The following is a 53,954-nucleotide window of genomic DNA, read 5'->3' as shown; positions in this document are numbered from 1 at the left end:
ATATCGGGCGTCAGGTTGAGGTAGGGATTGACGATCTGGATGCGGTGCTCGGCGGTGTCGATCAGCTCGACGAAATAGGCCTCCAGGGCATGCCCGTCCTCATAAGGCACGGAAATGAAATGCCGCGCCACGCCCTGCGGGGGCCGGCCGCCCGACCGTGCGGGAATCGAAAACGGCCGCGACAAATTGGTGTCGGCATCGCGCAGCCAGATGGTCGACAGATGCGCGGCCAGCGTCTCGACGGTCGCCCGGTCGGCGATCTCGATGTCGAAGTCGCTCCAGTTGGAATAGTAGTTCAGCGAGAAGCCGTCGGTCTTGCCGTATTGCTCCAGCTCCGGATAGCGGGTCAGGTCGACCGGCTTGTGGAACAGAAAACCGTCATGGATGTTGCGGCCGCCGATGATAACGCGCGAGCGTCCGGGCTCTTGCGCCAGCGTCGCCAGCATCTTGATGTGATGGGTCTTGTGCAGCTGTGAAATCTGCTCGTCGAATGGCGCGCCGTGATCGGCCTGCCAGCGATATTCCTGCAATTCGACATTGGGGAATTCCGATGCCAGCCGGTGCAGCATGGCGTCGTCCTTATCCCGTTCCAGCACGTCGGTCACCAGGATGCGCACCTTGGTGCCCTGCGCCGCGTGATGGCGGATCAGCCGCTCCATGACGCGGCCTGAAAAATCCGCCTTGAACTCCAGCGACGACAGGTAGATCAGCCGGAGTTTCGGGGCGTTGGAGAAATCGAGCGGCAGTCCGGGATCGGCCTTGTCGAAGGCGCTGTCCGGCAGTGCCCTGCCGAGCAGAGCCTCGACCTTGGCGTTGAAGCCGTCGCGCGACTTGCGCAGCAGGATCGGCGACGCTAGCGGCAGCGCGCAGGTCTGCGACAGCCAGCGGCCGGCGTAAAAGACGCGGTCGAGTTCCTCCAGCCCCGCCGGATCAGGCACCGGGCAGCGGTCGTAGCGGCTGTCGAGCGCCGCGATCCGTGGATCGGCGGTCTCCTCGCGCAGCAAGGTCAGCGGCGCGCCGGCCGGCGCGAGCGTCGAGGCGACGCGCAGATCGCAGCGGCTGAGCGCCTGACCCGGAAACAGGCTGACGGAGGTTTCGGCGACCGGCAGGCTCAGATGGAATGGCGAAGCCCTGGCGACGGTGGTGGATCGGCCCGATACGCGGATCGCGAGCGGGCCGTCGCAGGTGCCGCTGACATCGACAGGCTGCTGGCCCGCCTGACGCAGCACGATCTCGACCGAGCGCGCCTGCAGGCCGGAGAAGCTGAAGGTCTTGGGCGCCGTGGGTCGCGCGGCTGCATCGAGATAGAGTGTCTGCCGCGACATGCGCCAACGCCTGGTGAAATGGCCTTCGCCCGGCTTGTCGCGCGTAGGCGCCGGCTCGTTGTCGTCGAGCGGTTTGCCCAACCGTTGCAGCGCCTGGTAGGTGGCGTGGAAGCCGCTGTTCTGGACATCGCGCCAGTCGCGGCCGAAACGGCCGGTTCCGTTGGCGCGGTCGAGCGCATCGAGCCGGCTTTGGGCGAGCAGCGCCTGGAACTGCCTGTCATAGGCGCTGTCGCGATCGCTCGCGAAGTAATGCGCCCTGGCTATCTCAGCGCCGCTGCTATCCGCCGAGACGGGCAGGCGGCTGCAGGCGTCGTCGCCCGGAAAGAAGCCGCAGGCCGAATGTCCGGGCATGCCGGCGCAACCGGCAAGCGCTGCCAGCGCCAGCCCAAGCAACGCCCTGGTGACGACCGACCCGAGGCTCATCCGGCCGCCCCGTTGATGGCCTTGAGTTGGGCGGGGTCGCGCGGCGGCATGAAGCCCTGCGGAAAGATCCTGCAGACAGGAAACGCGAAGGTGGCGATCAGCAATTCGGCCTCGTTGCGCATTTTGCGCGGTGCCGTCCGGTCGTCGCGAATCTTCCTCGCGGAGGCGACGAGCGCGCCGTCGCAGTCGCAATGATCGTGCCGGGCAATGTAGCAGGCGTCATGGGTCCGGCAGGCGGCATCGAGACGGTCGACCGGCCTTGCCGAGAGATCGCCGGTGCGCGTGCCCGGGCCGCAATAATTGCCGATGACGAAGGGCGAGGGCCGCGACATGGCATAGCGGATCGGCTTCGGCAACTCCGCTTCCGGGGCCTTCGTCCAGGGATTGGCGCAGTCCGACAGAAAAAGCAGCGGCAGAATGGCAAGAACGGCTCGCATTTCCCCGCCGGCGTTCCGAAGATTGGCCCCAGAGCGTTTCACCGTTTCACGGAAACGGCGAACCGCTCTACCTCTTTGTTTTGGCGCAATTCCGGACGGAAAACCGCTCACACTTTTCCTGGAATTGCTCTAGCGCTCCATCATGGCATGGCGAAGCGCCCTGGTGCCACACTCGCCGAATTTGTGGCGCAGGCAAGGCGACAACGACCAACTGCCTGTGATGGGATCGGCTTTGGTGCCGGGACTTTGGGATGCGTCTTTTTCCTTTGGCGACGGCTACCGCGTATCTGATCGGCGCTTCGTTCGTGCTCGACCCCGACTAGACGAAAAGGCTGCGCTCCCGCTCCACCGCCCTGGTGATGAAGTTGGCGACGAGCTGGACACGGCGCAGCGGCCGCACCGATTCATGATAGACCAGCCAATAGGCGCGGCGGATGGGCGCGACGATGTCGACAGGCACCAGCTCCGGCATCGAACGGGCGACGAAGGTATGCAGGATGCCGATGCCGGCGCCGGAACGCACCGCTTCGGCCTGGCCGAGCGCCGAGGAGATGGCGAAGCTGGTGCGCCATTCAGCGCTGAACTCGGCGGCATAGTCGAGCGAGGGGCTGACGATGAGGTCCGGCACATAGCCGATCAGCGTGTGCCGGCCGAGTTCGGCCGGCGCTTTGGGCAGGCCGTTGGCCTCGGCATAGGCTCGGGACGCGAACAGGCCGAGCGTGTAGTCGACCAGTTTGCCGGCCACCAGCCGCCCTTCGGTGGGTCGCTCGACGGTGATCGCGATATCGGCCTCGCGCCGCGACAGGGAGAAGGAGCGCGGCACCGGCACCAGCTGGATGGTGAGCTCGCGGTGAAGGGCGGTCAGCTCGCCCAAACGCTTTGCCAGGAAAGCGACGCCGAATCCGTCGGGCGCGCCGATGCGCACGGTTCCGGAAACATCGTCGCCCTCGCCGGCAATGGTCGAGCGCGCGGCGATCATGTCGCCTTCCATGCGCTCGGCGATGTCGAGGAAACGCTCGCCGGCCGGCGTCAATTCGCTGCCGGTGGTCAGGCGGCGGAAGAGCTTTGTGCGCAACGCCTCCTCGAGCGCGGCGATGCGGCGCGAGACAGTGGCGTGGTTGAGTTCCAGGCGTTTCGCCGCGCCGAGGATCTGCCCGGCGCGCGCCACGGCGAGGAAGACGCGGACGTCATCCCAGTTCATGGGGATGGTCCGGATCAATGGCAGGCGCCGCGTTCCCGCCCACCCCCCTCTGGCCTGCCGGCCATCTCCCCCGCAAGGGGGGAGATTGGATGTCGTGGCGGCTTTCGCCAATCTCCAAAGCTTGAAGAGGGGCGCCATCAAAGAAGCTGCTGATCTCCCCCCTTACGGGAGAGATGTCCGGCAGGACAGAGGGGGGTGTGAAGGAACGCAAGCTTCGGCCCTTTCGGCAATCCACCATTTGCGGCAATTAATGCACGCCCAATCACCGTTGTCTATTTTCCGCACAACGGTTGCGATCTTCCTCGCGTTGCCATCGCCGCCGCAAAGGCGGACAATGAGATCATCATCAAGACAGGGAGAGTAACCATGATCGAATACGGTCATTTCATCGGCGGCAAGCGTGTCGCCGGCACCAGCGGCCGCAAGCAGGATGTGATGCAGCCGATGGACGGTTCCGTGCGCGGCACGGTGGCTTTAGCCTCGCAGGCGGAACTGCGCGCCGCGGTCGAGAACGCCAAGGCGGCGCAGCCGAAGTGGGCCGCCACCAACCCGCAGCGCCGCGTGCGCGTGCTGATGAAGTTTCTCGAGCTGGTCGCCCGCGACTATGACGAACTGGCCGACATCCTGGCGCGCGAGCACGGCAAGACGATCGCCGATGCGCGCGGCGACATCCAGCGCGGCCTCGAAGTGGTCGAAGTCTGCATCGGTGCGCCGCACATGATGAAGGGCGAGTTCACCGACGGCGCCGGCCCCGGCATCGACGTCTATTCGATGCGCCAGCCGCTCGGCGTCGTTGCCGGCATTACGCCGTTTAACTTCCCGGCCATGATCCCGCTGTGGAAGATCGCCCCGGCCATCGCCTGCGGCAACGCCTTCATCCTCAAGCCGTCGGAACGCGATCCGGGCGTGCCGATCCGCATCGCCGAGCTGTTCATCGAAGCCGGCCTGCCTGCCGGCATCCTCAACGTCGTCAACGGCGACAAGGAAGTGGTCGACGCCATCCTCGACGATCCGGACATCAAGGCCATCGGCTTTGTCGGCTCGACGCCGATCGCCCACTACATCTATTCGCGCGGCACCGCTTCCGGCAAGCGCGTGCAGTGCTTCGGCGGCGCCAAGAACCACATGATCATCATGCCCGACGCCGACCTGGACCAGACGGTCGATGCTCTCATCGGCGCCGGCTACGGCTCGGCCGGCGAACGCTGCATGGCGATCTCGGTGGCCGTGCCGGTCGGCAACGACACTGCCAACAGGCTGATGGAAAAGCTGGTGCCGCGTGTCGAGAGCCTGAAGGTCGGCCCGTCGACGGACTCCGCCGCCGATTTCGGCCCGCTGGTGACGGCGCAGGCGCTGGAGCGCGTCAAGGGTTACGTCGATATCGGCGTCAAGGAAGGCGCCAAGCTGGTCGTCGACGGTCGCGGCTTCAAGATGCAGGGCTATGAGAACGGCTACTATATGGGCGGCTGCCTGTTCGACAATGTGACGGCCGACATGCGCATCTACAAGGAAGAGATTTTTGGGCCGGTGCTCTCGGTGGTGCGCGCGCCGACCTATGAGAGCGCGATCAAGCTTGCCAACGACCACGAGATGGGCAATGGCGTGGCCATCTACACCCGCGACGGCGACGCCGCGCGCGACTTCGCTTCCCGCGTCCAGGTAGGCATGGTCGGCGTCAATGTGCCGATCCCGGTGCCGATCGCCTATTATACGTTCGGTGGCTGGAAGGCGTCGTCCTTCGGCGATCTCAACCAGCACGGCCCGGACGCGTTCCGCTTCTACACCAAGACCAAGACGGTCACCTCGCGCTGGCCGTCCGGCATCAAGGACGGCGCGGAATTCGTCATCCCGACGATGAACTGACCGGACGTTTCCTGTTTGCGCGTCCTCGCCTTCGGCTGCGGGCGCGCGGGCTGGCATCAAGGACGGTGCAGAGTTCGTGATCCCGACGATGAACTAGCCGACGGGTCTTCCAAACCAAACGTTCAGAAAGCGCGGTGCAAACCGCGCTTTCTTTTTATTGGCGCGGAGGAACGCGTCGTGGGGTCATACGCATCCCGGATGTGGCGATCAACTTGTCGCCTTGCGGGGCTCGCAGCGGCGCGCAGTGCAATTCCAGGCGCATGATACCCGGTGTGCACCCTGAGGAAACATCGGCACACTCTAATAATTCCATCGCCGTGTGATGGAACCAACAGACCACTTTCTGCCTTAGGTTTTATTCCTGCCATGCGTGCAGGCAATCGAACAGCGCCGGTGGCAGCCGGGGTTCTCGTCTGGCGCGAGGAGGTGTCGGATGGCACGATTTCTTATGGCGACAATGTTGGTGGCGGCGGCGATGACCAGCGGAGCAGCGCCCGCGAATGCGGCCGCGCAATGCGCGGCGCGCGCTGACATCATCAAGGCCCTCGGCGACAAGTTCCACGAAAGCGAAGCCGGGCGCGGCCTGATCAATCCGAACGTCGTGCTCGAAATCTTCGTCTCCGATCAGGGCAGCTGGACCGTTCTTGCTTCCGATATCAAGGGACAGAGCTGCATCCTGTCCGTCGGCGAGGGCTGGGACAGTCCGACGATCACCGCGGCGATGCCGGGCGCCTGAACCACCAGGGAACTGGGCACCAAGGCGCTTTCCACGGCACCGCTTGTTTAGCGGGCGAAGCTTCACCATATCGAATCCAGGGAATCATAATTTCCCTAGGACAGACCGGAAACCAGAAGGAGTGACGTGATGAAGACGTCGAATCCGGCCTGGAGCCTTCCGGCATACTGAGGCGGCCGAATGTGCCTCCCTTGCCGGAATGCGAAGGCGAAGGAGGTGCCCCATGGCACGCGAATTTTCGTTTCGATGGATCAAGCTGGCGGCCGTTGGCGCCATGATGGCGCTGTCGGCAATCCCGGCGCAGGCGCAAGTCATCTGCGGCGGCCATGACTATCTGGTCGCGAGGCTGGCGGAGGCATTCGAGGAGAAGCGGCTCGGCTACGGCGTGGCCGGAGAAGCCGCCATCTTCGAGGTGTTCGTCTCGGCAAGCGGAACCTGGACCATCCTGATGACCGACGTCAAAGGCCAGAGCTGCATCCTGGCCGCCGGCGAGGGATGGGAAGACACGCTGGCCACCGCGGTCGGCAGCCCGGGCGGCTGAACCGCCTCGGGCAGTGCTGAGCCGCTTTGCTCAACGCGTGGCAGCCACCTCGGCATGGCCGCGCAGCAGCGATATCAATTTCTTGGCGTCCTTGGCGGCGCCTTCCTCGTCGCCATCGAGGATGGAGCGGATCAGCGCGACGTGATGTTCGGCGGATTCGGCTAGCCCGGTGTCGGCCTTGTAGCGGTACCAGAAGCGGCGGCTGTGCGTCTGCAAGGGGGCGGCCACACGCGCCGCGAAGGGATTGTCGGCGGCGATGGCGAGCGCTTCATCGAGCGCCTTGTCGGCCTGGATGAAGGCAAGCACGCTGCCCGAGATCACCGCCTTCTGCATGGCCAAAGCCGCCTCGTGGAACAGGTCGGCGGCCTCGCGGGTGACGAAGCGGGCGGCCGAGCGGGCGAGCACCACCTCGATGCCGCGCCGTGCATCCAGCACCCGCAGCCAATCGCCGGCGTGAAGCGGCGCGACCGCGATGCCCGCGCGGGGTCTTATGTCGAGAAGCCCTTCCCAGGCCAGCCTCTGGATCGCTTCACGCACCGGCGTGCGTCCGAGACCCAGCCGCTCGATCAACGCGCCTTCGGTGACGAAGCTCGATGGCGCCAGTTCGAGCGTGACGATCATGTGTTCCAGCGCGCGATAGGCCTTGGTCGCAGCCGGCTCGAAGGTCGTATTCGCCTCGATGGATATCAGTGGGGAGATCAACGGCAGGCTCCTGATATATTTTTCATATATCATAACGGATTCAGCGTTGACAGGCCAATTCCTAATAGATATACGGCTGATATATCAGAGGAGAGACAGCCATGTGGACCGGAGTTTTCCCCGCCGTCACAACCAAATTCACCGCCGACGACCGCCTCGACCATGCCGAGATGGAGCGCTGCTACGGGCTGCAGGTGGAGGCCGGCTGCGACGGCATCATCGTCTGCGGTTCGCTCGGCGAGGGCCCGATGCTGTCGCATGACGAGAAGATCGAGGTGCTGAAGGCGGCGCGGAAGGTTGCGGGCAAGAAGCCGGTGCTGCTTACCGTCAACGAGGCCGGCACCCGCGAGGCGGCGAGCATCGCGCGCCGCGCCGCCAAGGAAGGCGCCGACGGTCTGATGGTGGTGCCGAGCCCGATCTACCACACCAACCCGGAAGAGACCGTCGCCGCCCTGCGCGCCGTCGCCGAAGCCGGCGACCTGCCGGTGATGATCTACTCCAACCGGCTCGCCTATCGCGTCGACGTCACCGTCGACCTCATGGAGGAACTGGCCTCGGACAAGCGCTTCGTCGCCATCAAGGAATCGTCCGACGACATCCGCCGCTCGACCGAGATCATCAACCGGTTCGGCGACCGCTACGATCTCTTTACCGGCGTCGACAACCTCGCCTTCGAGGCGCTGTCGGTCGGCGCCATAGGCTGGGTGGCCGGTCTCGTCACTGCCTTCCCGCGCGAGACGGTCGCGATCTACCAGATGATGAGAGAGGGCCGCCGCGAAGAGGCGCTGGCAATCTATCGCTGGTTCCGGCCCTTGCTCGACCTCGATGTTTCCACCTATCTGGTCCAAAACATCAAGCTTGCCGAAGTGCTGGCGATCGGTACCAATGACCGCGTGCGCATGCCGCGCCAGCCGCTGTCGGGCGAACGCCGCAAGGCGGTCGAGAAGATCATTCGGGATGCGCTGGCGGTGCGGCCGAAGCTGCCGTCGCTCCAGGCTTCTCCTCGATCGGCGGACAAGATGGTGGCGGCCGAATAAAGGACAGCACGGACGTGCCAGGAAATTCCGACATCGCCATCATCGGTGGCGGCATCATCGGTATCTGCGCCGCGGCCCTGCTGTCCGAAGCGGGGCGCGGCGTCACCGTCTTCGACCGCACCGGCATCTGCGAGGAGACGAGCTCCGGCAATGCCGCCGCCTTCGCCTTCTCCGACGTGCTGCCGCTGGCGCATAAGGGGATGATCCGGCAATTGCCGAAATGGCTCGCCGATCCGCTCGGGCCCTTGACCATCCCGCCGGCCTATCTGCCGAAACTCCTCCCCTGGCTGATCCGCTTCTGGCGGGCGGGCGCGCCGAAGCATTACGAGGCGAGCCTCGCCGCGCAGGCCGGCATGATGAAGCTCGCCGAGGCCGAATGGATGGGCTTGCTCGACCGCTCCGGCACGCGGCCGATGCTGCGCGAGGATGGCTCGCTGGAATTCTATGAAAGCGAGGCGGAGTTCCGTGCCTCGCTGCCCGGCTGGGCCGAGCGGGAGCGTTTCGGGATCGGCTTTCGCCATGTCGAGGGCGAGGAGATGGCGGCGCTGCAGCCGGGTCTTGCGCCGCGCTTCGTCAAGGCCACCTTCGTGCCGGGCTGGAAGACGGTCGCCGATCCGAAGCTGCTCGGCAAGGCCGTCTGGGCCTATGCGGAAAAACGCGGCGCCCGTTTCGAGCATGCGCGGGTCGAGCGTATAGAGGCGGGCGCAAACGGCGCCACGATCGTTCTGGCCGACGGCACAAGGCGGACGGCGAAGAAGCTTCTAATCGCAGCCGGGGCCTGGTCGCATCTCCTGGCAAGGAATCTCGGCGACCGCATCCCGCTGGAGACCGAGCGCGGCTACAACACGACGCTGCCGGTATCGGCCTTCGACGTGAAGCGGCAGCTGATCTTTTCCGGGCATGGCTTCGTCATCACGCCGCTGGAAACAGGCCTGCGCGTCGGCGGCGCCGTCGAGCTCGGCGGCATCGAGCGGCCGCCCAACTTCGCCCGCTCCAAGGCGATGCTGGAGAAGGCGAAGCGTTTCCTGCCGGGGCTCGATCCGTCAGGCGGCCGCGAATGGATGGGTTTTCGCCCGTCGCTGCCGGATTCGCTGCCGGTGATCGGCGCGGCGCGAGCGCCAAATGTCTATTATGCCTTCGGGCACGGCCATCTCGGCCTAACCCAGGCGGCGGCGACCGGCCGCTTGATCCGCGATCTCGTTCTCGGGGAGACGCCGCCGCTCGATCTCAATCCTTTCCGTCCGCAACGGTTCTGACTAGTCTTTTTGTTTTGACGCAATTCCGGACGGAAAACCGCTTCACACTTTTCCTGAAATTGCTCTAGGAAGCATCATGGCCAAGAAATCCTTCTTCTGCATCGACGGCCACACCTGCGGCAATCCGGTGCGCCTCGTCGCCGGCGGCGGACCGCTGCTCGAAGGCAAGACGATGATGGAGCGGCGGGCGCATTTCCTCGCCGAGTATGACTGGATCCGCACCGGCCTTATGTTCGAGCCGCGCGGCCATGACGTGATGTCGGGCTCGATCCTCTATCCGCCGACGCGCGAGGACTGCGATATCGCCATCCTGTTCATCGAGACGTCGGGCTGCCTGCCGATGTGCGGCCACGGCACCATCGGCACGGTGACTTTTGCGATCGAGCACGGGCTGGTGAAGCCGAAGACGCCGGGCGTGCTGAGGCTCGACACGCCGGCCGGCCTTGTCGTCGCCGAATACAAACAGGTCGGCGAATATGTCGAGGAAGTGCGCATCACCAATGTGCCGTCCTTCCTCCATGCCGAAGGACTGACCGTCGAATGCCCGGCGCTGGGCGAGATCAGCGTCGACGTCGCCTATGGCGGCAATTTCTACGCCATCGTCGAGCCGCAGGAGAACTACCGCGACATGGCCGACTACTCTGCCGGCGACCTCATCGCCTGGAGCCCGGTGGTGCGGCAACGCCTCAACGAGAAATACTCCTTCGTCCATCCGGAAAACCCCGGCATCAACCGGCTGTCGCACATGCTGTGGACCGGTAAGCCCAAGCATGAAGAGGCGGATGCGCGCAACGCCGTCTTCTATGGCGACAAGGCGATCGACCGCTCGCCTTGCGGCACCGGCACCTCGGCGCGCATGGCGCAACTCCACGCCAAGGGCAAACTGAAAGCGGGCGACAGCTTCGTGCATGAATCGATCATCGGCTCGCTGTTCAAGGGCAGGGTCGAAAAAGAGGTCAGCGTCGCCGGCAAGCCGGCGATCATCCCCTCGATCGGCGGCTGGGCGCGCATGACCGGGTTGAACACCATCTTCATCGACGACCGCGATCCGTTCGCGCATGGGTTCATCGTGACGTAGCTTCGTCCGATGAAGCATGCGGGGCTGGCGTCCGGGACGCCGCCGGGTCGCGCTTCCGAAGCCGCAAGGCTGGTCGTTCAATGGCCGCCTTCTATTTGATTGATGGCAATAAAGGATATCCCATGCTTTCCGGCCCTAAACCCGAATGGCTGACCTTCGATTGCTACGGCACTCTCATCCAATGGGATGAAGGTCTGCTTGCCGCCGTCAACACGATCCTCGCCAACCATCCAGGATCCAATGTCGAGCCGCAGACGCTGATCCGCGTTTACGACAAGCACGAGCACGCCCTGGAGGCCGAGCGGCCGCACAAATCCTTCCGCCGCGTGGCCGGCGAAGGGCTGCGGCTGGCGATGGATGAGCTGAAGCTCGCCTCCTCGCCGGACGACATCGAGGTGCTGACCGGCAGCATCTCCCGAATGCCGCCCTTCCCGGAAGTCGTCTCCGCGCTCCACGCGCTCAAGACTCAGGGGTTCAAGCTTTGCATCATTTCCAACACCGACGATGACATCATTGCCGGCAATGTCGCCCAACTCGGCGGGCACATCGATCGCGTCGTCACGGCGCAGCAGGCCGGCGCCTACAAGCCCGCGCAGCAGATCTTCGATTTTGCCCACAATGCGCTTGGCGTCGGCCGCGGCGAGGTCGTGCATATTTGTGCCAGTCCGCATCTCGATCTCGCGGCCGCCCGCGATCTCGGCTTCCGCTGCATCTGGATCGACAGAGGAACCGGCCGCGAGCCTCTGCCCGACTACGACCCGAATGCCGTCTTCCCGACGCTCGATCGGGTGCCGCCCTTTCTCATGTCGACGGTCTGGGGTTGAAGCGAACGAGGGTACTCACGGTGTCGGCGCGCTGTCGCATGACCGTCACACAGCGAAGAATCCTGACCTTACGGAAGGCGCGGGACCGCAAAGCCAGCCACCTTCTTTGATGCAAGGAATCACCTCATCAACTTATTTTGACGGCGATTCCTTCGACAGGAGGCTCATCATAAGGTTGAATCGTCAAAGACATTGCGTTGTGCCAATGGTAGGGTCCGCGATAGTCCAGGGGTCGGGTGCGAAAAAGACGGGCAATCGGACGGCGTGCTTCCAAACCACGCGGAGCGATTGAAAAATCACGTTGCAATCCGGGCTCGAAACTTTACGACTAGGGGAAATACGAAAAGGAGTGCGTCCGCATAGGCGACATTCCAGGGGAGCCGCGTAAATATGCAGTACTTCGTCCAGCAGCTTATCAATGGGCTGACGCTGGGATCTATCTATGGGCTGATCGCGATCGGCTACACGATGGTCTACGGCATCGTCGGCATGATCAATTTCGCCCATGGCGACATCTTCATGGTCGGCGCCTTCACCGCGCTCATCGTCTTCCTGATCCTCGGCGCGTTGTTCTATTCGGTGCCGGTCGTGGTGGCGCTTCTGATCATGATGATCGTGGCGATGCTTCTGACCAGCCTCTACAACTGGACCATCGAGAAAGTGGCCTACCGGCCGCTGCGTGGGTCGTTCCGGCTGGCGCCGCTGATCACCGCCATCGGCATGTCGATCGCGCTCTCCAACTTCGTGCAGGTCACGCAGGGTCCGCGCAACAAGCCGATCCCGCCGATGGTCAGCCAGGTCTACACGATCGACGGCATCAGCGTCTCGCTAAAGCAGATCATCATCGTGATCGTAACCGCGGCGCTGCTGGCGATCTTCTGGTACCTGGTCAACAGAACGTCGCTCGGCCGGGCGCAGCGCGCCTGCGAGCAGGACCGCAAGATGGCGGCGCTGCTGGGCATTGACGTCGACCGTACCATCTCCATCACCTTCATAATGGGCGCCGCGCTTGCCGCCGTCGCCGGCACGCTGTTCCTGATGTATTACGGCGTCGTGGTGTTCTCCGACGGCTTCGTGCCGGGCGTGAAAGCCTTCACGGCGGCAGTGCTCGGCGGCATCGGCTCGCTGCCTGGCGCCGTGCTCGGCGGACTCTTGATCGGCTTCATCGAGAGCATGTGGTCGGCCTATTTCTCCATCGACTACAAGGACGTCGCCGCCTTCTCGATCCTGGCGATCGTGCTCATCTTCCTGCCGTCCGGCATCCTGGGCCGGCCTGAAGTCGAAAAGGTCTGATCCTCATGGCCGCTACCGTGTCCTCGGAGCGCGACACCGTCGCTACTCCCATCCAGCGCGCTTTTCGCGAGGCGCTCTATGCCGGCGTCATCTCGCTTGGCCTGTTCGTGCTGTTCATTGGTCTCAGGACCGACCAGAACATCAGCAATGAATTGATCCTGGTGAAGCGCTGGGGCCTGCTCGCCATCGTGGTCATTGCCGTTGCCGTCGGCCGGTTCCTCTATGTCGCCTATGCGATCCCGGCGATGGAGCGGTCGAAGGCCGAGAAGGCCGCGGCACCGGCGGTCGTCGCCGAGCCGGGCTTCGTCAAGCAGAACTTCAACAAGATCGGCCTCGTCGTCCTTATCCTCTATCCCGTAGCGATGGTGCTGCTGTTCGGCTTCCAGGGCTCGCTCAAATGGGTCGACAATTTCGGCATCCAGATCCTGATCTATGTGATGCTGGCCTGGGGCCTCAACATCGTCGTCGGGCTCGCCGGCCTGCTCGATCTCGGCTACGTCGCCTTCTACGCGGTCGGCGCCTATGCCTACGCGCTGCTCGGCACGCATTTCGGCCTGTCGTTCTGGATCCTGCTGCCGGCCGCCGGCTGCATGGCCGCTTTCTGGGGCGTCATGCTCGGCTTCCCGGTGCTGCGGCTGCGCGGCGACTATCTGGCGATCGTCACCCTTGCCTTCGGCGAGATCATCCGTCTTGTGCTCATCAACTGGCGCGAGGTCACCAACGGCTCGGCCGGCATCTCGGGCATTCCGAAGGTCTCTTTCTTCGGGTTGATATCGTTCAACGTCTCGGACCCGAACTACATCGCCAAGGTTCTGCACATCGCTCAATCGGGCGCCTACTATAAGATCTTCCTCTACTATCTCGCCCTGGCGCTCTGCTTGCTCACCGCCTTTGTCACCATCAGGCTCCGTCGCCTGCCAGTGGGCCGCGCGTGGGAAGCGCTGCGCGAGGACGAGATCGCCTGCCGCTCGCTCGGCATCAACACCACCACCACCAAGCTGACGGCGTTCGCCACGGGCGCCATGTTCGGCGGCTTCGCCGGCTCGTTCTTCGCCGCAAGGCAGGGCTTCGTCAGTCCCGAATCCTTCGTCTTCCTGGAATCGGCGATCATCCTTGCCATCGTCGTGCTCGGCGGCATGGGTTCGCTCGGCGGTATCGCGGTGGCGGCGCTGGTCATGATCGGCGGCACCGAGATCCTGCGCGAGCTCGACTTCCTCAAGGCCGTGTTCGGGCCGGACTTCACGCCTGAGCTCTACCGCATGCTCCTGTTCGGCATGGCCATGGTGATCGTCATGCTGTGGAAGCCGCGCGGCTTCGTCGGCAGCCGAGAACCGACGGCCTTCCTCAAGAAGCGAAGAGCGGTCTCAGCCTCCTTCACCAAGGAGGGGCACGGCTGATGAACGCGGAAGCTTCGATGAACGATCTCATCCTGCAGGTCGAGCACCTGTCGATGAAGTTCGGCGGCCTCGTCGCTATCGGCGACCTCTCGTTCCAGGCCAAGCGCGGCGAGATCACCGCGCTGATCGGGCCGAATGGCGCCGGCAAGACGACGGTGTTCAATTGCATCACTGGTTTCTACAAGCCGTCGGAAGGCATGATCACGCTGAACCGGAACGACGGCTCGACCTACCTGCTCGAGCGCCTGCCCAATCATGAGATCCCGGCGCGCGCCAAGGTGGCGCGAACCTTCCAGAACATCCGCCTGTTCTCGGGCATGACGCTGCTGGAAAACCTTCTGGTCGCGCAGCACAACAAGCTGATGAAGGCTTCGGGCTACACGCTCCTCGGCCTCTTCGGCGTGCCGAGCTATCGCAAGGCCTCGGCCGAGTCGATCGAACTCGCCAGGCACTGGCTGGAGAAAGCCGACCTCGTCGACCGCGCCGACGATCCCGCCGGCGACCTGCCCTATGGCGCGCAGCGCCGCCTGGAGATTGCGCGCGCCATGTGCACCGGGCCGGAGCTTCTGTGCCTCGACGAACCGGCCGCCGGTCTCAATCCGAAGGAGTCGGCAGCGCTCAATGCCCTGCTGATGGGCATCAAGGCCACCGGCACCTCGATCCTGCTGATCGAGCACGACATGTCTGTGGTCATGCAGATTTCCGACCACGTCGTGGTGCTCGAATACGGCCGCAAGATCTCCGACGGCAATCCGCAGTCGGTGCGCACCGATCCGCGCGTCATCGCCGCCTATCTCGGCGTCGACGACGAGGAGGTCGAGACGGTGCTGACCGAAGTCGGCGACGAGGACGTGATCGAGCAGCTCGATACGGGGCCCGACTCCGCACATGGCCCCGGCTCGTCGTCCTCCTATCTTGCCGGACCGGTGAGCGACACGGTCGGCCACAGCGAAGGTGAGCGCATCACGGTTTCGAAAGGCGCTTCGAAGGCGGCCCAGGTCGACGCACGCGCCGCCCCCGTTGCCAGCAAGCCTGTCGCCCCGCCGGCGGCAAAATCCGCCCCGCCGGCAAAGCCGGCCCGAAAGGCGGGCACCACAAAAGCCGGGACCAAAAAGCCGGCCGCAAAAGCACCGGCAAAGGCCGGAAGTGTTTCCAATCGCATGGATGCGCCTCGTGGCGGCAAGGCGGACAGCCTGGTCCGCATCAAGGGTATCGGACCGGTCAACGAGCGCAAGCTGAACGAGCACGGCATTTTCCATTTCGACCAGATCGCGGCCTGGAAGAAGGCCGATATCGAAGCGGTGGAAGCCTATCTCGCCTTTGACGGGCGCATCGCTCGCGAAGACTGGATCGGCCAGGCGAAGACGCTGGCGGAGGAAGTGGCGGCCAAGCCCGCGAAGCGTGGAGGGCGCAAATAATGGCCGGCACAACGCTGCTCGACATCAAGAGCGTCGAAACCTACTACGGCAACATCCGGGCGCTGAACGGCGTCAACGTGCATGTCAACCAGGGTGAGATCGTGGCGCTGATCGGCGCCAACGGCGCCGGCAAGTCGACGCTGATGATGACCATCTTCGGCGCTCCGCGCGCCCGCGCCGGCAACATCACCTTCGCCGGCACCGACATCACCCAGATGCCGACGCACGAGATCGCCCGCATGCGCATCGCCCAGTCGCCGGAAGGACGCCGCATCTTCCCGCGCATGACGGTGATGGAAAATCTGCAAATGGGCGCCAGTATCGACAACCTCAAGCATTTTGACGAGGACGCCGAGAAGGTGTTCGCGCTGTTTCCGCGGCTGAAGGAACGCATCGCCCAGCGCGGCGGCACGTTGTCGGGCGGCGAGCAGCAGATGTTGTCCATCGGGCGCGCGCTGATGGCGCGGCCGAAGCTGCTTCTGCTCGACGAGCCGTCGCTTGGTCTTGCGCCGCTGATCGTCAAGCAGATCTTCGACGCCATTCGCGAATTGAACAAGTCGCAAGGGCTGACCGTGTTCCTGGTCGAGCAGAACGCGTTCGGCGCGCTCAAGCTCGCCACGCGCGGCTATGTCATGGTCAACGGCAATGTGACGATGAGCGGCACCGGCAAGGAACTGCTCGCCAATCCGGAAGTGCGCGCCGCCTATCTCGAAGGCGGACATCACTGAGAGAGGTCTTCATCATGCAGGGTATTATCTACGAAGAACCCTCGATCTGGCATTTTCTCTTTGTCACCGGGCTGCTCGGGGGTGGGGCCGCATGGATGACCGGCAAGGCCGTGGCCCAGACCTGGGGCACTTACGTTCGGCTGTTCCTCTACATGCTCGGTCTCGGAATCGGCATCAGGTTCATCCATCACGCTTTGTTCTGGAGCACGATGTTCTCGCTGCATTACTATATCGTCGACACCATCGTGCTGATGATATTGGGCTTCCTCGGCTATCAATACACGCGCACCAACCAAATGGTCACACAGTATAACTGGCTCTATGAAAGAGCTTCCTTATTAAGCTGGAAACCGAAAGGTTGACGTTCACCATTGCGCCGTTTCGGGGATGAATCGGCGTGACAAGTGCCCGAAAATCGGCATTCTATGCTTTCTGCGATAAGGGTGGGCATCGCATGAAAGTATCATCCACGCCCACTCCGTAAATGGGAGCGTTTCAATGAAAAAATCACTTTTGTCCGCCGTTGCGCTGACCGCGTTCGTCGCGTTCAGCGGCAGCGCGTGGGCCGCTGACATCCTGATCGGCGTTGCCGGTCCGATCACCGGCCCGAACGCCGCGTTCGGCGCGCAGTTGCAGAAGGGCGCGGAACAGGCGATCGCCGACATCAACGCGGCGGGCGGCGTCAATGGCCAGCAGCTCAAGCTAGAGATCGGCGACGACGTCTCCGATCCCAAGCAGGGTATCTCGGTCGCCAACAAGTTCGTCGCCGACGGCGTCAAGTATGTCGACGGCCACTTCAACTCGGGCGTCTCGATCCCGGCCTCGGAAGTCTATCAGGAAAACGGCATGCTGGAGATCACTCCGGCCGCGACCAATCCGAAGTTCACCGAGCGCGGCATGTGGAACACCTTCCGTACCTGCGGTCGTGACGACCAGCAGGGCAAGGTGGCCGGCGACTACATCGCCAAGAACTTCAAGGACGCCAAGATCGCCATCGTCCACGACAAGACCCCTTATGGTCAGGGCCTCGCCGACGAGACCAAGAAGAACCTGAACGCCAACGGCATCACGGAAGTGATGTATGAAGGCGTCAATGTCGGCGACAAGGACTTCTCGGCCCTCATCGCCAAGATGAAGGAAAGCGGCGTCACGCTCATCTACTGGGGCGGCCTGCACACCGAAGCCGGCCTGATCATCCGCCAGTCGGCCGACCAGGGCCTGAAGGCGCCGCTGTTCTCGGGCGACGGCATCGTCTCCAACGAACTGGCCTCGATCGCCGGCGACGCTGTTGCCGGCACGCTCAACACCTTCGCTCCGGATCCGCGCAAGAATCCGGCCGCCAAGGAAGTCGTCGAGAAGTTCCGCGCCGCCGGCTTCGAGCCGGAAGCGTACACGCTCTACTCCTATGCCGCCGTGCAGATCATCGCCCAGGCCATCGCCAAGACCGGCTCGGCTGACGACGCACAGAAGGTTGCGGAGACGATCCGGGCCAACACGTGGAAGACGGCCATCGGCGACATCGGTTACGACGCCAAGGGCGACATCACCCGTCCCGACTACGTCATCTACGAATGGAAGAAGGGCGACGACGGCAAGTACAGCTACTTCGAGAAATAAGCCGGCAAACCCTGAAGCAGGTCGTGAGACCTGCTTTAGCCGACACGCAATGGATGCCCGGCGCTTTGCGCCGGGCATTTTTGTTTGCGGGGTTCGCGGTCGGTCAGAAAGCTCCGCGCTGCGGTTGGAATACGCTCTCACCGCACCGTCGCCGTCGCTGGAAGAACAACTGCGGCGCGTTTGCCGCAAACAAGCGATCTAAATCGTTTTAGGTGTCGCGCAAATTCGTTTGCACTGCAGCATTTTCACGCTAATCATTGCGCCGGTTCAACGTCCCTTCCGCTGCTGGAGCCCAGTCCTTGGCAATCACGAAGATCCTCGTCGCCAACCGGTCCGAAATAGCCATCCGCGTGTTCCGCGCGGCCAACGAGCTCGGCCTCAAAACCGTGGCGATCTGGGCGGAGGAGGACAAATATTCGCTGCACCGCTTCAAGGCCGACGAGAGCTATCAGGTCGGGCGCGGCCCGCATCTTGCCAAGGACATGGGTCCGATCGAGAGCTATCTGTCGATCGAAGAGGTGATCCGCGTCGCCAGGCTGTCTGGCGCCGACGCCATCCACCCCGGCTATGGCCTGCTGTCGGAAAGCCCTGAATTCGCCGAGGCCTGCGCCGAGGCCGGCATCACCTTCATCGGCCCGAAGCCGGAAACGATGCGCAGGCTGGGCAACAAGGTCGCCGCGCGCAACCTGGCGATCGAAGTCGGCGTGCCGGTCGTGCCGGCAACCGACCCGCTGCCGGACGACATGGATGTGGTGAAGAAACTCGCCGCGCAAATAGGCTATCCGGTGATGCTCAAGGCCTCGTGGGGCGGCGGCGGCCGCGGCATGCGCGCCATCCGCGCCGAAGCCGACCTCGCGCGCGAGGTGATGGAAGGCAAGCGCGAGGCCAAGGCCGCCTTCGGCAAGGATGAGGTCTATCTCGAAAAGCTGATCGAGCGCGCCCGCCATGTCGAGGTGCAGGTGCTGGGCGACACCCACGGCAACGCGGTGCATCTGTTCGAGCGCGACTGCTCGATCCAGCGCCGCAACCAGAAGGTCGTCGAGCGCGCGCCGGCGCCGTATCTCAGCGAAGACCTGCGCCAGGAGCTTTGCGGCCATGCGCTCAAGATCGTGCGCGAGACCAGCTATATCGGCGCCGGCACGGTCGAGTTCCTGCAGGACGCCGACACCGGCAAGTTCTACTTCATCGAGGTCAATCCGCGCATCCAGGTCGAGCACACCGTCACCGAGCAGGTGACCGGCATCGACATCGTCAAGGCGCAGATCCATATCCTCGACGGCTTCGCCATCGGCACGAAGGCATCGGGCGTGCCGGCACAGAAGGACATCCGGCTCAACGGCCACGCCCTGCAGTGCCGCATCACCACCGAGGACCCGGAGCACAATTTCATCCCGGACTATGGCCGCATCACCGCCTATCGCGAGGCGGCCGGCTTCGGCATCCGGCTCGACGGCGGCACCGCCTATTCGGGCGCGGTCATCACCCGCTTCTACGATCCGCTGCTCGAAAAGATAACGGCCTGGGCGCCGACGCCCGGCGAGGCGATCTCACGCATGAACCGGGCGCTGCGCGAGTTCCGCATCCGCGGCGTGGCCACCAACCTCACCTTCCTCGAAGCGATCATCAACCACCCGCGCTTCGCCGACAATTCCTACACGACCAGGTTCATCGACACGACGCCGGAACTCTTCGAGCAGGTGAAGCGGCAGGACCGCGCCACCAAGCTGCTCAACTATCTGGCCGATGTCAGCGTCAACGGCCATCCCGAGACGCGCGGCCGGCCGATGCCGAAGGCGAATGCGGCCGCACCGGTGGTGCCCTATCTCAACGGGCACGTCCCGGACGGCAGCAAGCAGAGGCTCGACGCGCTGGGCCCCGAGAAATTCGCGGCCTGGATGCGGGAGCAGCGCCAGGTGCTGGTCACCGACACGACGATGCGCGACGGCCACCAGTCGCTGCTGGCCACGCGCATGCGCACGCATGACATCGTCGGCATCGCTGGCACCTATGCGCGGGCGCTGCCGCAGCTCCTGTCGCTGGAATGCTGGGGCGGCGCCACCTTCGACGTCGCCATGCGCTTCCTCACCGAGGACCCATGGGAGCGGCTGAGCAAAGTGCGCGAGGCGGCGCCCAACCTTCTGCTGCAGATGCTGCTGCGCGGCGCCAACGGCGTCGGCTACACCAACTATCCCGACAATGTCGTCCAGCATTTCGTCCGCCAGGCTGCCAGCGGCGGCGTCGACCTGTTCCGCGTCTTCGACTGCCTGAACTGGGTGGAGAACATGCGCGTCGCCATGGACGCGGTCGGCGCCGAGGGCAAGCTGGTCGAGGCGGCGATGTGCTACACCGGCGACATCCTCGATCCGGCGCGCGCCAAATACGACCTCAAATATTATGTCGGGCTCGCCAAGGAACTGGAAGCCGCCGGCGCGCACATCATCGCCGTCAAGGACATGGCCGGCCTGTTGAAGCCGGCCGCGGCGCGCGTGCTGTTCAAGGCGCTGCGCGAGGCGACCGACCTGCCGATCCATTTCCACACGCACGACACGTCGGGCCTCTCGGCGGCGACGGTGCTGGCGGCGGCGGAAAGCGGCGCCGACGCCATCGACGCGGCGATGGATTCCTTCTCCGGCAACACCTCGCAGCCCTGCCTCGGCTCGATCGTCGAGGCGCTGAAGGGCACCGAGCGCGACCCTGGTCTCGATCCGCAGTGGATCCGCCGCATTTCCTTCTACTGGGAAGCGGTCCGCAACCAGTACGCCGCCTTCGAGAGCGACCTCAAGGGACCGGCCTCGGAGGTCTATCTGCATGAAATGCCGGGGGGCCAGTTCACCAATCTCAAGGAACAGGCGCGCTCGCTCGGCCTCGAGACGCGCTGGCATGAGGTCGCGCAAGCCTATCACGACGTCAATTTGATGTTCGGCGATATCGTCAAGGTCACGCCGTCGTCCAAGGTGGTCGGCGACATGGCGCTGATGATGGTCAGCCAGGATCTGACCGTCGCCGATGTCGAGAACCCGGCCAAGGACATCGCCTTCCCGGACTCGGTCGTGTCGATGCTGCGCGGCGATCTCGGCCAGTCGCCCGGCGGCTGGCCGGCGGCGCTGCAGAAGAAGGCGCTGAAGGGCGAGAAGCCGATCACCGCGCGGCCCGGCTCGCTGTTGAAGCCCGCCGACCTCAAGGCCAGCCGCAAGGACATCGAGACGAAGCTCGATCGCAAGCTCTCGGAGTACGAATTCGCCTCGTGGCTGATGTATCCGAAGGTGTTCACCGACTTCGCCGCTGCGCAGGAGACCTACGGGCCGGTAAGCGTGCTGCCGACGCCGACCTATTTCTATGGCATGAAGTCGGAGGAAGAGATCTTCCTCGACATCGAGAAGGGCAAGACCCTAGTGGTTCGATGTCAGGCCTTCGGCGATGTCGACGACAAGGGCATGGTCACCGTGTTCTTCGAGCTCAATGGCCAGCCGCGCCGCGTCAAGGTGCCGGACAGAGCGCATGGCGCTTCCGCCGCCAAGGCGCGCCGCAAGGCCGAGCCCGGCAATGAGGGGCATGTCGGCGCACCGATGCCGGGCGTCGTGTCGGCGCTTGCCGTAGCGACCGGACAGGCGGTCAAGGCGGGCGACGTGCTGCTGTCGATCGAGGCGATGAAGATGGAAACCGCGCTGCATGCCGAGCGCGACGGCGAGATCGCCGAAGTGCTGGTCAAGGCGGGAGACCAGATCGATGCGAAGGATCTCCTGATCGCCTTCAAGTAACGGCCGGATTGCGATGCTTGATAGGGCGGCTGGCAGCAGCCGTCCACAGCCGCTCGATTAATGCATGTCGCCCAAAAGTGCGCAGCGGTTTTGGGCGAACGACATGCATCAAAACAAAGGCTTAAAGCGCGTCGCCTGAATCCGTTTCGACGCGACGCGCATTAGTGTCTTGACCCGCCGCGCCCGCTCGGGCAGGGAACCCGCTCCAATTTGCCGTGGCGGGAATCGCCACGGCCTCAGAAGACGCGGAGAGAAAAAATGGCCGACGAAATCACCGAGACCAGCCAGACTGTAGCCGCCGGCCAGCTGCGCGCCATCATCGAGCGCATCGAGCGGCTCGAGGAAGAGAAGAAGACGATCTCCGACGACATCAAGGATGTCTATGCCGAGGCCAAGGGCACCGGCTTCGACACCAAAGCGGTCCGCACCATCGTGCGGCTGCGCAAGAAGGACCAGGCCGAGCGCCAGGAGGAAGAAACCATCCTCGACCTCTACAAGGCCGCTCTCGGCATGGTCTGAGGTTCATGGCCGGAGACCGGCCATGAATGAGTTCGACTTCGGCGGCCGCCGCGCTTCGGAGTTCCGCCATCGCGGCTTCTGGGCGCTGTTCGCCGAGCGCCACCCGGAAGAAAGGGCAAGGCTCGCAAGGCGCGGGCCGTGGTTCTGGCAGCGCGGGCTGCCGGATTTCGCCCTGGTGCTTTCGATGTATGTCGCGCCGGCGCAGAACCATGTCGGCGTCTTCTTCGGGCGCAACGAGAAGTTCGGCGCCACGGAGTCCTGGTCGCGGCTGAAGCCATTCCAGCCGGCGATCGAGGCCAGGTTGAAGCTCAAGCCCGAACAGAGTTGTGAAGGTCTCGGCATCAACTCGATGTGGCGGGTGAATTGCTACGCCGAGGACAACTGGCCGGCCATGGCCGACTGGCTGGTGACGGAGTGCTCGCGGTTCGAAGAAGCCGTCCTCGCCGTGCTGGGGCAGGTCCGGTGATGGCGGGCTTCTTCCGCAGACGCTGGAAAGGCGAAACGCCGCTCGACCGGTTGTTCTGGCGCGACATGCTGCTCGTCGGCACCGTCCTGAACATGGCCTCTTCGGCTCTGGCGCTGATCCTGCTTGGCTTGAAGCTGCCGCTCTGGCTGGTGCTGGCGGTGCATTTCCTGCCGGTGCCCTACAACATCTTCCTGACGATCGCCGTCTGGCGGACGGCGGAAAAGACAAGCGGAGCCAAGGGCGGGCTCAAGGCGCAGCTGATGCTGCTGGGCTCGGCGCTCTGGCTGATCGCGACGGCTGTCGCCTAATGCATGTCGCCCAAAAGTGCGCAGCGGTTTTTGGGAGAACGACATGCATCAAAACAAAGGCTTAAAGCGCGTCGCCTGAATCCGTTTCGACGCGACGCGCTTTAAAAACTCGTACGAAAAAGGGCGGCCGAGGCCGCCCTTTGCAAAGTTGAACCAGATACCGGTCAGGCCGCAGGCTCGAAGCGCAGCGCCACGCCATTGATGCAATAGCGGAGGCCGGTCGGCGGCGGGCCGTCCTCGAAGACATGGCCGAGATGGCTGCCGCAGCGCGCGCAGTGGCATTCGGTACGGACCATGCCGTAGCTGCGGTCAACGGTGGTCTCGATCGAGCCCGGGACCGGGTCGTTGAAGCTCGGCCAGCCGGTGCCGCTCTCGAACTTCAGCTTGGATTCAAACAGCGGCTGGTCGCAGCCGACGCAGAAAAAGGTGCCGGCGCGCTTCTCGTAGAGCAGGGCACAGCTGCCGGGACGCTCGGTGCCGTGGTTGCGCATCACTGCATACTGCTCCGGTGTCAGCCGGGCGCGCCATTCGGCATCGGTGCGGGTGACGGGATAGGCGTGGGTGTCCATGAAATCTCCTCGGCCTTGGCGGCTCATTGTTGATTGCAGCTGATATTCGCACGAAGATAGGTGTTTGTTACAGGCCTGCCCACCCTGAAGGGACGTCAGTGCTTGCCTGACAATTGCCTTGTCGCGGCTTCAAGCCCGGCCAGCGTCAGCGGGAACATGCGGCCGCCGAAGATATCGCTGATCATCGCAGTCGAGTGCGTGTAGCGCCAGTTCTTCTCGGCTTCAGGATTCAGCCATATCGCATTCGGCCATTGCTGCAGGACGCGCGCCAGCCACACGCTGCCGGCCTCCGGGTTCCAGTGCTCGACCGAGCCGCCTGGATGCGCGATCTCGTAAGGGCTCATCGAGGCATCGCCGACGACGATCACCTTGTAGTCCGGGCCGTATTTGTGGATGAGGTCGAAGGTCGGGATCGTCTCGGCAAGCCGGCGGCGATTGTCCTTCCAGACGCGCTCGTAGAGGCAGTTGTGGAAGTAGAAATATTCGAGCTGGCGGAACTCGGCGCGCGCGGCTGAAAACAACTCCTCGACACCGCGGATATGGTCGTCCATCGAGCCGCCGACATCGAAGAACATCAGCAGCTTCACGGCATTGCGTCGCTCGGGCCGGGTTTTCACATCGAGATAGCCATGCTCGGCGGTGGCGTGGATGGTGCCGGGCAGGTCGAACTCTTCCTCGGCGCCCTCGCGCACCCAGCGGCGCAGCCGCTTCAGCGCCACCTTGATGTTGCGGGTGCCGAGCTCGACGGTATCGTCGAAATTCCGGAACTCGCGCTTGTCCCAGACTTTCACCGCGCGGCGATGGCGGCTCCCATGCTGGCCGATGCGCACGCCTTCCGGGTTGTAGCCATAGGCGCCGAAGGGCGAGGTGCCGCCGGTGCCGATCCATTTCGAGCCGCCCTGGTGGCGGCCCTTCTGCTCCTCGATCCGCTGCTTCAGCGTCTCCATCAGCTTTTCGAAACCGCCGAGCGCCTCGACGAGCTTCTTCTCCTCGTCAGTCAGATGCTTTTCAGCAAGCCGGCGCAGCCATTCCTCCGGGATATTGGCGACATCGATGGCATCGGGGCCGCCGAGCGCCTCGACACCCTTGAAGATATGAGCGAACACCTGGTCGAAGCGGTCGATGTGGCGCTCGTCCTTCACCAGCGCGGAACGGGCGAGGTAGTAAAAACCCTCGACATCATAGTCGACCAGCCCGGCTTCCAGCCCTTCCAGCAGCGACAGATATTCCCTAAGCGAAACGGGAACCCGCGCGGCCTTCAGTTCGAGGAAGAAGGGGATGAACATCAGACTTTATAGCAAATCGTACTCGATGAAGCCCGTCCGCCTTGCAACATGATCGTAGAGCTTGCGCGCGGTGGCGTTGGTCTCGTGGGTCATCCAGTAGACGTTCTTGACGCCGATCTTACCTGCCTCGTCCTGCACCGCTTTGATCAGCGCGGCGCCCACGCCCTTGCCGCGCACCTGAGGGTCGGCGAACAGGTCCTGCAGGTAGCAGTTGTTTTTTTCGGACCAGCCGGAGCGATGGTAGAGATAGTGGGTGAGGCCGATGGCCTTGCCGTCGAGCGTGGCAATGAAACCCTTCGGCTCAAACTCGCCGTCCGTGAACAGCCGCTTCCAGGTCACTGCGTAGACCTCTTCCGGCAGCTTGGTCTCGTAGAAGGTCAGATAGGCGGTCCACAGCCGGCGCCAGTCGGCGTGGTCGGACTGCGCGAGCGGACGGATGGTGATCTCGGTCATTTTTTCCTCCAATGCATTGACCGGAAGCTGCGGCAGCGATCGCTTGCCGGCAAGGGTCCACAGCCATGGAAAGCGCTGTTGCTGCGAGCCCAAAGCGCGTCGCGCTTCAGCTCCTGTTTTATGCATGCCGTTGTCCCAGAACCGCTCCACACTTGTGGGCGACATGCATTATTGCTGGCGTCTCGCCATGAAGGCGAGCCGCTCGAACAGGTGCACGTCCTGCTCGTTCTTCAACAGCGCGCCATGCAGCTTCGGCAGCATGTTCTTCGGATCGGCGCGCAGATCCTCCGGCGCAATATCGTCGGCGACCAGCAGACGGATCCAGTCGAGCGCTTCGGACGTCGAAGGCTTCTTCTTGAGGCCCGGCACATCGCGGATTTCATAGAATTGGGTGAGTGCTGCCCGCACCAGGTTCTGCTTGATGCCGGGATAGTGCACCTCGACGATGCGGTGCAGCGTGTCGATGTCGGGGAAGCGGATATAGTGGAAGAAGCAGCGGCGCAGGAAGGCGTCCGGCAGTTCCTTCTCATTGTTCGAGGTGATGATGACGATCGGCCTGAACTCGGCGCGGATCGTCACGCCGGTCTCGTAGACGAAGAACTCCATCCGGTCGAGCTCCTGCAGGAGGTCGTTGGGGAATTCGATGTCGGCCTTGTCGATCTCGTCGATCAAAAGCACGACTTTCTTGTGCGCCGCGAAGGCGTCCCACAGCTTGCCGCGCTTGATGTAGTTGGCGATGTCGTTGAAGCGCTCGTCGCCAAGCTGGCTGTCGCGCAGCCGCGAGACGGCGTCATATTCGTAAAGGCCCTGCTGCGCCTTGGTGGTCGACTTGACGTTCCACTCGATGAACTCCAGCCCGAGCGCAGAGGCCACCTGGCGGGCAAGCTCCGTCTTGCCGGTGCCGGGCTCGCCCTTGACCAGCAATGGCCGCTCCAGCGCGATCGCGGCGTTGACCGCAACCATCAGATCCTTGTCGGCGACATAGGCCGCGGTGCCTTCAAAACGCATTTTTTCTCCTGGCCGTTTTGCGGCGACCGTAAGGAGGCTGACCGGAGCGCGCAAGGCCGAGCTGTCGGGGCTACGAATAACGCTCTCCGCGACGCCGGTATCTCTGGCGCTCGGCCAGCCATCGGCCTATATTTGCTCTTGGCGGTCTGCGCTTCCCGGCAGGAGATACTTTTCCCCGGGGCCTTATCGATCCTTAGGGAGCTGTCCCTGGGAAGACCCGTGGGTTTTCTCACACGGCGCCCACCTACTTTGTAGGCACCCGGGATCGACCTCTCCACCGGTTGTGTGGATCGTCACTCTCCCGATTTCGGGAGACTTGCGCTAGAAAACGTCGCTTCTGCAACGCCGTTGAACCTCACCCTTTTCTAGCGTCCGCGCATGACCCCTTCCAAAGACCTGAAAAAACAGCTTCGCAAGGAAGCGCTGGCGCGCCGCGATGCGCTCGATGAATTCTGGCGCGTCGAGATTGCGCTCGAAATGGCCGAGACCGCGAAGGAAAAAATCGACTTCGAGCCTGGCCGGGTCGTCTCGGGCTTCTGGCCGATGCGCTCGGAGGTCGATGTGCGGCCGCTGATGTTCGCATTGCGCGAGAAGGGCGCCAGGCTCTGCCTGCCTGCGATCCTCGACAAGACCACGATCGTGTTTCGCGAATTGGTGCGCGGCGCGCCCATGGTCGAGATGGGGTTCGGCACGGTCGGGCCGCATGAAGAGGCGGAAGTGCTCGACCCTACGCTCATGCTGGTGCCGCTCGCCGCCTTCGACGGCCGCGGCCACCGCATCGGCTACGGCGCCGGCTATTACGACCGCGCCATTGCCAGGCTGGCCGACAAGGGCATCACGCCAAGGCTGGTCGGCATCGCTTTCGACTGCCAGGAAGTCGAACGGGTGCCGGAAGAGGACCATGACGTCATCATTCCGGAAATACTGACCGAGAGCGGGTTGCGCCGCTTCGATATCGTTTAACGAGCGCGATCTGCTTAACGCGTTTCAAACACACGTCGGCTATATTCCTGCAAAATAGTCCGAGCCGACGGGGCCGTTGTGTTTGTTCTCGCGCGCTATTTGCTGATGCCGTTCGCGCTGATCGCGGCGATCCTGTTCTTGATGGCATCGCACATTATCGCAACGTCCTTGCATCACCAGGCCACTTGGCAGCGCACGGTCGCCACCGTGACGGATGTCAGTCCCTATAGCGAAATGCAGGCGAATGGCCTCAAAACGGACGGCATCAATGTCGCCGTCACCTATGTCACCAACGACGCGCCGATGACCTGGTCCGGCAAGGGAAAGGATGTCGGTCTCTACAAGGCGGCCCAGGGCGACCAGGTGGAGTTCTATTACGACCCCGCCGATCCATCGAAGCTTGATACCGCGGCCATGAAAGGCTGGAGCGGCGGGCTGCTGCTGCTTGCCGTGACCGGCGGGTTCACCGCTTTCTATGTGTGGTTCTTCTGGCTGCGCGGACGCAGAGCGCCGCCGACCTCGCCGATGATGCCCTTGGCTACCGGCGTCTCGGGCGCTGGCGCCAAGCCAGCCGAACAGCGGCGCGGCACTTTCGGCCGACACTAAGACCTCCGTGCCGCTTGCCTAGCGTCCACAGCTCTGGATAGAAGTGGCTATGAGACTCCTCTTCCTCGGCGACATGGTTGGCAAGACGGGACGCACGGCAGTGTGGGAACAGCTGCCGGGGCTGATTTCCGACTTCAAGCTCGATTTCGTCATCGTCAATGGCGAGAACGCCGCCGGCGGCTTTGGCATCACCGAGGAGATCTTCCGCGAGACGCTCGCGGCGGGCGCGGATGTCGTCACCACCGGCAATCATGTCTGGGACCAGCGCGATGCGCTGATCTTCGCGCCGCGCGAGGAGCGCTTCCTGCGGCCTTCCAATTTTCCCAAGGGCACGCCGGGGCGCGGTTCGGGCGTCTACATCGCGCGCAACGGCGCACGCGTGCTGGTAGCCAACATCATGGGCCGCGTCTTCATGCACCCCGAGCTTGACGATCCGTTCCAGGCCGGCGAGCGCGAGCTGGCCGCCTGTCCGCTCGGCGAGCAGGCCGATGCGGCGGTGATCGATTTCCATGCCGAGGCGACGTCGGAGAAAATGTGCTTCGCGCATTTCGTCGACGGCCGTGCCAGCCTGGTGGTCGGCACGCATACGCATCAGCCGACCGCCGACCATCAGATCCTAAACGGCGGCACCGCCTATATCTCGGATGCCGGCATGTGCGGCGATTATGATTCCTCGCTGGGCATGGACAAGGAAGAGCCGCTCAACCGATTCCTCTCCAAAGTGCCGAAGGGCCGCTTCGAAGCGTCGACCGGCCCGGCAACGCTCTGTGGTGTCGGCATCGATATATCCGACCGCACCGGACTGGCCGAAAAGATCGCGCCGTTTCGTCGCGGGCCGCGGCTGGAAGAAACGGCGCCATCTTTCTGGTCGTGACATTGATACAGGTGTGCGCAGTACCTAATTGCCGGCAACACTGCTCCAGATCGTAGAGGGGACGACCTCCATGCAGCTTGTCGAATTCCTGGCGCCGCACTTTGCCTTTGTTTCCGATCCGACCGCCTGGGTAGCGCTTTTGACCTTGGTTGTGCTCGAGATCGTGCTCGGCATCGACAATCTGATCTTCATCTCGATCCTGACCAACAAATTGCCGGAAGCGCAGCGCGCCCGTGCGCGCCGGCTGGGCATCTCGGCCGCGCTGGTCATGCGCCTTGTCCTGCTCGCCACGATCTCGATCATCGTGCAACTGACGACGCCGGTGTTCACTGCGTTCGGCCACGGCTTTTCCTGGCGCGACCTGATCCTGATCGCCGGCGGCCTGTTCCTGGTCTGGAAGGCGACCAGGGAAATCCATCACACGGTCGACCCGCAGGATCACCAGGACACTATGGTGGGCACGCTGCAGATGAGCCTCGCAGGTGCCATTTTCCAGATCCTCCTGCTCGACCTGGTCTTCTCGATCGATTCCATCATCACCGCCGTCGGCATGACCGACGAGATCGCCATCATGTATATCGCTGTCATCGTGGCGGTGAGCGTTATGATGCTGGCGGCGACGCCGCTCGCCAACTTCATCGCCAAGAACCCCAGCATCGTCATGCTGGCGCTGGGCTTCCTCTTGATGATCGGCATGACGCTGATCGCCGACGGCATGGGCTACCATGTACCCAAGGGCTACATCTACGCCGCCATGGGCTTTTCCGCCCTCGTGGAGGGCCTCAACATGCTGGCACGGCGGCGGAGGAAACAGGGGTCGGGCGGTGGGCATTGACGTCTTGACTCTTACATTATTGTACGTACATATTTGTACGTGATGGAACGCGATGCGATTCGAATGGGATTCTGAGAAAGCCCGGCGCAACCTTGTCAAACATGGCGTCGCCTTTGACCTTGCGCAGAGGGTTTTCGACGATCCGCTCCATCTGATTGTCCCTGATCGTTTTGAAGACGGGGAACAGCGATGGCATGCGATCGGTATGGTCGGAACTCAGGTGATCCTGCTCGTTGTTCACACCTACCCGACCGCGGCAGATGAAGACGTGTTAGAATTGTCGGTGCTCGCAAGGCCACCCCGCATGAAAGGAGGCATTATGAGCAGGAAGGACCTTAACCGGGATCAGCGTGATCAACTGGCCAAGCTGGCTGATCTGCCTGACGATCAGATCGATATTTTGGATATTCCGGAGGCGCCAGCGGAGAACTGGGCCCACGCGCGCCGGGGAGATCTCTATCGACCTCTCAAACTGCCCGTCACCATTCGGCTCGATGCCGACGTGCTTGCCTGGTTCAGAGAGCATGTAGAGGAAGGCGGTGGTTATCAAACGGAAATCAACCGGGTGCTCCGCCGCTATGTTGCGGAACAGCTGAGGCATCGATCCTAACCTCTATTTGGCCGAAATGCCCTTTGGGTGGCGGTCGCCAATCAGGCCGAGCGTGAGGCCCTGTTCCAGCCATGCCTTGGCGCCGGCGAGAACCAGCGCGAAGCCGCCGGTCGAGCCAACCGCCTGGTTGACCTGCTCGTCGCCGGAGCCGGCGAAGCCGAAATTGCTGACCTCGAGAAACGTCGTATCACCAGGCATCCTGGTGAAAGTCCAGGCGACCGTTGTCGGCGGATCGCTCCACTGCATGACGATCTTTTCGTTGCGAACGATCTCGCTGACCTCGACCCTGGTCGAGACGCCATACATGCGCCATTCCCACTGAACCGGCTTGCCCTCGTCCAGCCGGCCGCTGGAATGCGTGAACCAGAATTTCGTGGTGATTGCCGGGTCGACGATGGCCTCGAAGACTTCGGCGACAGGCCGGCGGATCAGCATGGCGGTTTCGGCAGCGGGAGCTTCCTTGAGTTCCACGGTATCCTCCTTGAATTGGCTAGGGCAGGTTGATCTGCCAGGAGACGCCGAAGCGGTCGTTGAGCCAGGCGAAACGCTGGCTGAAGCCGTAGTTGCCGGCCGGCATCAGGAAACTGCCGTCCTTGGAAAGAACGTCGACGATCCGCTCCAGTTCCTCCCCGGACGAGCAGTCGACAAAGAAGGAAAAGGACGGCGTGAAGGTGAAGGCGTGGTGCACGGGGCTGTTGTAGATCCTGACCTCCGCACCGCCGATCGAGGCGCGCGCCAGCTTGAGCGTTCCTTCGGGTCCGTCTTCGCCGGAGCCGTAGCGCGTGATGTCGAGGACCTGGCTATCGGGAATGGTCTCGCAATAGAGGATCATGGCCTCCTCGGCCTTTCCCTCGAACATCAGGAACGGCGTTGCTTTCGTCATTCGGCGACCTCCGTTGCGTCAAACACCAGGCTTCAAGATATCGGGCTTAGACGTTGCTCTCATTGGCCGGCTCGCCGCGCAGCTCGCTGCGGTAATAGCCGTCGCGCAGGTTGATGCCGTATTCGAGATAGGCCTTCATGCAGGCCAGCATCTGCGACCAGCCCTCGCAGTTGAGGTAGGATTTCTTCAGCCCGACCTCGCCTTCGTGCCAGCCTTGCTCGGCGATGGTGACAAAGGTGCCGCCGTCATCCAGCGGCTCGAAATTCATCTCGATGCGGGTCTTGTAGGCGGGCTTGCCGTCGACGTCGGTCGCGTCCCAGCGCAGCACGATGCGCTTGTCTTTTGTCACTTCGTCGACCTCGACCGGCACCGTCTTCCACCAGGTGACAGTGGTGCCCGCGACCAGCGGCGCCGAGGCGCCGCCGATGGTGGTGAAGTAGCCGCTGAGTTTCGTCGGATTGACGACGGCGTCGAAGACCTCGGCGACCGGTTTGCCGATGCGTCCGGAAATCCTGAATCCAAGGGACATATCCACAGCTCCTTCCTTGCTCGTCTAAACGATATGTTATAGAAACATAACATGTCAAGCCAAACCGTGGACGATCATGTTTTCAAGGCCTTGGCGCATCCGCGCCGGCGCGAGTTGCTGGATCGGCTGAAGGATCAGCCGCAGACCACCGGCGCGCTGTGCGAAGCCTTTCCGGACATGGACCGCTGCACGGTGATGATGCATCTCAAAGTGCTGGAGGAGGCCGACCTTGTCGTCGCGAGGCGCGAGGGGCGCGAGCGCTGGAACCATCTCAATGCCTTGCCGATCAAGCAGATCCACGATCGCTGGATCAGCCAGTATGCCGGCCACGCCATCAGCATTCTCGACCGGCTGAAGTCGGATCTGGAGCGGTGAACGGCGCCTTCGGCGCCTTTGTCTCTACGCAATTCCGGACGGAAAACCGCAGCGCACTTTTCCTGGAATTGCTCTAGCCACGGCGCGGCTGGACGAATTGAGCCGATTTATCTATAAGCCGCCCATTCCGACAAAGAGCGCCGCGTGCCTTCGCAGGCATGCTTGGAGCGTTCTGGTAATTGAATTCGAGCATTTGCCGATGCCAGGTGATCGCGCCCGGCCGAAAAATGCTCTAGCCGAACACGACAGGGGTGCCATGGCTGGCCATTCGCAGTTCAAGAACATCATGCACCGCAAGGGCCGCCAGGACGCGGTGCGGTCGAAAATGTTTTCCAAGCTGGCGCGCGAAATCACCGTCGCCGCCAAGACCGGCACGCCGGACCCGGCGATGAATCCGCGCCTGCGCCTGGCGATTCAGAACGCCAAAGCCGTGTCGATGCCGAAGGACAACATCCAGCGCGCCATCAACAAGGCGTCCGCGGGCGATGCCGAGAACTACGAGGCGGTGCGCTACGAGGGCTACGGCCCCGGCGGCGTGGCGCTGATCGTCGAGGCGCTGACCGACAACCGCAACCGCTCGGCCTCCAACGTACGCGCTGCCTTCACCAAGGCCGGCGGTGCGCTCGGCGAAACCGGCTCGGTGTCCTTCATGTGGAACCGCGTCGGCGAGATCTATTACCCGGCCTCGGCCGGCAGCGCCGACAAGGTCATGGAAGCGGCGATCGAGGCCGGCGCCGACGACGTCGAATCCGATGAGGAAGGCCACACCATCTACTGCAGCTTCGAAAATCTCGGCGACGTGTCGAAGTCGCTCGAAGCCGCGCTTGGGGAAGCGGAATCGGTGAAGCCGATCTGGCAGCCACAGAACAACGTCCCGGTCGACGAAGAGCGGGCGCAGTCGCTGATGAAGCTGGTCGCCACCCTCGAGGACGATGACGACGTGCAGAGCGTCTATGCCAATTTCGGGGTCGACGACGAGACCATGGCCAAGCTCAGCGCGGCCTGATCGGCTAGGATATGAGCACAACTCAATCCGAAATGAGCGAGAAATCGCTTCCGACCATCCGCATCACCTACTGCACTCAGTGCCTGTGGCTGCTGCGTGCCGGCTGGATGGCGCAGGAATTGCTCTCGACCTTCGGCACCGATCTCGGCGAGGTTACGCTGGTGCCGGGCACCGGCGGCATCTTCACCATCACCTGCAACGACGTGCTTGTCTGGGATCGCAAGCGCGACGGCGGTTTTCCGGACGCAGCGAAGTTGAAGCAGTTGGTGCGCGACGTCATCGACCCGGAGCGCGATCTGGGGCACGCCGATCGCAAGTCTCATAAAAAAGACCCCGCCTGAGGCGGAGTCCTTTTGCATTCTCGGCTACCGATCTTCAGATCAACGCCAGGATGAAGCAGGCCATCGCCACGATGGCGGTGATGGTCCGCACATGGTTCCACATCACCCATTGGCTCAGATGGTTCGCCCACACGGCGGCGCCGTTGGCGCTGGCCGGGTCGACGGCGGCGAGCGCATCATTGAGCGGCACGTTGAAGATCATGGTCACGATCGGGTTGCCGATCAGGTAGATCACGGCGCCGGCAAGCAGCCAATACGAGCCCGACTGGCTCCAGCCAAAGAAAACGGCGGCAATCAACACCAGGCAGATGAGGCCGGTGCCGAAAAGCGCCGTCATGAAGGTCGGGGTGATCACCGTGATGTTGATCGAATTCATCGCCGCGATGCCGCTTGGGACGGGCAGCCGGGCAAGCGCCGCCATGACGAAATTGGAAAAGGCGAAGAAGACGCCGCCGACCACGCCGGAGCCGATCGAGGCGATGAAGGTGAGGGTGGGGAGAAGTTTCATCATCTCAGTGCTCCAGATGTCGGGTCCGATGCAAATGTGATAAATCCTCACATTTGCAAAACGTGATAAACCCTCGTATTTTGCGAGTCAAGCCTGTTTTAGAGAACCTCGCCACGGAGAAAGCCATGGATGGAAAAACCGCCGCGAAGCCGGACCAGGCCGCCATGGCTTCACCGCGCCGCGCGCCGAGCCAGCAGCGCAGCCGCGAGCGGGTCGAGCGCATGCTTGCCGCCGCCTCGGCGCTGATTGCCGAGCAAGGCAGCGATGCGATGCGCATGGGCGAGGTGGCGGAACGGGCAGGCGTGTCGATCGGCTCGCTCTACCAGTTCTTTCCGGACAAGCGGGCGATCGTCTGGGCGCTGGCCGAGCGCTACACCGCCGAAAGCCAGGCCTGCATTGCGGCGGCGCTGAAAGATGTCGGCGACGCCGAAGGTCTGAAACGGGCGTTTTCGGAGCTGGTGGACATCTACTACCGGCTGTTCCTGGCCGAGCCGGTGATGCGCGACATCTGGTCGGGCACGCAGGCCGACAAGGCGCTGCGCGAGCTGGAACTGGCCGACAGCCGCGCCAATGCCGAATTCCTGGTCGCAGTGCTCAAGCGGCTGCGGCCGGCCGCTGACCCGGTCCAGTTGGAGACGACCGCGTTTCTCGTCTGGCAGATGGGCGAGGCTGCCGTGCGGCTGGCAATTTCGGTCGATCGGCAGGAGGGCGACAGGCTGGTCGCGGCCTACAAGCGCATGGCGCTGAGGGAACTGGTTGGCGAGTAGAGATTACCGCGATTGGCGAAACCGCTGGCGAGAGCGCCCCTCGCCCCGTCACTATACGGGAGAGGATGCCGGCAGGCAGGTGAGGGGCAGCGCGAACTTGTGATAGTTGGCGGCCGCTTTGTCGCGGAATTTGTCCGGTCCATCTCTGTAATCAACCAACTTGCCGACGCGGGCGCCGCCCCTCATCCGCCCTTCGGGCACCTTCTCACCGTAAACGGGGAGAAGGACGAAACTGGCCAACAAAAAACCCGCCTCGAAGGCGGGTTTTTCAAATCCTGCTGATGTATCCGGCTTAGAGGCCGAAACCCTCGAAGCGCTTCTTGAACTTCGACAGGCGGCCGCCGCGGTCGAGCAGGGTCTGCTGGCCGCCGGTCCAGGCCGGGTGCGTGGTCGGGTCGATGTCGAGGTTCATCGTGTCGCCTTCCTTGCCCCAGGTCGAGCGGGTCTGGTATTCGGTGCCATCGGTCATGACGACCTTGATGGTGTGGTAGTCGGGATGGATATCGGCCTTCATCGTCGTGTTTCCTGGCTGCCGGCGCTGGTGACGGGCCTATGGCCTGCGTCGATGCGCCCCTTTTTAAAACTCGAAGCCGCAGCTAATGAAAAGCCACGGCTTCTAAAACGGTCGGCGAGCCTATACATCAGCCGGAATTGAATCACAAGGCCGCGGCAGGCGCATATTGAAGCGCAGTACCGGCAAGCGGCCAGAGGAAACGCTCATGGCGGACATCGGTGCCAGTCTAGACGAGCGCAGGCGCTCGATCCGACCGCTCAGACGCCTTTTTCCCTATCTCACCCGCTACAGGAAACTGGTCTTTGGCGCCATCATCTCGCTGATCGTGGCGGCGGTGACGACACTGGCGCTGCCGATGGCCGTGCGCCGCATGATCGACCACGGTTTCCAGGCTGCGAGCTCCACCTTCATCGCGGAGTATTTCGCGGCATTGGTTCTGATGGCGGCTTTGCTGGCGGCGGCCTCCGCCAGCCGCTACTATTTCGTCATCACGCTCGGCGAGCGGGTCGTCGCCGACATACGCCGCGACGTCTTCGCCCATGTCACGACGCTGTCGCCGGCCTTTTTCGACACTGCGCATTCCGGTGAGATCGTGTCGCGGCTTGCCGCCGACACGACGCAGGTGAAATCGGCGGTCGGCGCCACGGCGTCGGTGGCGTTGCGCAATGTCATCCTCGGCCTCGGTGCGGTGGCGATGATGGTCGTCACCAGCCCGAAACTTTCCGGCCTGGTGATTGCGGCCATCCCGGTGATCGTGCTGCCGCTGGTCGCCTTCGGCCGTTCGGTGCGGCGCAAGTCCCGGCAAGCGCAGGACACGCTCGCCGAAGCCACCGCCTATGCCAGCGAACAGATCGGCGCGGTGCGCACGCTGCAGGCCTTCACCAACGAGAAGCTGGTCACCGGCCATTTCGCCGCTGCCGTCGACGCTGCCTTCGAAGCGGCGCGGGCCTCGGTGTTCGCGCGCTCCTTCCTCACCTTCTTTGCCATCTTTATGATCTTTTCCTCGGTCGTGGCGGTGCTCTGGTTCGGCTCGCGCGACGTGCTTGCCGGCACGCTGTCTCCGGGCACGCTCGGCCAGTTCCTGCTCTATTCGGTATTTGCCGCCGGCGCGCTCGGCGCGCTGTCGGAGGTCTGGAGCGAGCTGTCGCAAGCAGCGGGCGCCGCCGAGCGGCTGACGGAGATCCTGGCCGAGACGCCGGCGATCCGTTCGCCGGTCGATCCGCTTCCCTTGCCGGCCACGGCCAAGGGCGCGATCAGCTTCGACGGTGTTTCCTTTTCCTATCCGGCGCGGCCGGACCGCGCCGCCGTGCACGGCCTGAGCTTCCAGGTGAAGCCCGGCGAGACGGTGGCGATCGTCGGGCCCTCGGGCGCGGGAAAAAGCACCGTCTTTTCGCTGATCCTGCGCTTCTACGATCCCGAGAGCGGCCGCATCGTTATCGACGGTGTCGACGTGCGCGAGGCCGATCCGGCCGCCGTCCGCCAGCGCATCGCGATCGTGCCGCAGGACGTCACCATCTTCGCGGCCAGTGCTGCCGACAATATCGGCTTCGGCCGGCCGGGCGCCAGCGACGCCGACATCGAAGCCGCGGCCAAGGCCGCGCTTGCCGACGAATTCATCGCCAGGCTCGACAAGGGCTATGACAGCCAGGTCGGCGAGCGCGGCGTGACGTTATCCGGCGGCCAGCGCCAGCGCGTGGCGATCGCTCGCGCCATCCTGCGCGACGCGCCGATCCTGCTTCTCGACGAGGCCACCTCGGCGCTCGATGCCGAAAGCGAGACGCTGGTGCAGACCGCGCTGGAGCGGCTGATGAAGGGCCGCACTACCATCGTCATCGCGCACCGGCTGGCGACGGTGCTCAAGGCCGACCGCATCCTCGTCATGGAGGGTGGCCGCATCGTCGAGGAAGGCACGCATCAGAGCCTGGTCGCCAAGGGCGGCATCTACGCGCGGCTCGCCAAGCTGCAGTTCGAGACGGGAGCCGGCGCTTTCAGGGGCGCGGCGGAGTAGCAGCTATTTCGACCACCGGCCTTTGTCAGTTGCCGTAGCGCCTGCGCAGATGCTCCGTGAAGTAGGCGGCGTTGAGCTTTTCGCCGGTGGCGCGCTCGAGCAGGTCCGGCGTCGACCAGCGCGAGCCCTGCGACCAGATCTTGTCGCGCCGCCATCCGTTCACGGCGCTGAAATCGCCCTTGGCGAGATCCTCGTCGGCGGACGGATGCTCCCTGGTCAAGGCCGCCCATTGCTGCGCCGCCATCATCGCGCCCAGCGTGTAGGAGGGGAAGTAGCCGAAGGCGGCGCTCGGCCAGTGCACGTCCTGCATCGGCCCGTCGGCCGGGTTGTCGATGGTCGAGAGGCCGAGATAGTCGCGCATCTTGGCATCCCAGGCCTCCGGCAGGTCGGCGACCTCCAGCCGGCCGGATACGAGCTCCTGTTCGAGCTCGTAGCGCAGGATGACATGCAGCGGATAGGTGACCTCGTCGGCGTCGACGCGGATCAGGCCGCGCTCGACATGGTGGACATGCGGCAGGATGTCGTCCAGCGACCAGGCTTCGCCGAGATGCTTTTCGACCACCGGTAGCGCCCAGCGCCAGAAGGCCGGGTTGCGGCCGATCTGCTTTTCGACGAACAGGCTCTGGCTCTCATGCACGGCCATGCCGCGCGCCCTGCCGAGCGGCCAGTGCGACCAGGCTTTCGGCAGGTTCTGTTCGTAGAGCGCATGGCCGGTCTCGTGCAGCACGCCCATCAGCGCCGACAGGAAGTCAGAGGTCTTGTAGCGGGTGGTGATGCGCACGTCGCTCGGCACGCCGCCGCAGAAAGGATGGTGCGACACCGAGAGCGAGCCATGAGTGAGGTCGAAGCCGACCGCCGCCATCATGGCGAGGCCAAGCTCGCGCTGCCTGTCGATGGCATAGCTGCCTGACAGCGGCTTCAATGGATGTTTTGCCAGCCGAGCATCCTGGACGGCCAGCGCATGCGGCAGGAAATCCTTGAGAAAGGCCTTCAGCTCGGTGAACACCGGCGTGATGTCGGCGGCGCGGTTGCCGGGATCATACTGCTCCATCAGCGCGTCATAAGGCGCGAGGCCAAGCGCGTCGGCGCGCAAGGCGGCTTCTTCACGCACCAGGGTCACGACGCCTTCCAGCGCCGGCACGAAACCGGCCCAGTCGTTCTTGGCGCGCAAGTCGCGCCAGAGCTGCTCGGAACGCATCCGCGCCACCGTCTGGCGCTCGACGAATTCGGCGGGCAGGCAGGTGAGGTTGGTGTATTGGCGGCGCAATTCCCGCACCGCTGCCTGTTGCTCTTCGCTCAGCGGCTCGCCTTCGGCGGCGGCGATCCGATCGCCGATCTCGGGCGCAGTCGCCTGGCGGTGCAGCATGCCGGCAAGCGAGGACATCGCCTCGGCGCGCTTCTCGCCGCCGCCGACCGCCATATGCGTCGCCTCGTCGGCGCCAAGGATGGCTAAAGCATGCTCAAGCGCTTCGAGCTTGTGGCCGAGTTCGTCGAGTTTCTGGAAGGACATGAATATACCTGGCTGCGAGTTGGCTGGCGCGAAAAGATACCATGGCGCCGGGCTTGGCAACCCTGATCGGCCGGACCATCGTCAACCTGTCTTGCCTATGGGCGGCGGGGCGTGATCAATGCTGGGACGAATGGTTGGAGGGGACAATGGTCGGCAATATCCTGGTCGGGCTGGTGGCGCTGATCCACTGCTATATCGTCTATCTGGAGATGGTGTTGTGGGACACGCCGCGCGGCCGCAAGACGTTCAGGCTGACGCCGGAGTTCGCCAGCGCCTCGAAGGTGCTTGCCGCCAATCAAGGGCTCTATAACGGCTTTCTCGCTGCGGGCCTGATCTGGGGGCTCTATCTCGGCGCCGGCGGGTTTCAGATCAAGATGTTCTTCCTGCTCTGCGTCGCCGTCGCGGGCCTCTACGGCGCGGCGACCGTCGGCCGCAAGATACTCTTCATCCAGACGGTGCCCGCGGTGCTCGCCATCGTCGCGCTGCTGCTTGGCCTTTGAGCCAAAAGGAGGCCCTCGGGATGAAGGTCCCGCGGGCGTCAGGCGGGTCCCTTCCTCCGTGGCCGGAGCAATTCCTAGCCGTTCGGGTAATTCCCGCCATCGGAGCCGTCGCCGAGCATGAAACCGCTGCCGGTGTCGTTCATCAGCTTCTGATCGATATTGTCGAGCCTCCGCAACAGGTCATGATATTGCGGCGACGGGATCCTGCCATGATCCGATGCAGCGACATGCTGCGCGGCCTGGCTGATATGTGCGGCGCGCATATGCAGTTGCCGCGCTTCGGAAGCCGAGATGTTGTTCGCCTCGCGGGCGTCGGAGATGCCTTGGTCGACGCCCTGAACCTGCTCGACCAAGCTGGTCACGCGCGGGCCGGTGAAATCGGTTGGGGCGGTCGCGTCGAGGAGCCCCTTGTGGTGCCCGGCGGCATAGGCGCCGGCAAGCGGGGCCGCGATCAGAGCCGCAGCCAGGGTTGCAGTCTTGAGAGATGTTGAAGCGCGCATGGCGGCGCATCCTTCTGCCAGGGAAGGGAGCGGCCGCGCCGCTTGATCTTCCGACTTTCCGGGCCGTCCGGTTCCGTCGCGTCGCGATGGAGGCATCGCCGGCGGTCCCCAACCCTGCGCGGCACGTTAGGAGCGTCAATTTGTGATGTGTAATTAAAAAAAGATAATGTTTTCAGGCCTTGCCGGCAGGCTTCTGCGCCCTACGGTTGAGCCGGCAAACAAATTCGCGTGAGTTTTCGTGATGAAAAATCACCGTTCGGTGAGCTTCAGTTCGATGCGGCGGTTCTTGCTGCGCGCCTCGTCGGTATCGGCGGGATCGAGCGGCTGGAATTCGCCGAAGCCGGCGGCGACAAGACGGTTGGCCGGTACGCCGTTCTCGATCAGGAACTTCACGACGGAAGTCGCCCGCGCGGTCGACAATTCCCAATTGTCGCGGTAACGCCCCGCGCCGGACAGCGGCTGGTTGTCGGTATGGCCGTCGACGCGCAGCACCCAGCTGATCTCGGGCGGGATTTCCTTCTGCAATTCGATGATGGCGTCGGCGAGCTTCTTCATCTCGACCTTGCCGGCATCGTTGATCACGTCGGAGCCGGTCGGGAACAGCACCTCCGACTGGAAGACGAAGCGGTCGCCGACGATGCGGATGTTCTCGCGGTCGGCGAGGATTTCGCGCAACCGGCCGAAGAAGTCGGAGCGGTAGCGGTTGAGTTCCTGGACGCGCTGCGCCAGTGCGACGTTCAGACGGCGGCCGAGATCGGCGATCTTGGTGTTGGAGTCGCGGTCGCGCTGCTCGGAGACGTTGAGCGCGTCTTCCAGCGCGCCGATCTGCTTGCGCAGCGCGGCGATCTGCTGGTTGAGGATCTCGACCTGGCTCAGTGCCTGCTGGCTGATCTGGCGCTGGTTGCTGAGCTCGCCAGTCAGCTGCTCGGCGCGCTGGTTGGCCGCGTCGCCGGCGCCGGCTCCCTGCGCCAGCAGTTGCTGGAGGCGGCTCTTTTCCGCCTCCGAGGCCGACAGCGAGGCCTGCAAATTGGCGAGGGAATCCTCCTTGTCCTGTGCAGACGAGCGCTCCAGCGCCAGAAGCTGGGTCAATTCGTTGATCTGCGAATTAAGGCGGTTGAGCACCGTGTCCTTGCCGGAGATCTCGCGGCTGAGCAGGAACTGCGCCAGCACGAAAACGGTGAGCAGGAACATGATCGCCAGAAGCAGCGTCGACAGCGCGTCGACGAAGCCCGGCCAGTAGTCGATGCGGCGGTCGGCGCGCCGTCTTGCCAGCGCCACGTCAGTGGACCCCTTGCTTCTTCAGCGCGTCGGCGATCTTCTCCAGCGTGTTGCGCATCGCCTTCTGCTCATCGGACTGGGCCTCGACCCAGTCGCGCATGATCTGCTGCTCGGAGCGCATGTTCTTGACCAGGCCCGAGATGCCGTCGGCAAGATTGGCCATGGCGGTGGCGACGCGCGGATTGGAGCCGCCGCCATTCTCCTGCAGGCTGCGCAGCCGTTCCGACAAGAGCCGGATGTCCTCCGAGGATTCGGCAGCCTTCGAGGTGTCGGAGACGACGATGTCGGACGACAGGTCGGTGACCGAGGACAGCCAGTTCTCGAGCTCGGTGTAGAAGCGGGTCTGGGCGCGGCCGGCCTGGAGGTCGAGGAAGCCGAGCACCAGCGAGCCTGAAAGGCCGAACAGCGAGGACGAGAAGGCGGTGCCCATGCCGGCGAGCGGCGCCGACAGGCCCTGCTTCAGCGCATCGAGCACAGCCGCGGCATCGCCGGTGCCCGGGTCCAGCGCCTCGATCGTCTCGCGGATCGAGGCGATGGTGTTGAGCAGGCCCCAGAAGGTGCCGAGCAGCCCGAGGAACACAAGGAGGCCGACCAGATAGCGCGAGGTATCGCGGCTTTCGTCGAGGCGGGTGGCGATGGAATCGAGCATCGTGCGCATCGAAGAGGTCGAGAAGGCCATCGAGGCCGAACGGCCGATCATCGCCTTCATCGGCGCCAGCAGAACCGGCTCGGTGGTTTCGGAGCCGGCGCGGAAGGAATTGACCCAGCGCACCTCGCGGAACAGCCGCCCCACCTGCGCGAAGGCAAGCAGGATACCGACCGCCAGCACGCCGACGATCAATCCGTTGAGGCCGGGATTGCTGGAGAAGGCGGTCGATATCTGGCGGGTGAGGATGGCGGCGATGAAAGCGACGATGATCAGGAAGATCACCATGGTGAGCAGGAAGACCTGCGGGCTCGATAGCTTGTGCGGATCATAGACCAGGACGTCCGATCGCTTGCCGAAGGATCTGAGAAAAGCCATCCGTGCCCCGTTTCCGATGCCACCGCCGCAGAATTGCCGCGACTCTAAACGGAATTGTGACCAAATTGAATGGCGCTTGGCAATATGGCCCGCACCAAAGGCTCAGAACCGGTTGACGACCAGGCAGTCGACCATGGCGGCCAGGTGCAGACCGGCACCGGTGACGACGAAGCCGTGCCAGACGGCATTGTGGAAGCGCAGGCCCTTCCAGGCGAAGAAGATGACGCCGCAGGAATAGACGATACCGCCGGCGACAAGCAGCGCGATCGAGGTCGTCGGCAGCGTCTCGACCAGCGGACCGGCCAAAACCACGCCGCTCCAGCCGATGGCGAGATAGAAGACGATGGCCAGCCGGTCGTAGCGGCCGGGCAGGAACATCTTGATGGCGATGCCGGCCAGCGCGGCGCTCCACACGACGGCGATCATGGGCAGCGCCAGCAGCGAGTTGTTGAGCTGGGCGAGGAAGGGCGTGTAGGTGGCGGCGATCAGCAGATAGATCGCGGCATGATCGAAGCGGCGCAGGATCCATTTCGCCGGCCACGAGACCGGCCACAGGTTATAGGCCAGCGATACCGAGAGCACGGTGAGCAGCGAGACGACATAGAACACCGCGGCGACATATTCGCCTGGGCCGGAATGGAACGCGGCCAATGCCAGGAAGGCGGAGCCTGCCGCGATCGCCAGCACGATGCCCACGGCATGGACGATACCGTCGGCGATCATTTCGGCGCGCGAATAATGCCAACGCCCCACGAAGGGGATATCAAGCTGGGTATTTGGCCGCGCGTCGTTCATCAATGATCCTGCAATGCCTAATCTGGGCACCTGCGGACTAGTATTTCAAGCTTCGGTTGCGGTTTTGCGACCGCAGCCGCGCGTCCTTTCGACGCGCAAAGGAGATTTTAGCACTTTGATTTGCGTTAAGAGCGCCTCGGCGCTACGTCTTTCAGCGTGGCGACAGCGGCTTCTTGACGGTCTTGAGCAGGGCGCGCTGGATGAGTTCATTGCCGGCGACGATCTCGCCATTGTCGAGCATGCCCTGTGCGCCATCCATGTCGGAGACGAAGCCGCCGGCTTCGCGCACCAAGAGAATGCCGGCGGCGATGTCCCAGGACGACAGGCCGGTCTCCCAGAAACCATCCATGCGTCCGGCCGCGACATAGGCGAGATCGAGCGCGGCGGAGCCCAGGCGGCGAACGCCGGAGACTTCCGCCATGACGTTGCGCAGCTCGATCAGGAAATTGCCGTGCTGGCCGCGGCCGAGATGCGGCATACCGCAGCCGATCACCGCATCGGTCAGCTTGGCGCGGCCGGCGACGCGCAGCCGGCGATCGTTCATGAAGGCGCCGCCGCCGCGCTCGGCCGTGTAGAGCTCGTCCATCGCCGGATTGTAGATGACACCGGCGACGATCTGGCCCTGGCGCTCGAGCGCGATCGACACCGAGAAGATCGGGATGCCGTGCAGGAAATTGGTGGTGCCGTCGAGCGGATCGACGATCCAGCGGTGCTGGGCGTCCTCGCCCTCGACCGCGCCGCGCTCCTCCATCAGGAAGGCATAGCCCGGCCGCGCCTTGGAAAGCTCGGCAAAGACGATCTCTTCCGCCTTGCGGTCGGCCTGGCTGACATAGTCGCCTGGTCCCTTCAGGGAGACCTGCAGGTTCTGCACCTCGCCGAAGTCGCGCGACAGCGAGCGGCCGGCCTTCATCGCAGCCTGGACCATGACGTTGAGGAGAGCGGAACGCGCCATTTCTGTGTTTCTTTCTGCCGTTGCCTACTGCTCTGCGCGGCGCACGTAGGTGATTTCGTTGGTGTCGACGATGATGCGCTCGCCGGCCGAGATGAAGGGCGGCACCAGCACACGAACGCCGTTCTCCAGCACCGCCGGCTTGTAGGAGGAGGCGGCCGTCTGGCCCCGCACCACCGGGTCGGCCTCGGTGATGGTCAGCGTCACCTGGTCGGGCAGCGAAATGCCGATCGGCCGTTCCTCGTAAAGCTGGACGGTCACCATCATGCCGTCCTGCAGGAAGGCGGCGCGCTCGCCGACGAAGTCCTTGGCCAGCTCGAGCTGCTCGTAGCTTTCGGTGTCCATGAACACCAGCGCCTCACCCTGTTCGTAAAGGAAGGAGAAGTCCTTCAGGTCGAGCCGGATATGCTCGACGGTTTCGGCCGAGCGGAAGCGCTCGTTGAGCTTGGTGCCGTTGATCAGGTTCTTCAACTCGACCTGGTTGTAGGCGCCGCCCTTGCCTGGCTTGACAGTGTTGGTCTTGACCGCCACCCACAGCCCGCCATCGTGCTCGATGACATAGCCGGGACGGATTTCGTTGCCATTGATCTTGGCCATGATGAACTGATCCGAATGAGATTTTTCGGCGCGGGCCGCGCTTTGGCGCCTCCAAGACCACAAATCGCCAGGGGAGGCAAGGGAGGGAACCAAAGCAGGATGGCCGTGCCGTCCACGACGAAGCGGTGTCAGCGCAGGCGATTGGCCTTCTGCAGCGCCTGCTTGGTCTGGTCGTCGTCGAGGCCTTGCAGGAAATCGTCCATCTGCGGGTCGATCAATCCGGCGCGGCGGGCGACGATGTACCAGGCGCCGGCAAGGATCAGGTCCGGCTCGGTGCCGATGCCGCCCATATAGAGCTTGGCGAGGCGGTTCTGGGCGGCGACATTGCCGCCTTCCGCCGCTCGCTTCATCCAGGCAAAGGCCGATTTCAGGTCGCGTGCGCCGCCGCGCCCCTCGATCATCCAGGCGGCGAGGTCGATCTGCGCGGTGTCGTAATTCTGCCTCGCGGCCTGCGCCAGCAGCATGCGCGCCTGGGCGTCGTCATGCGGCTTGCCGCCGACACCGTTGGCATAGAGCTGCGCCATGGCGTATTGCGCATCGGCGAGGCCGGTGGCGGCCGCGCGCTCGTAGTAGACGGCGGCCTTTGAAAGCCCGTCATCGCTCGGGTCCCGCTGGACGAGCAGCTGCGCGAAGTTGAACTGCGCCAGCCGGTTGCCGGCCTCGGCCGCGGCCTGCATCAGCGCGAAGGCGCCCTTTTCGTCCTTCTTCACATAGCGGCCGTCGAGCAGCATCAGCGCATATTGGAACTGTGCTTCCGGCACCCCTTGCTCGGCGGCCAGCGCATACCATTTGCTGGCCTCCGCCGGATTGAGCGGCACACCCAGTCCGCGCGACAGGATTTCGGCCACGAGCGTCTCGGCCGCCGGATCGCCGTTCTTGGCGCGCTCCACGGCAAGGTTGTAGGCGGTCTTGTAGAGCCCGCGCTGGAAGGCGCCGTAGGCGGCATCCGGCTGCTTGGCGCCGAAGCGGTCGGGATTGACGGTGTCGGCCGATGGCGGCGTCATGGTGGACGGCTGCGGCAAGGTGTTCTGGATCGGCTTATCGATATGCGGAGCGGCGCCGAACCTGCTCGCATCCGGCGCGCCGGTGTCCGGCGTGGCTGCGTTCGGTGTGGCCATATTCGGTGTACCCGCTTTTGGGGTACCGGCATCCGGCCGCGGCTGCGGCAGCGGGACGGTTTCGGCCGCGATCGCCGCTCCCGTCAGCCAGCAAGCCGGGGCCAGCAAGCCGGCCAGGACAGCCAGCGGAAGCACACGCAAGCGCATGTCAGCCCTCGAAACGCGGCGCAGTTTCATCGAGCAACGCGTTTGCGGCGGCGATCGCCGCCCGCGGGTCGCGCCCGTCGGCAAAGACGGCGCTGGAAAGCGCCACGAACTCGGCGCCGGTCGCGGCCACCGTCGCGACAGACGCAAGCTCGGAGCCGGCCATGACGATGCAAGGGATCGAAATCATCTCCGCCCACCATTCGCCGAGAGCGAGGTTGCGGTGGTGCGGCTCCGGCTTGTTGTCATAGCCGAAGCGGCCGAAGAACATGTAGTCCGGCCGTGCCTCGCCGAGCGCCAGCGCCTCGTCGCGGGTCTTGGCGCCGCCGACGCCGACCATCATCTTGCCGGCCACGTGCTCCATCGTCTCGGCAAGCTCCTTTGGCCTCACTTCGACGTGGATGCCGTCGGCCTGGACGCGTCCGGCGATGCGGCTGTCGCCGGCGATGATCACGGCGATGCCGGCGCCCTGAGCGATCGGCACGATCCTTTCGGCAAAGGCCTGGAAGGAGGCATCATCCATGCCGTTGTCGGGCAGGATCAGCGAGGCGACGTCGCCACCGTCGAATGCCGCGCAGATATGCTCCGCCGGTACAAGCGGCGGCGCGATCAGCACGATGCGGCAGCGGTTGGGCGGGGTTGCTTCGTTCATTGGCCTTCGGTCCCGGTTTCGCCTATGCCGGGCGAAGATGGTTGCATTGCGGCATAGAGCAAAGCGCCCGGCTTGAACAGCGGGCGTGCGGGGCCAAGGCCAAAATGCTTAACCGCGGCCGTGGCTTGCGCTGTCCATTCGGGTTTCGCGGATGGCGTTGGAAGCCGAGGGGAGGTCCGCTAGATTTGCCGGCAGAAGGAGCAGACAGGCACATGGCGCAGAATATCTACGACCGTCCGGATTTCTTCGAAGGCTATAGCCGGCTCGGCCGCTCGATCGAGGGCCTGGACGGCGCGCCCGAATGGCCGGCTCTGCGCGCCATGCTGCCCGATATCGATGGCTTGAGCATCGTCGATCTCGGCTGCGGGTTCGGCTGGTTCTGCCGCTGGGCGCGCCTACATGGCGCCAGGGAGGTCCTCGGCCTCGACCTGTCGGAGAGGATGCTTGCCGGCGCACGCGCCGCCGGCTCGGACGAGGCCGTCACCTATCGGCGCGCCGACCTCGATGAGCTCAGCTTGCCCAAGGCGCGGTTCGATCTCGCCTACAGCTCGCTTGCCTTGCATTATGTCAGCGATGCCGCGCGCCTGTTCGCGACCATCCACCAGGCCCTGGCTCCCGGCGGCACTTTCGTCTTCTCGACGGAACATCCGATCTACATGGCTCCGACCAACCCAGGCTGGTCGGTCGACGCCAAGGGCAGGAAGACGTGGCCGGTCGACCGGTACCTGGTCGAGGGACCGCGCACGACCGACTGGTTCACCAAGGGCGTTGTGAAATATCACCGCACTGTCGGCACCACGCTCAATTTGCTGATCCAGGCTGGATTCACCATCGGCCATGTCGAGGAATTCCGACCGACGGACGAGCAGATCGCCGCCAGGCCGGAACTGGCCGAGGAGCTTGAGCGGCCGATGTTCCTGCTGGTCCAGGCGCGGCGGTAAGTGGCCGGACGCCGTCTCCAGGGGAGTAGAGCATGATCTTTTCCGAGAACCGGTTCCCACTTTTCGGGATCATGCTCTAGAGTTCCAGCTTGTAGCCGACGTGGCTGGCCTTGAAGCCAAGGCGCTCGTAGAAGCGGTGCGCGTCGGCCCGGCTCTTGTTGGTCGGCAGCGGCGCTCGCGGCATTTGTCGATCGCCCACTCGAACAGGCGCTGTCCCAACCCTTCGCCGCGCCGGTCCGGCATTAATGACTATCCCGCCGGCGGTATTCTGCGCTATGGCTGAATTCCCGCCTTGTTCAACCTTCCTTTGCCGATGTCAGGTCTGCTCAGCGATCCGTGGTTCTATGTCGCCGCCATTCCGGCGGTGATCCTTGTCGGCCTGTCGAAAGGCGGCTTCGGCGGCGCCGTCGGCTTCGTCGGCGTGCCGTTGATGGCGCTGACCATCCCGCCGGTTCAGGCGGCCGCGATCCTCCTGCCGATCCTGTGCCTGATGGATGTGGTTTCGGTGTGGACCTGGTGGGGCGTTTACGACCGCAAGATGCTGGTCGACATGATGCCCGGCGCCGTCATCGGCATTGGACTGGGCTGGCTGACCGCGGCCCTGGTCACCGAGGAGATGGTGCGGCTGATCGTCGGCGCCGTCGCGCTGGTCTTCGTGCTGCGCTGGATCTACCTGCAGTTCCGCCATGGCGCCGACCATGCGGCGGAGCCGAACCGCATTGCCGCCGCCTTCTGGGGCACGGTGGCCGGCTTCACCAGCTTCGTCGCCCATGTCGGCGGCCCGCCCTTCCAGGTCTATGCGCTGCCGATCCGGCTCGATCCGAAAGTGCTGTCGGGAACGGCGGCGATCTTCTTTGCCGCCACCAATGCGCTGAAGCTCATCCCCTATTTCGCGCTCGGCCAGTTCGACACCACCAACTTGACCGCCTCGGCGGTGCTGATGCCGCTGGCGCCGCTCTCCACCATCGCCGGCGCCTGGCTGGTGCGCCGCATGCGGCCGGAGGTCTTCTATCCGTTCACTTACGCCACCGTCGCGGTGGTCGCCGTCAAGCTCGTATGGGACGGCATTGCCGGCCTGATGTAGGCGCGTCGATATTCAGGTGAGGCCGGCCTGCAAATGGTGGTTTCCTGCGCTTCCGGTGCTCACGTACTTTAAGTACGCTCCGCTCCGGTTCTCGGAAGCCACGACTTTCGACTCGGCCTGACCTGAATCTCAACGCGCCCTAAAGCGGGCGGCATTTGGCCGCCCGTCTTCAAATATCAAGCAGTGCCGGGCACCATCTGGCGGCTGCCGCCGAAGGCGAGCGCGGCGCCGAGGGTGATGACCATGACCATGCCGGCAAGAATGCCGATGTCGTGCAAAGTGGGCTTCAGCACCATGTCGGCGATGATCACCAACATCACCGCATAGTCGAGGCGCGCCCAGCTCATCATGCGCTGGCCGATGGCAAGGACCGCCGGCGTCACGCCCTCCTTGGCGACCATGGCGCCGATGCGCTCGCCGGCCGGCTTGAAGATCAGCATGCCGATCGAGAAGGTGGTGGCGTAGCCGGCAAGGCCGATGACGATCCACAGATCGGAGAAGCCGACCCAGAAGCCGCACATGACGAGGCCGAAGACGAGGGTGAGCATCGACATTGGCGCGAAATAGCGGCCGCCGAGCTCTCCGCTGGCGCGCATCGCCTGCAGCTTGTCATCGATGTTGCCGGCGCGCTCGGCAAGTGCGCCGAGCAGGAATAGCGCGAAACCGCCGCCGACCCACAGAATGGCCGAGACGACGTGAAGGAATTTGACGATCGAGTACCAGTCCATGCTGTGCTCCTTGATATCTTTCTTGACCTGCGGGCGGCGTCGATTTGCGCCGGCCGCTGCGAGGAGCGCGCGTTTTGCGCGGGGCGCGTTTCGGAACGATGTCACGAAAGACGAAATTCTGTTTCATTTGGAACCTGGAGCGGCTGGTTGCGACATCACCCGGAAACATCGTCGAGGCATCGACGCCGGGACCGGCGCGGATCGCCTGACGATCGATCCGGTTCGGCACCGCAACAGCTATTGGAGTGACCAATGCAAGGGGTAGCCCGAAATTTCTTTACGCTCGCCATCATCTATTCCTGGCGGAATGGCGCTGGGCATCCACATGGCGATCAGCCGGGATCACGGCCAGATGCCGACCCACGCCCACACGATGGTGGCCAGCTGGCTCATGTCGGCGGTGTTCGCGTCCTTCTATCACCTGTTCCCGGCCGTCGCGCATAAGAGGCTCGCGGTCATCCATTTCTGGCTGACCGCGATCAGCGGCATCGGCCTGCTTGTCGGCCTCTACACCATGCTTGCCGGCAATCCGGCGATCGAGCCGCTGCTCGGCATATCCTCGCTCGCGTTCTACGCGGGCATGCTGCTGTTCGCCTTCATCGCCTTGCCCGCGATCTGGAGAAGTTGAGCCGATACCCGATCGCCTCAGCCGTCCCGTTCCGGCACAGCAAGGGCCGTTCGGTCAAAAATTCCGCGCGGCGTTAAGGGTTCATTAAGCTTTACGGGCGTTTACTATGCCCATCCAGTTTTGCTGGATTCTTACCGAGTGGTTGGAGCCACTTTGTTTGACGCCTCCCTGTTAAACTCCTGAGAGCCGCCTTATCCGCGGCTCTTTTTTTATCCGCGGTCGGCCGGCTGGAGCACGACCGGCGTTAACCGTTTGTTAAACATGCGCTTGCCTTCACGGGCGTCGAAGCGCATTTTCACGCCTCAGTCATTTAGGGTGCGGGCCACCTCGGCAAGGATAGCCGAATCGGCTTGCGGCAGTGCAGGGGCGTATCGATGAACGAGCCTTCGAAGGGCAGCGCGAAAACCATCAAACTGGCGGAGCGCCGGGTTTTCTCCCAATCCTTCAAGCCGCTCTACCAGGAAGGCATGGGGCTGGTTGAACAGGCAGCCGAATATCTCGATGGCAAGGGCAGGCTCGAAGCCAAGAAATTGTCGCGCACGGCGGCGACGCTCTATGCGGCCGAATCGATGCGGCTCACCACCAGGCTGATGCAGGTTGCTTCCTGGCTTCTGCTGCAGCGGGCTGCGAATTCCGGCGAGATGACGCGCGACCAGGTGGCCTCGGAGAAATCCAAGGTGCGTCTCGACACCGCGTCCGCGCATGACGAAGCGCTCGGCTGGAACGAACTGCCCAAGGATTTTCTGGAACTCGTGACGCACTCGCTGCGCCTGCAGGCGCTGGTGCGGCGCATGGACGAGGAAATCTACGGCGGCGTCGTCAGCGACACGCACATACCCGGCCGCAGGGCCAATCCGGTGTCCGACCAGATCAGTCTCTTGAATACGGCGTTCGCGCGCGGCTAAAACCGCGTTTGCGACAAACGCAGCGATAGCGGCGCGCAGGAACGGGGACCGGCATACTCTTAATCGAGCCGTAATTTGGCGAGCGGCGGTTTTGGCAGCAAGTCGAACGCCTGCGACTACGGCCGCTCTTCGATATTGCGGTAGCCGTCATCGCATTGAAGGCCATGCCGGCCTTCGCGAGAAATTCACCCTTGCCTTGAAGCGATAGGCCCCTAGTTGGAGCCGTTCGCCGCAGCCGGGTCGACCCGAGCCGGTTTTGCAGGAAATCACCGTCACTGTGACCAAAGCAGATTGCGAGGTTTGATCCGTGCATTCGCCATTGGACCGCCGCCCGGTATCGATCATCATCCCCAATTATAACTATGAACAGTTTCTAGGACGCGCCATCGACAGCGCGTTGGAGCAGGACCACCGAAATGTCGAGGTCGTGGTCGTCGACGACGCATCGACGGATGCGTCGGTGGCCGTCATCGAATCCTACGGCGACAAAATCCGCCCGTGCCTGAGGCGCAGCAATGGCGGACATGCCGCTGCGTTCAATACCGGGTTCGAGGCGAGCACGGGGGAGATCATTCTTTTCCTCGACGCCGACGATTATCTCTATCCGAACGCCGTCTCCGAGGTCCTGGACGAGTGGGACTCGGATGTCGCGCAGGCGCAATTCAGATTGCATCTCGTTGATGAGGACCAGCATATCAAGGATGTTTTTCCACCCCCGGAACAGCCCTTCGACTCGGGGGACGTCGTCCCGGAATTGCTGCGCAAGGGGCGGTACCGCACCACGGTGACGAGCGGGTTGGCGTTTGACCGTGAGGCGCTGGAGACGATAATGCCGATGCCGGAAAGCGATTTCCGGCAAGGCGCCGATGGCTATCTCGCGACGCTCGCGCCGCTTCACGGAGAGGTGAAATCCATCGACACCTGCCTTGGCGCCTACCGGATCCACGGTTCCAACCATTCGGTTTTTGCCGAAAAGCTTGCCGAGCGGGCGCGTTGGCGCGTGCAGCACGACTTCCGGCGCCTTGAAGCTTTGTCCGACCGGGCGGCCGAGATCGGCTTGACCGTGCCGCCGGATGCCGGCCTTCACGATCCGGTCCATCTGGAAGAGCGCTTGGCCTCGCTCTGCGTCGACGAGCCCCAGCATCCAGTTACGACCGACTCGCGGCTGGGACTGGCAAGAGCGGGCGCCGCCGCCAGTCTGGAAATGGACGCATCCTGGCGGCGGCGCGCTGCCCTGGCGGCATGGTTCCTTTCCATCGGGCTTCTCCCGCGGCGCATGGGGAACGCAGTCCTGGCATGGAAGCTGGTCGCATCGTCCAGGCCGGCATTTCTTTCGCGGCTGTCGAAAACTATCCGTCGCGTGACGAACTAGGGCACTTCGACGCAATTCCGGACATGCCGTCTCGCGAATGCCGGTTCGATGGAATTTTCGGGTGCGTTCTCAACATCGCAATTGTTTCTGGTTTGTTCACATTTTGCTGACATCGCTTGCCGCCACGGCTAGACTTGGCGCATGGGGGAAGCGATTCGCATCATCGGCATCGATCCGGGCCTGAGGCGCACCGGCTGGGGCATCGTCGACAGCCTCGGCAATTCGCTGCGCTTCGTCGCATCCGGCACCGTCCGTTCGGACGACAAGGCGCCGCTGGCGACACGGCTCTGCCAGCTGCATGACGGGCTGGCCGAGATCCTGCATCAGGCCATGCCGCACGAGGCGGCGGTCGAGCAGACCTTCGTCAACAAGGATGCGGTGGCGACGCTGAAGCTCGGCCAGGCGCGCGGCATCGCCATGCTGGTGCCGGCGCGCGCCGGGCTGGTGGTCGCCGAATACGCGCCCAATGCCGTCAAGAAGGCGGTGATCGGCGTCGGCCACGGCGAGAAGAAGCAGATCCATATGATGGTGAAGGTGCTGATGCCGAAGGCTGTCTTCGATACCGACGACGCCGCCGACGCTTTGGCCATCGCCATCTGCCATGCGCATCACCGCCAAAGCATCGCTTATCGAATGGCGGTTGCGGGCTGAGGGGACCGTCATGATCGGCAAGCTCAAGGGCACGCTGGACGAGATCGACGAAGACTCCTGTCTCGTCGACGTGCACGGCGTCGGCTATGTCGCCCATTGCTCGACGCGCACGCTTGCCACGCTGCCGTCGCCCGGCGAAGCGGTGGTGCTGTTCATCGAGACCTATGTACGCGAGGACATGATCCGGCTCTACGGCTTCCAGTCCGCGCTTGAGCGCGAGTGGTTTCGTCTGCTGATGAGCAACGTGCAGGGCGTCGGCGCCAAGGTGGCGCTGGCTATCCTGTCGACGCTGGCCCCGGCCGACCTCGCCAACGCAATCGCGCTGCGCGACATCGCCATGGTCTCCAGAGCGCCCGGCGTCGGCAAGAAAGTGGCCGAGCGCATCGTCACCGAACTGCGCACCAAGGCGCCGGCCTATGCTGGCGCGGCCACCGGCACGATCGGCCTCAAGCAGGAGCTCGGCGAAGGTGTCGCGGCAGCACCGATCACCGATGCCGTCTCCGCGCTGGTCAATCTCGGCTATTCGCGCGACATCGCCGCCAATGCCGTGGCGGCCGCGCTGAGATCGGCCGGCGAGGGCGCGGATGCGCCCAAGCTGATCCGCTTCGGGCTGAAGGAACTGGCGCGGTGAGGCAGCGCTTGTTCCGCCATCGGTCCTATGCAAGGAAGGCGGCATGAACCTTTCGCCCCGCCTCATTGCTCCCGACAAGCGCGGCGAGGACGCCGACCAGACCTTGCGGCCGCAGTCGCTCGACGAGTTCGTCGGCCAGGCCGCGGTGCGCGCCAACCTCAAGGTCTTCGTCGATGCCGCCAAGGGGCGCGGCGAGGCGCTCGACCATGTGCTGTTCGTCGGCCCGCCCGGGCTCGGCAAGACGACGCTGGCGCAGATCATGGCGCGCGAGCTCGGCGTCAATTTCCGCTCCACCTCCGGCCCGGTCATCGCCAAGGCCGGCGATCTCGCGGCGCTGCTCACCAATCTGGAGGAGCGCGATGTGCTGTTCATCGACGAGATCCATCGCCTCAATCCGGCGGTCGAGGAAATCCTCTATCCGGCAATGGAGGATTTCCAGCTCGACCTGATCATCGGCGAGGGGCCGGCGGCGCGCTCGGTCAAGATCGACCTCGCCCGTTTCACCCTGGTCGCGGCGACGACAAGGCTGGGGCTTCTGACCAATCCGCTGCGCGACCGGTTCGGCATTCCGGTCCGGCTCAATTTCTATACCGTCGAGGAGCTGGAGCAGATCGTGCGCCGCGGCGCCCGCATCCTGCAGATGCCGCTCGGCGACGACGGTGCGCTGGAGATCGCGCGCCGCGCGCGCGGCACGCCGCGCATCGCCGGCAGGCTGTTGCGCCGTGTGCGCGATTTCGCCTCCGTCGCCGGCGACGGCCATGTCGACCGCCGGATCGCCGACGAGGCGCTAACCCGGCTGGAGGTCGACGCGCTCGGCCTCGACGCGCTCGACCGCCGCTACCTGTCGATGATCGCGCGCAACTTCGGCGGCGGCCCGGTCGGCAT

The 53,954-nt window shown here is 63.9% G+C and carries 59 protein-coding genes, 1 other RNA gene and 3 pseudogenes (2 of these 63 cut by a window edge); 38 read left to right on the top strand and 25 right to left on the bottom strand.

Annotation, left to right across the window (positions count from 1 at the left end):
• The 3 genes from YU3_RS0113640 to YU3_RS0113630 form a co-directional block, all read right to left on the bottom strand.
• Positions 1–1,748: the 5' portion of a phosphatidylserine/phosphatidylglycerophosphate/cardiolipin synthase family protein gene (locus YU3_RS0113640; RefSeq protein WP_027166780.1), read on the bottom strand. 418 nt of this gene lie to the left of the window's left edge; the window shows 1,748 of its 2,166 coding nt (coding positions 1–1,748); it begins with the start codon at positions 1,746–1,748; the stop codon falls past the left edge of the window.
• On the bottom strand, positions 1,745–2,185 hold the full coding sequence (locus tag YU3_RS0113635) for a hypothetical protein (RefSeq protein WP_027166779.1): 441 nt from the start codon (positions 2,183–2,185) through the stop codon (positions 1,745–1,747). The genes YU3_RS0113640 and YU3_RS0113635 overlap by 4 nt, the downstream gene beginning before the upstream one ends.
• Positions 2,186–2,504: 319 nt before the next feature.
• A complete protein-coding gene (locus tag YU3_RS0113630; RefSeq protein WP_027166778.1) occupies positions 2,505–3,386 on the bottom strand; it encodes a LysR family transcriptional regulator in 882 nt (293 codons plus the stop codon).
• A gap of 366 nt (positions 3,387–3,752) precedes the next feature.
• Here YU3_RS0113630 and YU3_RS0113625 point away from each other — a divergent pair, with 366 nt between their 5' ends.
• The 3 genes from YU3_RS0113625 (at position 3,753) to YU3_RS0113615 (ending at position 6,526) form a co-directional block, all read left to right on the top strand.
• On the top strand, positions 3,753–5,249 hold the full coding sequence (locus YU3_RS0113625) for a CoA-acylating methylmalonate-semialdehyde dehydrogenase (RefSeq protein WP_027166777.1): 1,497 nt from the start codon (positions 3,753–3,755) through the stop codon (positions 5,247–5,249).
• A gap of 433 nt (positions 5,250–5,682) precedes the next feature.
• Positions 5,683–5,985 (top strand): hypothetical protein, encoded by a 303-nt coding sequence (locus YU3_RS0113620; RefSeq protein WP_027166776.1) that lies wholly within the window; start codon positions 5,683–5,685, stop codon positions 5,983–5,985.
• A 223-nt stretch (positions 5,986–6,208) separates the two neighbouring features.
• Positions 6,209–6,526 carry a hypothetical protein gene (locus tag YU3_RS0113615; protein WP_027166775.1) on the top strand — a complete coding sequence of 106 codons (318 nt, stop codon included), beginning with the start codon at positions 6,209–6,211 and terminating at the stop codon, positions 6,524–6,526.
• A 30-nt stretch (positions 6,527–6,556) separates the two neighbouring features.
• Here YU3_RS0113615 and YU3_RS0113610 read toward each other — a convergent pair whose 3' ends face one another.
• Positions 6,557–7,261 carry a GntR family transcriptional regulator gene (locus YU3_RS0113610; RefSeq protein ID WP_245273499.1) on the bottom strand — a complete coding sequence of 235 codons (705 nt, stop codon included), beginning with the start codon at positions 7,259–7,261 and terminating at the stop codon, positions 6,557–6,559.
• A gap of 68 nt (positions 7,262–7,329) precedes the next feature.
• Between YU3_RS0113610 and YU3_RS0113605 the strand changes: the two genes are divergently transcribed.
• The 14 genes from YU3_RS0113605 (at position 7,330) to YU3_RS0113540 (ending at position 22,927) form a co-directional block, all read left to right on the top strand.
• The gene (locus YU3_RS0113605) at positions 7,330–8,265 is read left to right on the top strand and encodes a dihydrodipicolinate synthase family protein (RefSeq protein ID WP_027166773.1); all 936 of its coding nucleotides are present in this window, start codon (positions 7,330–7,332) and stop codon (positions 8,263–8,265) included.
• Positions 8,266–8,279: 14 nt separating this feature from the next.
• Positions 8,280–9,521: an FAD-dependent oxidoreductase gene (locus YU3_RS0113600; protein ID WP_036258396.1), complete on the top strand. Its 1,242-nt coding sequence runs from the start codon at positions 8,280–8,282 to the stop codon at positions 9,519–9,521.
• Between the two features lie 76 nt (positions 9,522–9,597).
• Positions 9,598–10,599: a 4-hydroxyproline epimerase gene (locus YU3_RS0113595; RefSeq protein WP_027166771.1), complete on the top strand. Its 1,002-nt coding sequence runs from the start codon at positions 9,598–9,600 to the stop codon at positions 10,597–10,599.
• Positions 10,600–10,721: 122 nt separating this feature from the next.
• Positions 10,722–11,423: a haloacid dehalogenase type II gene (locus YU3_RS0113590; RefSeq protein WP_027166770.1), complete on the top strand. Its 702-nt coding sequence runs from the start codon at positions 10,722–10,724 to the stop codon at positions 11,421–11,423.
• A gap of 390 nt (positions 11,424–11,813) precedes the next feature.
• On the top strand, positions 11,814–12,716 hold the full coding sequence (locus YU3_RS0113585) for a branched-chain amino acid ABC transporter permease (RefSeq protein WP_027166769.1): 903 nt from the start codon (positions 11,814–11,816) through the stop codon (positions 12,714–12,716).
• 5 nt (positions 12,717–12,721) lie between these two features.
• Positions 12,722–14,113: a high-affinity branched-chain amino acid ABC transporter permease LivM gene (gene livM / locus YU3_RS0113580; RefSeq protein WP_027166768.1), complete on the top strand. Its 1,392-nt coding sequence runs from the start codon at positions 12,722–12,724 to the stop codon at positions 14,111–14,113.
• On the top strand, positions 14,113–15,531 hold the full coding sequence (locus YU3_RS0113575; RefSeq protein WP_027166767.1) for an ATP-binding cassette domain-containing protein: 1,419 nt from the start codon (positions 14,113–14,115) through the stop codon (positions 15,529–15,531). Before livM ends, YU3_RS0113575 begins: the two co-directional genes overlap by 1 nt.
• The gene (locus YU3_RS0113570) at positions 15,531–16,259 is read left to right on the top strand and encodes an ABC transporter ATP-binding protein (RefSeq protein WP_027166766.1); all 729 of its coding nucleotides are present in this window, start codon (positions 15,531–15,533) and stop codon (positions 16,257–16,259) included. Before YU3_RS0113575 ends, YU3_RS0113570 begins: the two co-directional genes overlap by 1 nt.
• Positions 16,260–16,273: 14 nt before the next feature.
• A complete protein-coding gene (locus tag YU3_RS0113565; protein WP_027166765.1) occupies positions 16,274–16,621 on the top strand; it encodes a DUF6867 family protein in 348 nt (115 codons plus the stop codon).
• A gap of 136 nt (positions 16,622–16,757) precedes the next feature.
• Positions 16,758–17,876: a branched-chain amino acid ABC transporter substrate-binding protein gene (locus YU3_RS0113560; RefSeq protein ID WP_027166764.1), complete on the top strand. Its 1,119-nt coding sequence runs from the start codon at positions 16,758–16,760 to the stop codon at positions 17,874–17,876.
• Between the two features lie 299 nt (positions 17,877–18,175).
• Positions 18,176–21,634, top strand: a complete 3,459-nt coding sequence (pyc, locus tag YU3_RS0113555) for a pyruvate carboxylase (RefSeq protein ID WP_027166763.1) — start codon at positions 18,176–18,178, stop codon at positions 21,632–21,634.
• Positions 21,635–21,892: 258 nt separating this feature from the next.
• The gene (locus tag YU3_RS0113550) at positions 21,893–22,153 is read left to right on the top strand and encodes a DUF2312 domain-containing protein (RefSeq protein WP_027166762.1); all 261 of its coding nucleotides are present in this window, start codon (positions 21,893–21,895) and stop codon (positions 22,151–22,153) included.
• A 22-nt stretch (positions 22,154–22,175) separates the two neighbouring features.
• Positions 22,176–22,619, top strand: coding sequence for a hypothetical protein (locus tag YU3_RS0113545; RefSeq protein ID WP_027166761.1), 444 nt, complete (start codon positions 22,176–22,178; stop codon positions 22,617–22,619).
• Complete coding sequence (locus tag YU3_RS0113540; RefSeq protein ID WP_036258395.1) at positions 22,619–22,927, top strand: hypothetical protein; 309 nt, start codon at positions 22,619–22,621, stop codon at positions 22,925–22,927. The genes YU3_RS0113545 and YU3_RS0113540 overlap by 1 nt, the downstream gene beginning before the upstream one ends.
• Positions 22,928–23,091: 164 nt before the next feature.
• On the opposite strand, the gene msrB is transcribed toward YU3_RS0113540, so the two are convergent.
• From msrB to YU3_RS0113520, 4 genes are all read right to left on the bottom strand, one after another.
• Entirely contained in the window at positions 23,092–23,496 is a 405-nt protein-coding gene (gene msrB / locus YU3_RS0113535) for a peptide-methionine (R)-S-oxide reductase MsrB (RefSeq protein WP_027166759.1), read from the bottom strand.
• Positions 23,497–23,591: 95 nt separating this feature from the next.
• Positions 23,592–24,782, bottom strand: a complete 1,191-nt coding sequence (locus YU3_RS0113530; RefSeq protein WP_027166758.1) for a VWA domain-containing protein — start codon at positions 24,780–24,782, stop codon at positions 23,592–23,594.
• A 6-nt stretch (positions 24,783–24,788) separates the two neighbouring features.
• Positions 24,789–25,235: a GNAT family N-acetyltransferase gene (locus YU3_RS0113525; RefSeq protein WP_027166757.1), complete on the bottom strand. Its 447-nt coding sequence runs from the start codon at positions 25,233–25,235 to the stop codon at positions 24,789–24,791.
• Positions 25,236–25,403: 168 nt separating this feature from the next.
• Complete coding sequence (locus YU3_RS0113520; RefSeq protein ID WP_027166756.1) at positions 25,404–26,243, bottom strand: MoxR family ATPase; 840 nt, start codon at positions 26,241–26,243, stop codon at positions 25,404–25,406.
• Positions 26,244–26,383: 140 nt separating this feature from the next.
• Here YU3_RS0113520 and ssrS point away from each other — a divergent pair.
• The 7 genes and pseudogenes from ssrS (at position 26,384) to YU3_RS42240 (ending at position 30,131) form a co-directional block, all read left to right on the top strand.
• A non-coding RNA gene (ssrS, locus tag YU3_RS39280) (6S RNA) lies at positions 26,384–26,539 on the top strand.
• A gap of 82 nt (positions 26,540–26,621) precedes the next feature.
• Positions 26,622–27,206 carry a 5-formyltetrahydrofolate cyclo-ligase gene (locus YU3_RS0113515; RefSeq protein ID WP_027166755.1) on the top strand — a complete coding sequence of 195 codons (585 nt, stop codon included), beginning with the start codon at positions 26,622–26,624 and terminating at the stop codon, positions 27,204–27,206.
• A gap of 78 nt (positions 27,207–27,284) precedes the next feature.
• Positions 27,285–27,812 (top strand): DUF3592 domain-containing protein, encoded by a 528-nt coding sequence (locus YU3_RS0113510; RefSeq protein WP_027166754.1) that lies wholly within the window; start codon positions 27,285–27,287, stop codon positions 27,810–27,812.
• 49 nt (positions 27,813–27,861) lie between these two features.
• Positions 27,862–28,686 (top strand): YmdB family metallophosphoesterase, encoded by an 825-nt coding sequence (locus YU3_RS0113505; RefSeq protein ID WP_027166753.1) that lies wholly within the window; start codon positions 27,862–27,864, stop codon positions 28,684–28,686.
• 70 nt (positions 28,687–28,756) lie between these two features.
• A complete protein-coding gene (locus tag YU3_RS0113500; protein ID WP_027166752.1) occupies positions 28,757–29,521 on the top strand; it encodes a TerC family protein in 765 nt (254 codons plus the stop codon).
• A gap of 52 nt (positions 29,522–29,573) precedes the next feature.
• Positions 29,574–29,708 (top strand): annotated as a pseudogene (locus YU3_RS42245) (BrnT family toxin); the annotation flags it as partial.
• A 132-nt stretch (positions 29,709–29,840) separates the two neighbouring features.
• Positions 29,841–30,131 (top strand): BrnA antitoxin family protein, encoded by a 291-nt coding sequence (locus tag YU3_RS42240; RefSeq protein ID WP_027166751.1) that lies wholly within the window; start codon positions 29,841–29,843, stop codon positions 30,129–30,131.
• A gap of 3 nt (positions 30,132–30,134) precedes the next feature.
• On the opposite strand, the gene YU3_RS0113490 is transcribed toward YU3_RS42240, so the two are convergent.
• From YU3_RS0113490 to YU3_RS0113480, 3 genes are read right to left on the bottom strand one after another with little or no spacing between them, the layout of a single operon-like run.
• The gene (locus YU3_RS0113490) at positions 30,135–30,602 is read right to left on the bottom strand and encodes an SRPBCC family protein (protein WP_027166750.1); all 468 of its coding nucleotides are present in this window, start codon (positions 30,600–30,602) and stop codon (positions 30,135–30,137) included.
• A gap of 19 nt (positions 30,603–30,621) precedes the next feature.
• Positions 30,622–31,014 carry a VOC family protein gene (locus tag YU3_RS0113485; RefSeq protein ID WP_027166749.1) on the bottom strand — a complete coding sequence of 131 codons (393 nt, stop codon included), beginning with the start codon at positions 31,012–31,014 and terminating at the stop codon, positions 30,622–30,624.
• Positions 31,015–31,060: 46 nt separating this feature from the next.
• Positions 31,061–31,543, bottom strand: coding sequence for an SRPBCC domain-containing protein (locus YU3_RS0113480; protein WP_027166748.1), 483 nt, complete (start codon positions 31,541–31,543; stop codon positions 31,061–31,063).
• A gap of 51 nt (positions 31,544–31,594) precedes the next feature.
• Between YU3_RS0113480 and YU3_RS0113475 the strand changes: the two genes are divergently transcribed.
• The 3 genes from YU3_RS0113475 to YU3_RS0113465 all read left to right on the top strand — a co-directional run bounded on the left by YU3_RS0113475 (position 31,595) and on the right by YU3_RS0113465 (position 33,265).
• Positions 31,595–31,918: a helix-turn-helix domain-containing protein gene (locus YU3_RS0113475; protein ID WP_027166747.1), complete on the top strand. Its 324-nt coding sequence runs from the start codon at positions 31,595–31,597 to the stop codon at positions 31,916–31,918.
• Between the two features lie 256 nt (positions 31,919–32,174).
• Entirely contained in the window at positions 32,175–32,924 is a 750-nt protein-coding gene (locus YU3_RS0113470; RefSeq protein ID WP_027166746.1) for a YebC/PmpR family DNA-binding transcriptional regulator, read from the top strand.
• 32 nt (positions 32,925–32,956) lie between these two features.
• Positions 32,957–33,265, top strand: coding sequence for a SelT/SelW/SelH family protein (locus YU3_RS0113465; protein ID WP_156913461.1), 309 nt, complete (start codon positions 32,957–32,959; stop codon positions 33,263–33,265).
• A 34-nt stretch (positions 33,266–33,299) separates the two neighbouring features.
• Here the strand turns inward: YU3_RS0113465 and YU3_RS0113460 are convergent, their stop codons facing one another.
• Positions 33,300–33,776 (bottom strand): DUF1772 domain-containing protein, encoded by a 477-nt coding sequence (locus YU3_RS0113460; RefSeq protein ID WP_027166744.1) that lies wholly within the window; start codon positions 33,774–33,776, stop codon positions 33,300–33,302.
• Between the two features lie 122 nt (positions 33,777–33,898).
• Between YU3_RS0113460 and YU3_RS0113455 the strand changes: the two genes are divergently transcribed.
• Positions 33,899–34,540 carry a TetR/AcrR family transcriptional regulator gene (locus tag YU3_RS0113455; protein WP_027166743.1) on the top strand — a complete coding sequence of 214 codons (642 nt, stop codon included), beginning with the start codon at positions 33,899–33,901 and terminating at the stop codon, positions 34,538–34,540.
• 51 nt (positions 34,541–34,591) lie between these two features.
• On the opposite strand, the gene YU3_RS0113450 is transcribed toward YU3_RS0113455, so the two are convergent.
• Both YU3_RS0113450 and rpmE read right to left on the bottom strand, forming a co-directional pair.
• A complete protein-coding gene (locus YU3_RS0113450; RefSeq protein ID WP_156913456.1) occupies positions 34,592–34,780 on the bottom strand; it encodes a hypothetical protein in 189 nt (62 codons plus the stop codon).
• A 52-nt stretch (positions 34,781–34,832) separates the two neighbouring features.
• Entirely contained in the window at positions 34,833–35,054 is a 222-nt protein-coding gene (gene rpmE / locus YU3_RS0113445) for a 50S ribosomal protein L31 (RefSeq protein WP_027166741.1), read from the bottom strand.
• A gap of 205 nt (positions 35,055–35,259) precedes the next feature.
• Between rpmE and YU3_RS0113440 the strand changes: the two genes are divergently transcribed.
• Entirely contained in the window at positions 35,260–37,062 is a 1,803-nt protein-coding gene (locus YU3_RS0113440) for an ABC transporter transmembrane domain-containing protein (RefSeq protein WP_027166740.1), read from the top strand.
• Between the two features lie 25 nt (positions 37,063–37,087).
• Here the strand turns inward: YU3_RS0113440 and YU3_RS0113435 are convergent, their stop codons facing one another.
• On the bottom strand, positions 37,088–38,572 hold the full coding sequence (locus YU3_RS0113435; RefSeq protein WP_027166739.1) for a carboxypeptidase M32: 1,485 nt from the start codon (positions 38,570–38,572) through the stop codon (positions 37,088–37,090).
• A 146-nt stretch (positions 38,573–38,718) separates the two neighbouring features.
• On the opposite strand from YU3_RS0113435, the gene YU3_RS0113430 reads away from it, so the two are divergent.
• Positions 38,719–39,072 carry a DUF1304 domain-containing protein gene (locus YU3_RS0113430; protein WP_027166738.1) on the top strand — a complete coding sequence of 118 codons (354 nt, stop codon included), beginning with the start codon at positions 38,719–38,721 and terminating at the stop codon, positions 39,070–39,072.
• A 74-nt stretch (positions 39,073–39,146) separates the two neighbouring features.
• On the opposite strand, the gene YU3_RS0113425 is transcribed toward YU3_RS0113430, so the two are convergent.
• The 8 genes from YU3_RS0113425 to YU3_RS0113390 form a co-directional block, all read right to left on the bottom strand.
• Positions 39,147–39,572, bottom strand: a complete 426-nt coding sequence (locus YU3_RS0113425) for a hypothetical protein (protein ID WP_027166737.1) — start codon at positions 39,570–39,572, stop codon at positions 39,147–39,149.
• A 249-nt stretch (positions 39,573–39,821) separates the two neighbouring features.
• Entirely contained in the window at positions 39,822–40,850 is a 1,029-nt protein-coding gene (locus YU3_RS0113420) for a peptidoglycan -binding protein (RefSeq protein ID WP_027166736.1), read from the bottom strand.
• Between the two features lies 1 nt (position 40,851).
• Positions 40,852–41,874 carry a MotA/TolQ/ExbB proton channel family protein gene (locus YU3_RS0113415; RefSeq protein WP_027166735.1) on the bottom strand — a complete coding sequence of 341 codons (1,023 nt, stop codon included), beginning with the start codon at positions 41,872–41,874 and terminating at the stop codon, positions 40,852–40,854.
• Positions 41,875–41,976: 102 nt separating this feature from the next.
• Positions 41,977–42,669 (bottom strand): hemolysin III family protein, encoded by a 693-nt coding sequence (locus YU3_RS0113410; RefSeq protein ID WP_027166734.1) that lies wholly within the window; start codon positions 42,667–42,669, stop codon positions 41,977–41,979.
• A 151-nt stretch (positions 42,670–42,820) separates the two neighbouring features.
• Positions 42,821–43,621 (bottom strand): inositol monophosphatase family protein, encoded by an 801-nt coding sequence (locus tag YU3_RS0113405; protein ID WP_027166733.1) that lies wholly within the window; start codon positions 43,619–43,621, stop codon positions 42,821–42,823.
• Between the two features lie 24 nt (positions 43,622–43,645).
• The gene (gene efp, locus YU3_RS0113400; protein WP_027166732.1) at positions 43,646–44,215 is read right to left on the bottom strand and encodes an elongation factor P; all 570 of its coding nucleotides are present in this window, start codon (positions 44,213–44,215) and stop codon (positions 43,646–43,648) included.
• A gap of 128 nt (positions 44,216–44,343) precedes the next feature.
• On the bottom strand, positions 44,344–45,480 hold the full coding sequence (locus tag YU3_RS0113395) for a tetratricopeptide repeat protein (protein WP_027166731.1): 1,137 nt from the start codon (positions 45,478–45,480) through the stop codon (positions 44,344–44,346).
• Position 45,481: 1 nt separating this feature from the next.
• Complete coding sequence (locus tag YU3_RS0113390; protein WP_027166730.1) at positions 45,482–46,129, bottom strand: thiamine phosphate synthase; 648 nt, start codon at positions 46,127–46,129, stop codon at positions 45,482–45,484.
• A gap of 212 nt (positions 46,130–46,341) precedes the next feature.
• Here YU3_RS0113390 and YU3_RS0113385 point away from each other — a divergent pair, with 212 nt between their 5' ends.
• The gene (locus YU3_RS0113385; protein ID WP_027166729.1) at positions 46,342–47,070 is read left to right on the top strand and encodes a class I SAM-dependent methyltransferase; all 729 of its coding nucleotides are present in this window, start codon (positions 46,342–46,344) and stop codon (positions 47,068–47,070) included.
• Between the two features lie 76 nt (positions 47,071–47,146).
• Here the strand turns inward: YU3_RS0113385 and YU3_RS41240 are convergent.
• Positions 47,147–47,304, bottom strand: a pseudogene (locus YU3_RS41240) (GNAT family N-acetyltransferase); the annotation flags it as partial.
• A 79-nt stretch (positions 47,305–47,383) separates the two neighbouring features.
• Between YU3_RS41240 and YU3_RS0113375 the strand changes: the two are divergent.
• Positions 47,384–48,154 carry a sulfite exporter TauE/SafE family protein gene (locus YU3_RS0113375; RefSeq protein ID WP_027166727.1) on the top strand — a complete coding sequence of 257 codons (771 nt, stop codon included), beginning with the start codon at positions 47,384–47,386 and terminating at the stop codon, positions 48,152–48,154.
• Positions 48,155–48,330: 176 nt separating this feature from the next.
• On the opposite strand, the gene YU3_RS0113370 is transcribed toward YU3_RS0113375, so the two are convergent.
• A complete protein-coding gene (locus YU3_RS0113370; protein WP_027166726.1) occupies positions 48,331–48,882 on the bottom strand; it encodes a DUF2269 family protein in 552 nt (183 codons plus the stop codon).
• A 252-nt stretch (positions 48,883–49,134) separates the two neighbouring features.
• Here YU3_RS0113370 and YU3_RS36475 point away from each other — a divergent pair.
• The 6 genes and pseudogenes from YU3_RS36475 to ruvB form a co-directional block, all read left to right on the top strand.
• A pseudogene (locus YU3_RS36475) lies at positions 49,135–49,510 on the top strand (hypothetical protein).
• Positions 49,511–49,884: 374 nt separating this feature from the next.
• Complete coding sequence (locus tag YU3_RS0113360; RefSeq protein ID WP_027166725.1) at positions 49,885–50,415, top strand: DUF1465 family protein; 531 nt, start codon at positions 49,885–49,887, stop codon at positions 50,413–50,415.
• 307 nt (positions 50,416–50,722) lie between these two features.
• Positions 50,723–51,787 carry a glycosyltransferase family 2 protein gene (locus YU3_RS0113355; RefSeq protein WP_027166724.1) on the top strand — a complete coding sequence of 355 codons (1,065 nt, stop codon included), beginning with the start codon at positions 50,723–50,725 and terminating at the stop codon, positions 51,785–51,787.
• Positions 51,788–51,928: 141 nt separating this feature from the next.
• Positions 51,929–52,438 carry a crossover junction endodeoxyribonuclease RuvC gene (gene ruvC / locus YU3_RS0113350; protein ID WP_027166723.1) on the top strand — a complete coding sequence of 170 codons (510 nt, stop codon included), beginning with the start codon at positions 51,929–51,931 and terminating at the stop codon, positions 52,436–52,438.
• 10 nt (positions 52,439–52,448) lie between these two features.
• On the top strand, positions 52,449–53,069 hold the full coding sequence (gene ruvA / locus YU3_RS0113345; RefSeq protein WP_027166722.1) for a Holliday junction branch migration protein RuvA: 621 nt from the start codon (positions 52,449–52,451) through the stop codon (positions 53,067–53,069).
• A gap of 43 nt (positions 53,070–53,112) precedes the next feature.
• Positions 53,113–53,954 carry the 5' portion of a Holliday junction branch migration DNA helicase RuvB gene (gene ruvB, locus YU3_RS0113340; protein ID WP_027166721.1) on the top strand. Its footprint extends 196 nt past the window's final position, so only the first 842 of its 1,038 coding nucleotides appear in the window; its start codon is at positions 53,113–53,115; the stop codon falls past the right edge of the window.

This window comes from Mesorhizobium sp. WSM3224 (assembly GCF_000427725.1).
Classification (GTDB): Bacteria; Pseudomonadota; Alphaproteobacteria; order Rhizobiales; family Rhizobiaceae; genus Mesorhizobium.
Note: the sequence above shows the minus strand (reverse complement) of the source record. Positions and strands in the feature narration are given on the sequence as shown.

What these genes read in the sequence shown, in the direction of transcription:
- YU3_RS0113615 (WP_027166775.1), top strand. Translation starts at nt 6,209, where the DNA reads ATGGCACGCGAATTTTCGTTTCGATGGATCAAGCTGGCGGCCGTTGGC.
- YU3_RS0113610 (WP_245273499.1), bottom strand. Translation starts at nt 7,261, where the DNA reads ATGATATATGAAAAATATATCAGGAGCCTGCCGTTGATCTCCCCACTG.
- YU3_RS0113505 (WP_027166753.1), top strand. Translation starts at nt 27,862, where the DNA reads ATGAGACTCCTCTTCCTCGGCGACATGGTTGGCAAGACGGGACGCACG.
- YU3_RS0113595 (WP_027166771.1), top strand. Translation starts at nt 9,598, where the DNA reads ATGGCCAAGAAATCCTTCTTCTGCATCGACGGCCACACCTGCGGCAAT.
- YU3_RS0113575 (WP_027166767.1), top strand. Translation starts at nt 14,113, where the DNA reads ATGAACGCGGAAGCTTCGATGAACGATCTCATCCTGCAGGTCGAGCAC.
- ruvA (WP_027166722.1), top strand. Translation starts at nt 52,449, where the DNA reads ATGATCGGCAAGCTCAAGGGCACGCTGGACGAGATCGACGAAGACTCC.
- YU3_RS0113430 (WP_027166738.1), top strand. Translation starts at nt 38,719, where the DNA reads ATGGTCGGCAATATCCTGGTCGGGCTGGTGGCGCTGATCCACTGCTAT.
- YU3_RS0113465 (WP_156913461.1), top strand. Translation starts at nt 32,957, where the DNA reads ATGAGCGAGAAATCGCTTCCGACCATCCGCATCACCTACTGCACTCAG.
- YU3_RS42240 (WP_027166751.1), top strand. Translation starts at nt 29,841, where the DNA reads ATGAGCAGGAAGGACCTTAACCGGGATCAGCGTGATCAACTGGCCAAG.
- YU3_RS0113390 (WP_027166730.1), bottom strand. Translation starts at nt 46,129, where the DNA reads ATGAACGAAGCAACCCCGCCCAACCGCTGCCGCATCGTGCTGATCGCG.
- YU3_RS0113570 (WP_027166766.1), top strand. Translation starts at nt 15,531, where the DNA reads ATGGCCGGCACAACGCTGCTCGACATCAAGAGCGTCGAAACCTACTAC.
- YU3_RS0113590 (WP_027166770.1), top strand. Translation starts at nt 10,722, where the DNA reads ATGCTTTCCGGCCCTAAACCCGAATGGCTGACCTTCGATTGCTACGGC.
- YU3_RS0113475 (WP_027166747.1), top strand. Translation starts at nt 31,595, where the DNA reads ATGTCAAGCCAAACCGTGGACGATCATGTTTTCAAGGCCTTGGCGCAT.
- YU3_RS0113485 (WP_027166749.1), bottom strand. Translation starts at nt 31,014, where the DNA reads ATGACGAAAGCAACGCCGTTCCTGATGTTCGAGGGAAAGGCCGAGGAG.
- msrB (WP_027166759.1), bottom strand. Translation starts at nt 23,496, where the DNA reads ATGGACACCCACGCCTATCCCGTCACCCGCACCGATGCCGAATGGCGC.
- YU3_RS0113635 (WP_027166779.1), bottom strand. Translation starts at nt 2,185, where the DNA reads ATGCGAGCCGTTCTTGCCATTCTGCCGCTGCTTTTTCTGTCGGACTGC.
- YU3_RS0113405 (WP_027166733.1), bottom strand. Translation starts at nt 43,621, where the DNA reads ATGGCGCGTTCCGCTCTCCTCAACGTCATGGTCCAGGCTGCGATGAAG.
- YU3_RS0113435 (WP_027166739.1), bottom strand. Translation starts at nt 38,572, where the DNA reads ATGTCCTTCCAGAAACTCGACGAACTCGGCCACAAGCTCGAAGCGCTT.
- YU3_RS0113530 (WP_027166758.1), bottom strand. Translation starts at nt 24,782, where the DNA reads ATGTTCATCCCCTTCTTCCTCGAACTGAAGGCCGCGCGGGTTCCCGTT.
- YU3_RS0113370 (WP_027166726.1), bottom strand. Translation starts at nt 48,882, where the DNA reads ATGGACTGGTACTCGATCGTCAAATTCCTTCACGTCGTCTCGGCCATT.
- YU3_RS0113525 (WP_027166757.1), bottom strand. Translation starts at nt 25,235, where the DNA reads ATGACCGAGATCACCATCCGTCCGCTCGCGCAGTCCGACCACGCCGAC.
- YU3_RS0113520 (WP_027166756.1), bottom strand. Translation starts at nt 26,243, where the DNA reads ATGCGTTTTGAAGGCACCGCGGCCTATGTCGCCGACAAGGATCTGATG.
- YU3_RS0113585 (WP_027166769.1), top strand. Translation starts at nt 11,814, where the DNA reads ATGCAGTACTTCGTCCAGCAGCTTATCAATGGGCTGACGCTGGGATCT.
- YU3_RS0113460 (WP_027166744.1), bottom strand. Translation starts at nt 33,776, where the DNA reads ATGATGAAACTTCTCCCCACCCTCACCTTCATCGCCTCGATCGGCTCC.
- efp (WP_027166732.1), bottom strand. Translation starts at nt 44,215, where the DNA reads ATGGCCAAGATCAATGGCAACGAAATCCGTCCCGGCTATGTCATCGAG.
- YU3_RS0113425 (WP_027166737.1), bottom strand. Translation starts at nt 39,572, where the DNA reads ATGCGCGCTTCAACATCTCTCAAGACTGCAACCCTGGCTGCGGCTCTG.
- livM (WP_027166768.1), top strand. Translation starts at nt 12,722, where the DNA reads ATGGCCGCTACCGTGTCCTCGGAGCGCGACACCGTCGCTACTCCCATC.
- YU3_RS0113630 (WP_027166778.1), bottom strand. Translation starts at nt 3,386, where the DNA reads ATGAACTGGGATGACGTCCGCGTCTTCCTCGCCGTGGCGCGCGCCGGG.
- YU3_RS0113550 (WP_027166762.1), top strand. Translation starts at nt 21,893, where the DNA reads ATGGCCGACGAAATCACCGAGACCAGCCAGACTGTAGCCGCCGGCCAG.
- YU3_RS0113540 (WP_036258395.1), top strand. Translation starts at nt 22,619, where the DNA reads ATGGCGGGCTTCTTCCGCAGACGCTGGAAAGGCGAAACGCCGCTCGAC.
- YU3_RS0113480 (WP_027166748.1), bottom strand. Translation starts at nt 31,543, where the DNA reads ATGTCCCTTGGATTCAGGATTTCCGGACGCATCGGCAAACCGGTCGCC.
- YU3_RS0113385 (WP_027166729.1), top strand. Translation starts at nt 46,342, where the DNA reads ATGGCGCAGAATATCTACGACCGTCCGGATTTCTTCGAAGGCTATAGC.
- YU3_RS0113560 (WP_027166764.1), top strand. Translation starts at nt 16,758, where the DNA reads ATGAAAAAATCACTTTTGTCCGCCGTTGCGCTGACCGCGTTCGTCGCG.
- YU3_RS0113455 (WP_027166743.1), top strand. Translation starts at nt 33,899, where the DNA reads ATGGATGGAAAAACCGCCGCGAAGCCGGACCAGGCCGCCATGGCTTCA.
- YU3_RS0113565 (WP_027166765.1), top strand. Translation starts at nt 16,274, where the DNA reads ATGCAGGGTATTATCTACGAAGAACCCTCGATCTGGCATTTTCTCTTT.
- YU3_RS0113545 (WP_027166761.1), top strand. Translation starts at nt 22,176, where the DNA reads ATGAATGAGTTCGACTTCGGCGGCCGCCGCGCTTCGGAGTTCCGCCAT.
- YU3_RS0113605 (WP_027166773.1), top strand. Translation starts at nt 7,330, where the DNA reads ATGTGGACCGGAGTTTTCCCCGCCGTCACAACCAAATTCACCGCCGAC.
- YU3_RS0113415 (WP_027166735.1), bottom strand. Translation starts at nt 41,874, where the DNA reads ATGGCTTTTCTCAGATCCTTCGGCAAGCGATCGGACGTCCTGGTCTAT.
- YU3_RS0113375 (WP_027166727.1), top strand. Translation starts at nt 47,384, where the DNA reads ATGTCAGGTCTGCTCAGCGATCCGTGGTTCTATGTCGCCGCCATTCCG.
- YU3_RS0113360 (WP_027166725.1), top strand. Translation starts at nt 49,885, where the DNA reads ATGAACGAGCCTTCGAAGGGCAGCGCGAAAACCATCAAACTGGCGGAG.
- YU3_RS0113625 (WP_027166777.1), top strand. Translation starts at nt 3,753, where the DNA reads ATGATCGAATACGGTCATTTCATCGGCGGCAAGCGTGTCGCCGGCACC.
- YU3_RS0113515 (WP_027166755.1), top strand. Translation starts at nt 26,622, where the DNA reads ATGACCCCTTCCAAAGACCTGAAAAAACAGCTTCGCAAGGAAGCGCTG.
- YU3_RS0113470 (WP_027166746.1), top strand. Translation starts at nt 32,175, where the DNA reads ATGGCTGGCCATTCGCAGTTCAAGAACATCATGCACCGCAAGGGCCGC.
- ruvC (WP_027166723.1), top strand. Translation starts at nt 51,929, where the DNA reads ATGGGGGAAGCGATTCGCATCATCGGCATCGATCCGGGCCTGAGGCGC.
- YU3_RS0113395 (WP_027166731.1), bottom strand. Translation starts at nt 45,480, where the DNA reads ATGCGCTTGCGTGTGCTTCCGCTGGCTGTCCTGGCCGGCTTGCTGGCC.
- YU3_RS0113620 (WP_027166776.1), top strand. Translation starts at nt 5,683, where the DNA reads ATGGCACGATTTCTTATGGCGACAATGTTGGTGGCGGCGGCGATGACC.
- YU3_RS0113410 (WP_027166734.1), bottom strand. Translation starts at nt 42,669, where the DNA reads ATGAACGACGCGCGGCCAAATACCCAGCTTGATATCCCCTTCGTGGGG.
- YU3_RS0113440 (WP_027166740.1), top strand. Translation starts at nt 35,260, where the DNA reads ATGGCGGACATCGGTGCCAGTCTAGACGAGCGCAGGCGCTCGATCCGA.
- YU3_RS0113500 (WP_027166752.1), top strand. Translation starts at nt 28,757, where the DNA reads ATGCAGCTTGTCGAATTCCTGGCGCCGCACTTTGCCTTTGTTTCCGAT.
- rpmE (WP_027166741.1), bottom strand. Translation starts at nt 35,054, where the DNA reads ATGAAGGCCGATATCCATCCCGACTACCACACCATCAAGGTCGTCATG.